The organism is Pseudomonas bubulae, from assembly GCF_900618535.1.
Taxonomy (GTDB): domain Bacteria; phylum Pseudomonadota; class Gammaproteobacteria; order Pseudomonadales; family Pseudomonadaceae; genus Aquipseudomonas; species Aquipseudomonas bubulae.
This window is the reverse complement of the sequence record NZ_UYJA01000005.1, coordinates 1-57091: the sequence shown is the minus strand read 5'-3', so window position 1 is coordinate 57091 and position 57091 is coordinate 1. Positions and strand designations below refer to the sequence as shown.

Here is a 57091-nt window from a genome sequence, read left to right as displayed (position 1 = left end):
CAGATAGGGCAAGTACTGGAAAGCGGTTTCGCGCACAACGGGAATATCGGTCTGCATTTGCACAAACAGATGCCCGCCGAACATAAACAGCAGCGCAAAACCCAGGCTGGCCAATAGTGACCAGCCGCAGGCCACCACCATCGAGCGGCGCAACGCCTCACGGTCGCGGGCGCCGATAGCGTGTCCGCACAGTGCCTCGACGGCGTGGGCCAGACCGTCCAGGGCATGGGCAGCCAGCAGCAGGCCATTGAGCAATAACGCATTGGCAGCCACGGTGGCATCGCCCAGGCGGGCGCCTTGCAGGGTGATGGAGAAAAACACCAGTTGCAGCATCAGGCTGCGGATAAAAATATCGCGATTGACCCCCAGTAACGGCTTCCAGTTGTGCCACATGCCCAGGGCGGCCCACACTACCTTGCCCGGATATCGACGCAGGGCACCGCGGGTCAGCCACAGGCCGAGCAGGGCGCCGCTCCATTCGGCAATCACCGAAGCCCGGGCCGAGCCTGCCACCCCCCAGTCCAGCCCGAGGACGAACCACAGGTTCAGCGCGATATTCACCAGATTGGTCGTCAGCAGGATCGCCAGCGGTGCGCGGGCGTTTTGCGTGCCCAAAAACCAGCCTACCAGTGCATAACTGGCCAGTGCGGCGGGCAGGCCAAATAGCCGTGTGTGGAAGAACTCCAGAGTCAGCGCGTGCAGTTCGGTGGAGGGCTGCATCAGGCTCAGGGCCACGCCGCTAAAAGGAATCGCAATGGCCCCCAGCAGCATCGACAACAGCACGCTGAGCAACAGGCCCTGCAGCAGGATTTGCCGCAGCGCGGCGCCATCACCGCGTCCGGCGGCCTGCGCGGCGAAGCCGGTGGTGCCCATGCGCAGAAAACCCATCATCCAGGCCAGGAAGATATACAGGCTGGCGCCCACGGCGACGGCGCCCAGTTGATGGGCGTGGGGCAAATGGCCGATGACAGTACTGTCGACCAACGCTACCAGCGGCACGGAGATATTGGACAGGATCATGGGGGCCGCCAGCGCCCACACCCGGCGATGGGTAGGACGGTCGCGCCAGTCGGCTAACAGGGAAGATGACATGCAGGCTCCTTGGGGGAGCGCGATTGTAGCCGCAAAGCCTGTCCTCACCCCAACCCTCTCCCGGAGGGCGAGGGGGCTGATCTGCGCTTTTGTCCCCTCTCCCTTCGGGAGAGGGCTAGGGTGAGGGGCTCTTGATCTTCATCCAGCTGTTATATAGTCAACCCTTAACTGCCCGGTAAACGAGTACACCATGCTGAACAAAGGACTGCTTTTGGCCTGCACGCTGGCGCTGCTGAGCGCTTGTGATTCTTCCAGCGTCGACAAACCCGCCACGCCACAGGTGGCCACGAGCCAGCCGGCTAAACCGGTACAGGACGTCAAAGTGCTGGCCGGGCGTTATGCCGGGCGCGAGTTGAGTGTGGTAGACGTCTCTGAAGTGCAGCTGGACGGGGCCAGTACCTTGTCCGTGAGCTTTTCAGTGCCGCTGGACCCGCAGCAGAACTTTGCCGACAAACTGCATCTGGTGGACGCCAAGGCCGGCAAGGTCGATGGCGCCTGGGAGCTGTCGGACAATCTGATGGAGTTGCGCTTGCGCCACCTTGAGCCGCAGCGCAAGCTGATCCTTACCGTCGACCCCGGCCTGCGCGCCGTCAACGATGCCAAGCTCGCCGCCGAATACGTCAGTCGCCTGGAAACCCGCGACCTGCAACCCACGGTCGGCTTCGCCAGCCGTGGCAACCTGCTGCCCACGCGCCTGGCCGAAGGTCTGCCGGTGATCGCGCTGAACGTCGACAAGGTCGATGTCGAGTTCTTTCGGGTCAAACCCGAGTCGCTGCCGGCGTTTCTCAGCCAGTGGGGGCGCAACAGCAGCCTGCAAAGCTACGAAGCCAGGGATCTGCTGAATATGGCCGATCTGGTTTACAGCGGCCGTTTTGACTTGAACCCGGCGCGCAATACCCGCGAAACCCTGATCCTGCCCACGGCCGGGATCAAGCCCTTGCAGCAGCCGGGAGTTTATCTGGCGGTGATGACCGCCTCCGGCAGTTACAACTATTCGACCCCAGCCACCTTGTTTACCCTCAGCGATATCGGACTTTCGGTGCATCGCTACCAAAAGCGCCTGGATGTGTTCACACAGGCCCTGGAAGGTGGCAGTGCACTGAGCGGCATCGATCTCGAGTTGCTTGATGGCAAGGGCAAGATGCTTGGCCAGGGCAAGACGGGCAAGGACGGGCATGCCGAGCTGGCCTTGCCACCCAAGGCCGAAGTGCTGCTGGCGCGCCAGGGCGACCAGACCAGCCTGTTGCGCTTGAACACGGCGGCGCTGGATCTGGCCGAATTCGATATCGGCGGCCCGCAGGCGCATCCGTTGCAGTTCTTTGTATTTGGCCCCCGTGATCTGTATCGCCCCGGCGAAACCGTGCTGCTCAATGCCTTGCTGCGCGACCGCGACGGCAACCCGGTCAAGCCACAGCCGGTCAGCGTCGAGGTGCGGCGCCCGGACGAGCAGGTGAGCCGCAAGTTCGTCTGGACGCCGGATGCTTCCGGTCTGTATCAGTACCCGCTGCAACTGGCCGCCGAAGCGCCGACCGGGCGCTGGCAGCTGGTGTTCGACTTTGGTGACGGCAAGCCGCAGCTGTACGAGTTTTTGGTCGAGGACTTTTTACCCGAGCGCATGGCACTTGAACTCAAGGGCAGCGATACCCCGCTGAGCCCCGAGCAAACCGCTGAAATCCAGGTTGCGGGGCGTTACCTGTACGGTGCTCCGGCAGCCGGTAACCGCTTGAGCGGGCAGGTCTATGTGCGGCCATTGCGCGAGGCGGTCAGTGCCTTGCCGGGCTATCAGTTCGGTTCGGTGACAGAACCGGAGCTGACCCAGGATCTGGAGCTGGACGAAAGCGTGCTCAACGCCGATGGCAAGCAAACCCTCAGCATCGACAGCCAGTGGAGCGATGCCAAATCGCCGCTGCAACTGATTGTGCAGACCAGTTTGCAGGAGTCGGGCGGGCGCCCGATTACCCGACGCCTGGTGCAGCCGGTATGGCCGGCAGACCGTCTGCCGGGGCTGCGCGGCCTGTTTGACGGCGCTGAAACCGATGGCGACGGCCCGGTTGAGTTCGAACTGCTGGTTGCCGACAGCCAGGGCAACAAGCTGGCAGCCGACAACCTCAAGGTGCGCCTGGTACGCGAACGCCGCGATTACTACTGGAACTACTCGGACAACGACGGCTGGAGTTATCACTACAACGAGAAGTTTCTGAACCTCAACGAAGAGACCCTCAGCCTCAAGGCGGGCGAAACCGCCAAGGTCAGCTTTCCGGTGGAGTGGGGCCCTTACCGCGTAGAGGTTGAAGACCCGCAAACCGGCTTGATCAGCAGCCTGCGTTTCTGGGCCGGTTATCGTGCCCAGGACAACGCCGAAGGCGGTGCCGTGCGCCCCGACCAGGTCAAGCTGGCGCTGGACAAGGCCGCTTATGCCGATGGCGATACGGCCAAGGTCACGGTCACACCACCTGCGGCTGGCAAGGGCTACTTGCTGGTTGAAGGCAGCGATGGCCCGTTGTGGTGGCAGGAAATCGAAGTGCCGGCCGAGGGCAAGGCCTACGAAATCAGACTCGATCCGAGCTGGGCCCGGCATGACCTGTATATCAGTGCACTGGTGATCCGCCCCGGTGAGCGCAAGACCAATATCACTCCCAAGCGTGCTGTAGGGGTGCTGCACCTGCCCATCGATCGCAGCCAGCGCAAGTTGGCTCTTACGCTGGATGCCCCTGAAAAAATGCGTCCCAAGCAACCTCTGACGGTGAAGCTCTCTGCTAAAAATGCCGATGGCAGCATTCCCAAACAGGCCCATGTACTGCTGGCTGCCGTGGATGTGGGCGTGCTCAATATCACTGAGTACCCGACCCCCGACCCGTTCGCCAGCCTGTTCGGGCGCAAGGCCTATGGGGCGGATCAGCTGGATATTTACGGGCAGTTGATTGAGGCCGGGCAGGGCCGTCTGGCCAGCCTGGCGTTCGGTGGCGATGCGGCACTGGCCAAGGGCGGCAAGCGACCTGCCTCCAGTGTCACCATCGTGGCGCTGCAAAGTGCACCGGTGACGCTCAACGAGCAGGGCGAAGGTGAAGTCAGTGTGGATATCCCTGACTTCAACGGCGAGTTGCGCTTGATGGCACAAGCCTGGACCGACGATCGCTACGGCATGGCCGAGGCCAGAACCGTGGTCGCAGCACCATTGGTGGCCGAGCTGGCTGCGCCGCGCTTTCTGGCCGGTGGCGACGAGACGCGGCTGGCGCTGGACCTGTCCAACCTCACCGACAAGCCGCAAACGCTGCACGTGAACCTTAACACCGAGGGGCAACTGAGCCTGTTGGGTGACGCGACACAGAACCTGACACTCAGCCCCGGCCAGCGCAGTACCTTGCAGGTTCCGGTCAAGGCGCTGGGCGGGTATGGCACCGGTGTGGTCAAGGTGACGGTCAATGGTCTGGACCTGCCGGGTGAAACCCTGGCGCCGTTCACCCGCGAATGGACGTTGGGGGTGCGCCCGGCGTATCCAGCATTGCTAAAGCATTACCGTGCTGTGCTCAACGACCAGCCCTGGAGCCTGCCCGAGGGCGAGCTGCAAGCCTTTGAACCGGCCGGGCGTGAAGCCTTGCTCAGCTTGTCGAGCCGCCCGCCGCTGAATCTTGGCGAGCAGATTCGTGCGCTCAAGGCTTACCCGTATGGCTGTTCCGAGCAAACCACCAGCGGCCTGTACCCGGCTCTGTATGCCGATGCAGCCCTGCTCAAACGCCTGGGCCTTGAAGGCGAGCCGGACACCGAGCGCAAACGCAAAATCGAGTTGGGTATCGAGCGCCTGCTGGGCATGCAGCGCTACAACGGCAGTTTTGGCCTGTGGGGCGCGGACGGTCAGGAAGAGTACTGGCTCACAGCCTATATCACCGACTTCCTGCTGCGCGCCCGCGATCAAGGCTACGCGGTACCTCCCGAGGCGCTGAAAAAGGCCAGCGAGCGGTTGCTGCGTTATGTGCAGGAACGCAACCTGATCGAGGCCGACTACAGCGACAACCTCGACCACACCCGCTTTGCCGTACAGGCCTATGCAGCGCTGGTCCTGGCCCGAAGCCAACAGGCGCCGCTGGGTGCGCTGCGCAGCATTTTTGAGCGCCGCAGCGATGCCCGTTCCGGTTTGCCTCTGGTGCAGTTGGCCATTGCCCTGCAGAAAATGGGCGATCAACCGCGCGCCGATCAAGCGTTGGTGGCGGGGTTGGCGGCGAAGCGCAAGGCTGATCAATGGCTGGGCGACTACGGCAGCCCGCTGCGCGATCAGGCGTTGATTCTGGCCTTGCTGGAAGAGAACAACCTGATGAGTGGTCAGCGTGAACAGCGACTGTTCGACCTGTCCGATCAACTGGCGGCGAGTCAGTGGCTGTCGACCCAGGAACGCAATTCACTGTTCCTCGCCGGTCGCGATTTGCTGGGCAAGCCTGAGGCCAGCTGGAGTGCGCAACTCACCAGTGGCGATCAGACCCGCGAGCTGAACAACGCCCGCTCAGGGCTCAAGCTCGACGGGCCGCTGCTAGCTTCGCCCCTGAGCCTGCGTAACGCAGGCAGCGCGCCGATTTATCAACAGCTGACGATTTCGGGTTATCCACAGCACGCCCCGGCGGCGGGCGGCGAAAACATGAGCATTCGCCGCGACTACCTGGGTATGAACGGTGAGCCGCTGGATCTCAAGGCGCTGAAAAGTGGTGATCTGGTGCTGGTGCATCTGGCCGTGACGGCCAAGCAGCAAGTGCCTGATGCGCTGGTGGTGGATTTGCTGCCGGCAGGCCTGGAGCTGGAAAACCAGAACCTGGGGCAGAGCACGGCCAGCCTTGAAAACGCCAGTACTCAAGTGAAGCAATGGCGCGAGTCGATGCAGAACGCCAGCGTGCAGCATCAGGAGTATCGGGATGATCGTTATGTGGCGGCAGTCAAACTGGATGGCTACGGCACTACGCACCTGCTGTACCTGGCCCGTGCAGTGACACCAGGTACCTATCGGGTGCCGCCGCCGCAAGTGGAGTCGATGTACCGGCCCAACTGGCAGGCCGTGGGGGATGCGGTGGGGGAGATGGTGATCAAGGGGCGTTAGGCGTGTGGTCGCTGAGGAGTGCAGCGACCGCCTTTGGGTTTAACTGGTGTATGGGGTACATATCCGGCATTCGCGTTTGACCGGGATATTGGTTTCGCCCTTACGGCGAGTCACTTTTTCCAGACGCCGAAAAAGTAACCAAAAAGGCTTGCCCCTGGCGTCCGGCCTTCGCTGCGCTCAGGTTCCCTCACTCCGGTCCCGCTCCGTGGGCACGCCGCCACGGGCCATCCATGGCCCATCGCGGCTCTCCCGGCATCCATGCCGGGAGGCCCACTGCGCAGAACCTCCACTCGGCCTCCCGATGGGGCGGGTAGATCAACAGCCGTCGAGGCGGCCGACCGGCCGGCCTGTTTGAATGCAGGATCTGCGACCGACATATTTTCTGTGTGGGAGCCGGGCAAGCCCGCTCCCATAACAGTGCCGGAGAGAGGGAACCGGCGAGCCTTGGCGAGTCGGCCGTATGGTAGGGCGAGGACTTTTTGGTTCCTTTTTGGTCCTTCAAAAAGGGACTCGCTGTAAGGGCGAAACCGATATCCCGGTTAAACGCGAATGCCGGATATGTACCCGATGTACCGCTTAAACCGCCACAGCGGCTAAAGCGGCTACAGGTTTGGCGCATCGCTCCCACAGGAGTAAGAGCTCAACTGATGATCCAGCTCAAGAGCCACAGCCCCAGCACCAGCCAGATCACACCGCCGATGATCGAGGCGCGGATAAAGGCGCGCACGGCGTTGTACAAAAACAACAGGCCGATGATCAACACCGCAATGCTGATGATCGAGGTGTCCATGCCCAACGCCCGGGCCATGCCGTCGACAAAGTTGCTGCCTGCCTCAGTGATGGTGCCGAACAGGCCGTTCAGGGTCTCGACGATAAAACGCACCAGCGTGCCCAGCCACAGGCCAAGATTTCCAATAAAACTTTCGACGTGCATGGTCAGGTTCCGATGAGTAAGGTGGCCACTGTGCCAGATATACACATTAGGCATCCATTCATGGTGCAAGTTGCGTAGCGAGTGAGTTTGAGTGGGGCCAGGGATCAAAAAATTACTGGGTTGGACGGCTGGCGGCCTGCTGGCGCTGTGTACGTTGCTGTGGCTGGCTGACAGGATCTGGCCGCTGCCGTTGCCCAAGGATGACCAGGCCCGCGTTGTCCTGGCCGAAGACGGCACGCCACTGTGGCGCTTTGCCGATGCCAACGGTGTGTGGCGCTACCCGGTGCATGTCGAAGACGTGTCGCCGCTGTACCTGGATGCCTTGCTGACCTACGAGGACCGCTGGTTCTTTCAACACCCCGGGGTCAACCCGCTGGCGCTGGGCCGTGCGGCCTGGCAAAACCTTAGCGGCGGGCGGGTGTTATCAGGCGGTAGCACGTTGTCGATGCAGGTTGCACGCCTGCTCGATCCCCATGAGCGGACGTTGCCTGGCAAATTGCGTCAGCTATGGCGCACCGCTCAGCTGGAATGGCATCTGAGCAAGCCGCAGATTCTTGAGCTGTACCTCAATCGCGCGCCATTTGGCGGTACCCTGCAGGGTGTTGCTGCGGCCAGTTGGGCCTATCTGGGCAAAGCGCCGCAACAGCTCACCCGGTCAGAGGCAGCCCTGCTCGCCGTGTTGCCACAAGCGCCGAGCCGCTTGCGCCCCGACCGTCACCCGCAACGCGCACAAGTGGCTCGGGACAAGGTGCTGCGTCGCCTGGCCGAGTACCGGGTGTGGCCACAGCCGGCGGTGGATGAAGCTCTGGAGGAGCCGCTGCTGCTGGCACCGCGCCTTGAACCGAGCCTTGCACCCTTGCTGGCGCGACGCCTTAACCGCCCCGGCAGCCCGCCACTGATCCGTACCATGATCGACGCCAGTTTGCAGCGTCGCCTCGAAGACTTGCTGCTGGGCTGGCGCGCCCGTTTGCCCGATCACACCTCGGCGGCCATTGTGGTGGTCGAAACCGAAAACATGGCCGTACGCGCCTATCTGGGGTCGGTGGACATCAACGATGCACGCCGCTTTGGCCATGTCGACATGATCACCGCCATGCGCTCGCCGGGCTCGACCCTCAAGCCGTTTTTGTACGGCATGGCCATGGATGCTGGGCTGATTCACTCTGAATCGCTGCTGCAGGATGTGCCGCGGCGTTATGGCGACTATCGTCCGGGCAACTTCTCCATGGGATTCAGCGGGCCGGTATCGGCCAGTGCCGCGCTGGTCACTTCGCTCAACTTGCCCGCCGTACAACTGCTTGAAGCCTATGGGCCCAAGCGTTTTGCCGCCGATATGCGCAACGGTGGCGTGCCCTTGAGTTTGCCAGCACTGGCCGAGCCCAATCTGGCGCTGATTCTGGGCGGCGCCGGCAGCCGTCTGGAAGATCTGGTCAGCGGTTACAGCGCCCTGGCACGTGAAGGGCGCAGCGCCAACCTGCGGCTGCAACCCGACGACGAACTGCGCGAGCGGCGCATGCTGTCGCCGGGGGCGGCATGGGTGATACGGCGCATCCTCAGCGGGCAGGCGCGCCCTGACCGCGACCCCCATGCCGACCTGGTGCTGCGCCCGCAACTGGCCTGGAAGACCGGTACCAGTTATGGCTTTCGCGATGCGCTGGCGGTCGGTGTTGGGCCGCGTTACCTGATCGGTGTGTGGATCGGTCGCCCGGATGGAACCCCCGTGCCGGGGCAGTTCGGCCTGGCGTCGGCGGCTCCCTTGATGCTGCAAGTCCACGACGTATTGAGCAACCGCGACAACCAGCGTGGCATTGTCGCGCCAGTACAGGCGGTGCCGGACAGTGTTGGGGTGGCAGCGATTTGCTGGCCATTGGGGCAGCCCATGAACAAGAGCGATGCCAATTGTCGTCGCCAGCGGTTTGCCTGGACCCTGGATCACACCACGCCGCCGACCTTGCTGGCGGCGGATCAACCTCTGGGTGTGGGCCTGCGCGAAATCATCCGGGTCAATCCGCAAGGCTTGCGTGTTGGCCCGCAATGCGCCGACGGGCAACAACACGAGGTGGCATTGTGGCCAGCCCCCCTTGAGCCGTGGCTACCCCGGGTAGAGCGACGTGAAGCGCGGTTGCCTGAGGCTTCCACACAATGCCCGCCACCGGCCTTGAGTGCGCTGACCCCGCTGTCGATTGTCGGTGTACGTGACGGCGACCGACTGCGCCGTCCTGCTGCCAGCCAGGCGATGTTGCGCCTGGCGCTATCGGCCTTGGGCGGTGAAGGTCGGCGCTGGTGGTTTATCAATGGCGCGCCGCTGGGCGACAGTGCACAACCAGAGGTATTCAACACCAGCCTGGAACTACCGGGGCGTTATGAGCTGAGCGTGCTCGATGAAAGCGGGCAGACTGCCCGTGTCGAGTTCAGTGTGGTGGAATAACAGCCCCTCTTTGTGCCTGTTTTACGCACAGAATATCAACTTGAAACCCGTCAATTATGCTTATACCTAAAGTAGAGTCGCTGCTGGCAGTGTTTTTTCGGGGAAGTAATGGCGTTGATATATATGGTTTTTTTTACTGGCGTTTAAACCAAAGTATTAATCATCAAGAAGGGGGCAAGGTGTTTTATATAAGGGGTTAATACCAAGTTGTGAATTGTTTGATAAGGCCCGCGGCGTTGTTATGTACCCAACGGACGAACGTATCCCCGACACAGAGCAGGGAACTTCGAACTCAGGCATAACAGGTGCAAGGGACTTAATCATGAATACTCAACTTTTTCTGAAAACCAGCACAGCGCTCCTCTTGGTCATGACTGTCAGCCTGGCTGGCTGCAGCGGCGGCGGTGGCGGCCACAAGAGCTATGTAGCCAGCAGTGATACCGGTACTGACGCAGGTACTGGCGGTGGCACTGACGGCGGGACTGACGGTGGTACAGGCGGTGGCACAGACGGCGGCACTGGCGGCGGTACCGGTGGTGGTACAGACGGCGGCACTGGCGGTGGAACTGGTGGTGGTACAGACGGCGGTACTGGCGGTGGAACTGGTGGTGGTACAGGCGGCGGTACTGGTGGTGGTACAGGCGGTGGAACTGGCGGTGGAACCGGTGGCGGCACTGGCGGAGGCACAGGCGGCACCGGCGGTACAGGCGGTACAGGCACAACTCCTCTGGTTACAGGTCAGGTCGCAGGTCAGGTCGGCAGCGCCCTTGGCGGCGTGGGCACCACGGTCAGCGGGGTTGGTGGCACCCTGAGCACCGTGCCTGTGGTCGGTACCGTGGCTGGCGGCCTGGTGACCAATACCGGCAATGCCGTGACCTCCGTAACAGATGGCATTACTGGTGGCCTGGGCTCGCTGGGTACCGACAAGAACTCCCTCGGCCTGACTGTCGGTGGTGTTACCAACGCGGTTGGTGATGTAGGCAAAGGCGTTTCGTCAGTGGGTACCGGTCTGAGCACCGTGGTGGACAACACCCCGATCAGCCAGATTCCGCTGGTGGGTGGCGTGGTTGGCAAGGTGACTGATACCACGGGCGGGCTGGTCAACAAAGTGGGCACCACGGTGACCATGATCGGCAATACCCTGACCACCGATGTGAGCAGTGGCAAGCTGGGCGCCTTGACCGGCGGCGTAAATGACAAGGTGCTGGTGCCGGTGATTTCCCTGGTCGAGAACGTCACGGGCAAAGTGGGTACCACCACAGGGCTGGGGGCACCGGTAGACGGTCTGCTGAACAAAGTAGGCGGCACCGTGAGCGGCCTCGGCGACAAGGTGACAGCTACCGGCGGCGACAACCCGGTGACTTCTCTGGTGGGTGGTGTGCTGACCGGTGTAGGCGGTGCGGTTGACAAGGCTGGCGGCTACGTGAATCCGGCAGCGGGCTCCACAGGCAGCGGTACTGGTACTGGTACCGGGACAGGGCTGGGTGGTCTGCTGGGCGGGCTGGGTGTGGGCGCAAGCGCCGGGGCCGGTGTAGGTGCCGGTGCCGGGGTTAGTACAGGTGGTGTGAGCGCAGGTGCGGGGGCCGGTGCAGGCGCTGGTGTAGGCGCCGGGGTTGGCGGTCTGCTGGGCGGTCTGGGTGTGGGGGCAAGCACTGGCGGCAGTGTCGGAGCTGGTGCTGACACTACAGGTGCAAGTGCAGGTGCAGGTGCAGGTGCAGTCGGTGGTGTTGGCGGTGTCGTCGGTGGGGTAGTTGGTGGTCTTGGCGGCTTGCTGGGTGTCAAAGTGGACTCAGTCAACAACACTGCCGATACAACAGCAGGAGCCGCGGGCGCTGGTACAGGCGGTCTGGGCGGGGTACTTGGGGGCGTGGTTGGCGGGCTGGGCAACTTGGGCAAGAAATAACTGAAGAATATTGCACCTGGCCGGTTCGACGGCCTTACCTACAGCGCCTACGCTTGGTTGGGACGAGAGATTCAGATGAGTCTCTCGTCTTTTTTCATGTGCAGATTGTAGGACTGATGCTCGGGCCGCTTTGCAAAGCATTCTAAAAATAAAGCCCCTCGTTATGTCGCCGTAGTTGAACATGGAGTGTCCTATGCGTAATTGCGTTCCCTTTTTGTTGTTGGCTCTGGCCCCGTATGCGGGTGCCGAGACCCTTCCGCGTTTTCTCAACAGCAATGACAGCATGCAAACCCTGCCCACGCCCAACCTGCCGGTGGATGCCTATCGCCCTGCGGCGCCTGCGCTGGAGCTACCCAAGCCGGCGGCTGCACAACCCCGGCCACTGGAAATGGGTACCCGCCTGACCATTCGCAAGTTGCAGATCGAAGGTGGCACGATCTATCCGTTGCCAGAGCTGGGGGCGGTGTACAAACCGCTGCTGGGCCATGAAATCACCCTGGCCGAACTGATCGAGGCCACACGCAAGATCACCAAGCGTTACCAGGACGATGGCTATTTATTGTCCTATGCGTTTTTGCCTCAGCAGAACTTCGACCAGGGCCTGGTGCGTGTGGTGCTGGTTGAAGGCTATATCAGCGAGTACAAGGTTGACGGCGATATCGGGCGGGTCAAAGGGTTTGTGGATGAGCTGGTCGATAAGCTCAAGGGCGAACGCCCGCTGACCCGCAAGACGTTCAACCGCTACAGCACGCTGTTGAGCCGCATCCCCGGCGTCACCCTGGAGGCGCAAGTGCCACCACCCGGCACCACCGATGGTGCATCGACGCTGAGTATCAGTGCCAGCCGCAAGCCCTTCACCACCAGCATGAGCCTGGTCGAAGGCAATCGCAGCAGCACCCAGGCGCTGCTGGCGGCCAGCAGCAATTCGCAAACGGCCATGGCCGAACAATTGACCCTGAGCGGGTTGTTTCCCCCGGGCAATGACAAGGAGCACTACTACCGCCTTGATTACAGCCAGTACCTCAACGCGGAAGGCACGCAGTTGAACCTGTTTGGTTCCAGTTATCGCAGTGATCCAAGTACCAGTATCGTCACCAGCGACGGTTTTGAACTCAAGCCCCATCGCGAGAATGACCGCTTTTCGATCGGTATCAGCCATCCACTGATTGCTGCTCCGGATCAATGGCTCAGCGCCGCCGCGCGTTTCTACGGGGTCAATGACAAGACTGACTACGAGATCGTCGGCTACGGGCAGACCATCAGTGACAAAACCAACGTGCGGGCACTGGCGTTTGAGGGCGACTGGCGCAAGTCCGATGCCAAACAACTGCGCATCGTCAGTGCCGGCTTGTACCAGGGCATAGATGGCATGGGTGCCAAGAGCGAGACCAACCTGACCGGCACGCAGTACGATCTGGACTTCTTCCGTTTGCGTCTGTCGGGCGTGCAGAGTAACGGCTACTTCGACAATTGGCAGGGGGTGATATCGGGCGCTCTTTACTGGAGTGACGACACCCTGCCTGACAGCGAAAGGGCGGTATTTGGCGGGCAGAACTTCGGTCGCGGCTACCCGGACGATCAGGCATCCGGCGACAAGGGCTGGGGGGCAGCATACGAACTTAACTACAGCTTCAATCGCGAGGGTGAATGGGTCAAGTTGCTGCAACCCTATGCCGTCGTGGACAGGGCCAAAGTCTGGTACAACGAGTTGCCGCTAAAAGGTTCGGATATGTCTTCGGCAGCACTGGGCTTGCGTTTTGGTGACAAGCGCTATTACAACGTTGCCCTGGAAGTTGCCAAGCCCATGTCGGATATAGCGCTGGACAGTTTTAATCGCCGGCCGCGATATACATTGAGTTTTAGTTATCAGTTGTAGTGTGTGACCGTAAAAGCCCGCCTCCCCAAGTCAGGGGGGCGGGCTTTTATAGTATGGGGGTCAAGTTCTTGCCAGGTGTAAGTGTGTGGGCTGTGGAAAGAGGTTTTCGAGGGTGTCGAGCAGGCGCACGTGGTAGATGGGTTTGCGAAACAGGTCCAGCACCTGCAGGCGCAGAAGGTCGCTTACATCGTCCATATCGGCGTGCCCGGAAATGACAATCACCGGCAAATGCTGGCGCGATGTGTGCTCGCGCAGGCGCTTGATCAGCGCAATACCGCTCTCTTCCGGCATGCGCAGGTCGGTGATGACCAGCGCAATATCCGGATGTTGGGTCAACTGCGAAAGGGCGAGTTTGACTGAAGTTGCCGTATAGCAACAAAAGCCCTCGCCCTCCAGCAGCTCAGCCAACTCCAGCAGTGCGTCCTCTTCGTCATCCACCAGGAGAAGCTGTTGGCGTGGTGGGGAGAGGGGCATGTTAATTACTCTAAAAAACTAATGAATTGAGTTCCTGCCTTAAGCTGTTTTTAATCCGTCTTTGAGTTTTGTGAATATATTAGTTACTGCTAATTGCACGTCAGGCGAAATCACCGCAATCACCACCGCCACCATCGCTGCAATAATTGCATATTCAATACCCGAAGCGCCTTCGGTCCGTTTTGCAAACAACTTGGCTTGGCGCGCTACAAATACCTGGGCAGGTACATACACTTTCAGAACAGTATTTAATATCATCTGACTTCTCCTTAGTGCGCCGGGGCGGGCACTGCGTAACTTGGGTGCAGGGTGATTCCCACCTGCAGTCACAGCATTGGCAATAAATGACTTTCCCACAACTGTGTCATTGGAATAATCACAAAGTATTAATCCAAATGACTATTTAAAAAATGCGTGTCAAATCAAACTATTCACAATTGATTAGAGATTTTTTAGTTCGCTAATGGCATTTTGATTTACCTGAGCTATTTTTAAATAGCGATTGGTTTCAAACGCATTAAAGGTTCGTAGCTGCCTGATTGTGAATGGGTTTTTTAGTCTGCAGTGCGCAGTGATAAAGGGAGTTTGTGCATGAACAATCGACGCAGTCTGATATTGGCCGCCATTTTGTTTGTCGGGGCAATTGCCGCCGGTTACTGGGGGCTGGTATTGAGTCGACAGCAGCCGGTCGCCGAAGTTCCGGTGGCTCAGTCTGTAGAACAAGGTGTGGCGGCCGTTGAAGACAAAACCCGCCAGGCGGTGGTGGTACTGGTTCGCGATGTCCCCCCGAATGTGGCCTTGACGGCAGATGACCTGACCCTGGAAAAACTCCGTACCGCCCCCGCTGGCAGCCTGACTGCCATCGATCAGGCGGTGGGCCGCACCCCGTGGCGCAGCCTGAGTGCAGGCACCTGGCTCAGTGATCAAAGCTTTGACGTGGGCGGGCCGCTGGCTCGCATGATTCGCCCGGATGAGCGCGCACTGGGGGTCATGATTGACGAGGTGTCCGCTGCGGGTGGGCAGCTCAGCCCTGGTGATTACGTCGATATCCTGTTGTTTTTGCGTCAGGACAGTGGCAACCCTCAGCAGTCTGCCCAGGTGGTATTGCCGGCCGTGCGGGTGCTGAGCGTGGGGGGGGAGCTAGGCTTGACCAGCGATGGCAAGTTGGCCAGCCAGCCGAAAAATGCCGAGGAAGCGCTCAAGCAAGAACAAAGCCGCATCAATGCGCGATCCGCAGTCCTGGCGGTTCCCGAGCAGCTTCTCAATCAACTGATGCTGGCGACCCAGGCAGGCACCCTGCGCCTGGCCGTGCGCAGTGCCGACGAGCAACGTTTGAGCAAATATTGGGCGGGCGAGCAGGAATCTGCGACTAATCTTGATAATGCCAAGCGCAGTCTTTATCAATTTAACCAGTTAGCCATGGCCAGTCCGGCAAGAGTGCCAGTCAGCAGCAATCCCGCTGTCGCCCCTCGGGTACGCGGTATTGAAGTGATCCGCGGCAATCAAACGGCTCAGCAGTAGGCCCAATAAAAATCCTTATCTGAAAGGAAAACCAACATGAGCCACCGTTGCCCTCCACTTTATAAACGCGCTTTCTGGACGCTGCTGCTGAGCAGCTTGCCCCTGGAGATGGCCTTGGCCGCAGGCGAAAACTGCGCGGCATTCAACGCATTGCCTTCGGTATTGGAAGTGGCCCAGGGGGCCCAGAAGGCCATGGGCTTTCCGGTGAATATCTCGCGCATTGCCGTGGGCGACCCCACCATTGCCGATATTCGCTCCAATGGGCCAAACGCTTTTTTGCTCACTGGTATTGCCTCGGGCACCACCAGCCTGATGGTCTGGAGTGCCTGCTCGAAAGAGCCGCACCAAACCATGCTTTTCGTCAAGGGCAAGGCCGCCTCGGGGCTGACCGGTACGACGTTGCCGCCCTCCGAAGACCCGACCTTGCCGGTGCAGGTGCAAACCGATATCCGCTTTGTCGAAGTCAGTCGCACCAAACTGCAGGAAGCCAGTACCTCGATCTTCGGTATGGGCAGCAACTTCCTGTTCGGCTCGCCGGGCTCATTCCTCAGCACCGCTGAAGGGATCATCACCGGTGGTCCGGTGGCCAACGCCAAGTATTTCAACATCGGCTTTGGCGGCGGCAAGGTCAGGGCCATGATCAATGCCCTGGAAGGCAGCGGCTTTGCCTACACCCTGGCGCGTCCCAGCCTCGTGGCCATGAGCGGGCAGAGTGCAACCTTTCTGGCCGGTGGTGAAGTGCCAATCCCGGTGCCCAGCAGCGGCAGCGATAACGTGTCGATCGAGTACAAGGAGTTCGGTATCCGCCTCACGCTGACCCCGACCGTGGTGGGGCGTGATCGCATCATGCTCAAGGTGGCCCCCGAAGTCAGTGAGCTGGACTACACCAACGCGGTGAATATCGCCGGCACCCTGGTACCGGGCCTGACGGTTCGACGCACCGATACCAGCATCTCACTGGCCGACGGCGAAAGTTTTGTGATCAGTGGCTTGATCAGTTCGCGCAACAGCTCCCAGGTCAACAAATTCCCGGGGCTGGGCGACATTCCGATTCTTGGCGCTTTTTTCCGCGACTCCAATATCAGTCGTGAAGAGAAAGAACTGCTGATGATCGTCACCCCGCATCTGGTCCAGCCACTGGCTGCCAATGCGGCACTGCCGACGATGCCCGGGGAGCAATTGCGCAATTACGACCCTAACTGGTATCGCCTGTATTTCCTGGAGAACGGCAAATTCAATAGCCGTAGCGGGTTATCTCAATGAGCCAAAGCCTAAGCCAGACATTTCTCGCGCTGACGCGCAACAACACCGATCTTGAGTGGCTGCAGGGAGCATTAGCGCCGTTGGGTCAAGTGGTGGGTGCAGGCACAAGTAGCCTGGATGAACTGCTGGCCCTGGTTGATGTGACGTTTGCCGGCCTGATATTTGTGGGCTTGGATCGGGACAAGGTAGTCAACCAGTGCGCGCTGATTGAAGGTGCTCTGGAAGCCAAGCCCATGTTGGCCATCGTTGCCCTGGGCGACGGTATGGATAACCAGCTGGTACTCAATGCCATGCGCGCCGGGGCGAGGGACTTTGTGGCCTACGGTTCGCGCTCCAGTGAAGTGGCGGGGCTGGTACGGCGCCTGAGCAAGCGCCTGCCACCTGTAGCACCGAATGCCCAGTTGGGTGGTCTGAGCGTGTTGTTCAGTGCGCAATGCAATGCCGATGGTGCATTGCTGGCCAGCCACTTGGGGCTGGTGGTGCAAAAGCACGATCAAAAAACCCTGTTTCTGGACCTGGGCGTGCCCCGTGGTGATGGCCTGGCCGTGCTGGGCCTGGAAAGCTCGTTCTTTTTCGGTGATGCCCTGCGTCATTTGCGGCGCCTGGACAGCACCTTGATTGACAGTGCCTTTACCAAGACTGCCAGTGGCTTGCGGGTGTTGGCCCACAGTGACAGTGACGAACCGCTGGAGCAAACCAGTGCCGCCGAACTGTATATGTTGCTCAGTGCCTTGCGTCAGCACTTCCAGCATATTGTGGTCAACCTCACCGGTCAGCCTGACAGTGAAGCGCTGCGTACCTTTGCCACCCATTGCGACAGCCTGCTGTGGTACACCGACCAAAGCGTGCTCGATTGCCGCCGCAATCTCGACGTACTCAGCCGCTGGCGGGCCAAGGGCATGAAGTTCGAGCATACGGGCTTGTTGATCGACCGCTATATGAGTGGCGTTGCTCCCAATGCCGATGCCCTGGGTAAAAGCTTTGGCCTGCCGGTGCTGACAACACTCCCACCCAGCCCGGAGCTGCGCATCAATGCCAAGAATCAGGCCACCACCCTGTTTGACCTGGCCCCGCGCGAAGCCCTGAGCCAGGCTTTGAAAAAACTCGGTGAACGGTTGGTCTTGCGTTCACAGGTGCCTGAGCAAGCGACTTCCAAATCGGGTACCTGGCTGAACCTGAACCGCCTGTGGGGGGCCAAATGAGCAATGAACAGCTGTTTGGCTCAGGCCTGTACAAGGATGGTCGTGCGGACCATGACGGCCTGAAACTGGTGCTGCACCGCTATATCATCGATGCCATTGAAGAGACCGGAAAAAACCTGCTGGAAGGTTCCCGGGTGTCTTTGGCCCAGTTTGTTACCGAGCGGGTAGCCGAGTATGTGTCGCGCCTGCATCTGGCTATTTCCCGTTATGAGATGGAGCGTCTGGCCGAGGAGATCGTCGACGAACTGACCGGATTCGGCCCCCTCGAAGTGCTGCTGCGCGACCCGGCCGTGACTGAAATTCTGGTCAACGGCCCCCATCGGGTGTTTGTCGAACGCGAGGGTCGACTTAGCCAGAGCGATCTGCGCTTTATCGATGACCATCATGTGGAACGGGTGATGCAGCGCATTCTGGCGCCCCTGGGGCGGCGTCTGGATGAGTCCTCGCCGATGGTCGATGCGCGCCTGCCCGATGGCAGCCGGGTCAACGCCATCATTCCGCCCATTGCCCTGGATGGCCCGTGCCTGTCGATCCGGAAATTTCGCAAGGACATGCTGCAAAGCAGCGACCTGGTGGCCATGCAGACCATCGACCAGGCAATCTTTGAATTCTTCCAGGAGGCGGTGGGCAAGCGCTGCAACATCCTGATCAGCGGCGGTACCGGTACCGGTAAAACCACGCTGCTCAACATCCTCAGCCAGTTGATCAACCCCCATGAGCGCCTGGTCACCATCGAGGACGTGGCTGAATTGCAGTTGGGCCACCCTCATGTGGTGCGCCTTGAAACCCGCCCGCCCAATGCCGAAGGGCATGGTGAGGTGAAATCCAGCGACCTGATCCGCAACGCCCTGCGGATGCGTCCGGACCGCATCATTCTCGGCGAGATCCGCGGTGTGGAAGTGCTCGATGTATTGACCGCGATGAACACCGGTCACGATGGTTCCATGAGCACCGTCCACGCCAACACCGCACAGGATGCCCTGCTGCGACTGGAAACCCTGGTGGGTTTGACCGGGCGTACGGTGGCGGAGAAAACCTTGCGCCAGATGATCTGCGCCGCACTGGACGTGATTATCCAGCTGACGCGCATGCCCGATGGCCGCCGTTGCGTCAGTGAAGTGCTGGAGGTGGTGGGGGTGCGTGACGATGTGTATGTGACCAACACCCTGTTCCGTCTCGACAAGCGCACCGGCTTTGGTTTTATGCGCGAGGCCTTGAACCCGGCAAGCGACAAGTTGCGTCGTGACCCCGTCCTGAACGCCCACGGCTGAGGCACTGCATATGAACCCGGCCTTACTGCTTTTTACCATCAGTTTCCTGATGTTCGCGCTATCGCTGAATCTGGTGTATCGCGCCCTGACCGACCCGACCACGGGCCGTGTGCTGGAGCGTCTGGGTGAAGGCCAGCCGCAGTTGCTGGAGAAAGCCCAGGGCGTGGCCTGGCTGGACCGGGCTTTTTTGCAGGCAGGCCTGGGGCGCCCTTCAGAGCGTCTGGGTTTGTGGCTGTCGCTATGGGCCGCTGCGGTGATTGTGGCGGGCCTGATCGGTGGCTGGGTGTTCTTGCTCGCGTTGCTGGTGTTGCCGCCGGTGCTGCTCAAACTCTTTGTCAGCTGGCGTTACCACCGCCGGGTTCGGCGCATGGTTGAGCAACTGCCATTGCTGCTCGATCACTGCGTGCGCAGCCTCAAGGCCGGACGCACCTTGGCCGATGCGGTGTTGACCGCGATCGAGGCATCCAGCGACCCGCTCAAAAGCAGTATCAGCCGGGTATCGCGCAACGTGCAGATGGGGGTGAGCCTGCCCGAGGCAGTGAACGACTTTGCCGAGCTTTATGAACGTGATGAATTTCGCATGTTTGCCCTGGGGCTTAAGGTCAACCATCGCTACGGTGGTAATGCCAGTGAGTTGCTGGAGAACCTGATCGTGCTGATTCGCGAGCGTGAGCAGGGGGCGCGCAAGTTGCGCGCCATGACCGGTGAAACCCGGATGACGGCGCTGGTATTGGGCTCGTTGCCGGTGTTTGTGGTGGGTTTCTTTATGGTGACCAACCCCAGCTACATGCTCAAGATGTGGCAGGACGGCGGAGGGCAGCAGATGCTCCTTACCGCAATGGCCATGCAGATAATCGGCAGTGTGGCGCTGTGGCGCATGGTACGGAGCGTATGACATGGCCTTTTTGATTTGTGTGGTGTTGCTGCTGGGCGCCATGGCGCTGTTGATCAATAACGTGGTTCAGGATCGCATGAGCCAGCAACGGGTCATGCAGCGCCTGGATGGTGACAAGACCGGCCCCGGCAAGCTCAGCCTGTGGATGCGGGCGGTGGGCAACAGCAAGTTTGGCCAGCGCTCGGTGTCGATGGACAGCGAAACCCAGACCCTGCTCAACCGCATCGGCTGGCGCACCGCCAGTCAGCGCTCGCTGTTTGCCGCTTTTCAGGTTGGCACCCCGATAGCTTTTGCCGGGCTGGTGTTCTTGGGCTATGAGCTGTTTTTTCCGCGTTCGGGCAATCTGCTGGTGGTGATGCTGTTCTCCCTGGCTTTGGGCTATCTGATCCCCAAGCGATTGTTGGCCTATGCTGCAAAAAGGCGCCAGCAGGAAGTGGCGATCGAAGTTTCAACCTTTATTCCGTTGCTGCGCATTCTGTTTGAGTCGGGCATGGCAGTCGAACAGGCGCTGCGGGTGTTGAGCCAGGAAGCGCGGCACCTGCTGCCGGTACTGACCGGTGAGTTGCGGGTGATTCTGGCCCGGGTCGACTCGGGGCTGGAGTTGAATCAGGAACTGAGCAAAACCGCGAGTCTGCTGGATGTAGACGAGTTCAATGACACCTGCGTGATTCTGCAGCAATTGATTCAGCAGGGTGGTGGCGCGATGAAGTCATTGCAGGCACTCAAGGAGCTGCTGGATGACCGTCGTTTGACCCGCATGGAGGAATATATCTCCAAGATGTCCGCCAAAATGTCGGTAGTGATGATGGTGTTTCTGTTCCCCGCTTTGATGATCGTCTTGGCCGGGCCGAGTTTTGTCGCTATCTCGCGAGCCTTTCTCTCTTGACCAGGGGTATGAACATGAAAGCTGTCATCGTCGTGTGCGGGCTGCTGATGCTGGGCGGCTGTGCCACAGGAGGTCAGAGTAATCCGCCGTGGATGGCCATGGGCGGCAGTTGCACCAAGTTGAGTGGTGACCAGGAGCTGTCACTGAACCTGGCCGATGACATGGCCAAGGAAGGCAAGCTGCACGCCAGCCTGGCCAACCTGCAAAACCTGCCGCAGGGGTCGGCGCAGGTACAACTGCGCAAGGCACGGATTTATCGCCAGTTGGGCCGCGATGAGGCCGGGCCGCTGTATCAAGGGTTGCTGGGGTCGTGCCTGGCAGCCGAAGGGGAGCATGGCCTGGGCCAACTGGCAGCCGGGCACGGTGACAACGCCCTGGCGATCACCCATCTGGAGCGTGCGGCACAAATGGCGCCGACCGATGCCAAGATCCGCAATGACCTGGGTGTGGTTTATCTCAATCAACGGCGGGTTGATGAAGCGCGGTTCGAGTTTTTGACCGCTCTGGAGCTCAAGCAGGATGAATCTCCGGCGGCATTGAACCTGGTGACCTTGCTGATTTATCAGGACCAGTGGAAGCAGGCCGCAGAACTGGTAACCCGCGCGGGCCTGACACCCGAACAGGTAAGTGATGCCCAGTACCGGGCACAAGCTTTGAAAGCTCAAGCCAGGACCGCCAGCAACCAGGTGGCTGTCGTCAAATAACGCGTTGGAGGTTTGCCATGACTTTATCTATTCGTGTGGGGGTGCTGCTGGCCCTGATGCCGCTGGGTGCGCTGGCTATCGAGCCTGGCCCCACCCCCAGAACCCAGCAGCAAACCGAGAACTGGCTGCAATTGCAAGTGAGCGGCAGCGTCCAGTCGCCCATCCACCAAACGGCTACGCCGGCGGAGCGTGAGCTCAGCCTGCAGCGCTGGCTGGACAGTTATAAACATGAAATCCCCGAGTACTACGGGCAGAAAGAGGGTGGCAAGGCCAGCCAGGAATAAGTTCTTTCCTGCAATAGCGGGCCCCCACAGGCCTGTGGGAGCGGGCTTGCCCGCGATGGCAGCGGTGCGGCGTCACTCACCCGCCGCGCCAGTTGTATCGCGGGCAACTCGCACCGCTTCAGTGAAGTGATCAGGTCGCTAGTGCGCAGTTTGCCGATGGGCGCCGGCGTTTGGCGACAGGGCCAGGGCCAGTTGGGTGCGGTTGTTCATATGGGTCAGGCGCAGCACTTGCGACACATAGAGCTTGACCGTGTTTTCGGTGATGCCCAGGTCACAGGCGATCTGGTAGTTGGTCTGGCCCTTGCTGACCAGCTTGGCGACGTCCAGCTGGCGTGGTGACAGCTGTTTGAAGATCGTCGGGATTTGTTGCCAGGGGCCTTCACCTGGTTCCTGGCTGTTCAAGGGGTGAGTGGCAGCTTGCGGAGGGCGCCGGGCGGACTCCATGTCCTGATATAGGTCATCGATGGATTCGGCCAGGAACTGCAATTTCTGGTTCAGGTGGCCCAGCTGATCGCTTTTGTGGCGCTCACGCAAAATAGCTTCCTGGCGCTGGATGCCCTCGAGCAGCTCATTGAGGTCGACCGGCTTTTGATAGTAGTCGGCGATGCCGATACGCAGGGCCTTGATCACATCCTGTTTATCGGCGCGACCGGTCAACAGGATGCTTTCAAAGGCGCGGTGTTTGCCGGCCAGTTTTTGCAACTGCTGGGTCAGTTCGATGCCGTTCATGTCGGGCATGTGCAGGTCGCAGAGCACCAGGCCGATTTGCGGGTCGGCCACAAACGCATCAATGGCTTCACGGGTTGTATTGCAAGGCACGCAACGGTAACCGCTGCTTTCCAGAAACTCGCACAGTTCTTCGACAATCAACGACTGATCGTCGACTACGAGCACTTTTATTAGGGGGTTGGGCGTGTTCACGTGGTTCTCCTTCCTGGTAAACCAATCAGGGACATCTTGGTCCACATACTTGCGGTGATTGAATTAAACGTAGACCTACTTTACGACTATGTACAAGGTATTAATCCCTCGTAATGACTAGTGAAGCAGAGCCATTGTCAGGGTAAAACCACCGAACAGGAAGGGTGCAAAGGGAAGCTTTTTTGACACTGTGGCGCCTTTCGCAAGCGAGAGCGTCTTAACTTGTTGATTTATTGACGGCAGTATTTTTGACGCACAAAACCACCAGATGCCACTACAGATGCCAGCACCGATAACGGTGCCAAGAATTGTCGGACGATCGGTTGTCAGCGCCAGGGCGATCAACAGCTTTACGTCGCCGGCACCCAGCTTGTTCAAGGCATAACCGGGCAGTGTCAGCACCAGCGCGATCAGCAGCGCCCAGCCTCCTTCGGTTGCGCTTGCTCCCAGCCAGGTGTGACCGGTCCACAGCAGATACAGCAGCGCCAGCGCTGCGCCACCCAACGTCAGGAAGTTGGAAATATGGCGTTGGAGCAGGTCTTGAATGGAACAGGCCACAAACCACAGCAACACAACAGCTAACTGGATCACGTAAAGAGCCTCCGTTTTTTACCAATGATTCTATGATGATATTACTGTCGACAGTCAGGGTAGACGCAGTCATGAAAACAAGACTTGGCAAAAAGCAGCAGGGCGCGGCGGCGATTGAGTTCGCGCTGGTGTTTGTGATTTTTTTTGCGGTGCTTTATGGCTTGCTCAGCTACAGCTTGCCCCTGCTGTTGGTGCAGTCATTCAACAATGCGACGGCCGAGGCGGTGCGGCGCAGCATGGCGGTGGATCCGACGGCGGCCAACTATGGCGGGCTGGTGGAGACGTTGGCCAAGAGCGTATTGAACGAGAAACTGGCCTGGGTGCCCACTGCGGTTAAAGGCAGCCTGGTTCCGGCCGCGACCTATAACCCGACAACCAAAGTGCTGACTGCCAGTGTGACCCTGCCTGCTACGGCGTTGACCACCATCATGCCGGTGCTCAAATTGGGAACGATCACAGTGCCTAGCCTGCCAACAAATTTGAAAGCCGAATCGAGTGCTCAACTTGTCCCCTAGCGAAGGGCTGTTCGGGCGCTTGTTGGGACGGACCGACGAGCGCTTGCCTGAATCCACCGATCCGCAATCACGCACCCATGCGGGTATCCAGCTGATGCTTGATCCGCTGGGGCACGTCATTGAAATCCACGGCCTGCAGCGCTACGGCCTGGCGCGGGGCAGCGACGATGGTTCACCGCGCCTGCTCCTGAGCTATCTGGTGCCGGGGAGCACGCTGGCGCTTGAAGGCGTACCGGCAGACTGGGTTGGTCACAGTCTTGATCTCGACTTCCAGTGTGCGGGGCTGCGTGTGGTGCATACCCGGGGCTGGGTGCAACCCCAGGGGAGCAGCTGGCTTTTGCAGTTGCTGGATATCAGCGACCTGCGCCTTGGCAGTGAGCAGGCCCGCAGCCGCGAGCGCTGCACGCAACTGATCCTGGGGCTGGCCGGGCAGTTGCGCCAGTGCAGTGCATCGCGTCTGTCCGAGGTCATGCACGAAGCGCTGCGCAGCGTCGCCCAGCATGGGCGTGTGCCCTGTATGGCGCTGGCGCTGCGTGAGGGTCCACAGGCTTCCTGGTATATGCACAGCACGTATCACGCCTTTGATGCGCCGCAACTGTGGCTGCCAGAACAAAACCTGGGCAGCCTGCTCGACCCGCTTGGCGGAACGTCACCCCAGCGTGTCGAGCGCGACGGTAACCCGCGATTAAACGATTTGTTTGGCAATGCCGATGGTGTGCTGGTGCCTTACAGCGACCAGCAAGGCTTGTGTGCCTGGTTGATGCTGGGGTTTTACCCGGCGTCCCTGCACGGCCCGCAAATGAGTGAAAGCGACTGGATGCAGGTGTGCGCTGCCCTGGCCGCACCACTGCTGGACCGTTTACGTGAGCAGCAGCACCTGCAGCAAAGCGAGCGCATGGAAGCCCTGCAAGGCCTGCTGGGCACCGGCTGGTGGGAATGGTCGAGCACCAGCGAACTGCTGGAACTGGCTCCACAACTGGCCATCAACCTGGACGCTGTGGCCGAGCCGCAGGCCATGACCCGCCAGGCATGGCTGGCGTTGTTTCACCCGGCTGACCGTGATGAACTTAGCGGTCGCTTCAATGAACTGCTGGAATATGGCAAAGAATTATTACTGTTTGCCCGGGTACATGAGCCACAGGCCACAGAGCCTGCCCGCTGGTACCGGATTCAGGGCCAGGTGCTGGGCAGCGGCACCCGGCGGCGCATCGTAGGTTTTATGCTGGATGTCAGCGATATCAAAAACCAGCAGCAACAAGTCGCCGCCGCCCATGCGCGGCTGGACAACCTGATCGCCAGTTCCCCGGCGGTGATTTATGTACAGCGTTATGTTGAAGGCGCGCTGGTACCGGCATTTTTCAGTGACAGCCTCAAGCCTTTACTGGGCTGGACGCTGGAGGAATGTACCAGTGAAACCTTGATCGAGTGGGTCCATCCCGATGACCTCGAACAGTTTTTTGGCCGTACCCGGCAGTTGCTGCGCGAAGGCAGCGCCCGCAACCGTTATCGCCTGCGCGATCGGCGCGGCGATTATCACTGGTTGCTGGATGAGGCCAAGCTGTTGCGTAACGACCTTGGTTTGCCGGTAGAAGTGGTTGGCTTGTGGCTGGATATCACCGAAGCCACCGAAGCGGCCGAGCGGGTCAAAAACAGCGAGGAGCGTTATCGGATACTGGTTGAGGACTCACCGGCGATGATCTGCCGTTACCTGCCCGACCTGACCCTGACCTTCGGCAATCAGCCGCTGGCCAGCTACCTGGAATGCACCACTGCGCAACTGCCGGGCATCAACCTGAGCAGTTGGCTATCCACTGAGCAGCGCGAGGCCTTTGTGCAGCGTATAGCCGGCTTGACTCCGCAGGCACCGGTCAGCACGGCGGAAATCAGCCTGCAACTGCCGGGGCGTGAATATGCCTGGTGGGTGTGGTCGGACCGGGGCATTTTTGACGAGCAGGGCAACTTGCTTGAAGTGCAGGCCGTGGGCCGCGACAACACCGAAGTGCGTCGCTCGCAACAGCAACTGACCCACAGCGCGAAAATGGCCACCCTGGGCGAAATGGCCACGGGGCTGGCGCACGAAATCAACCAGCCGCTGAACGTGATGCGCATGGCCGTGGTCAACGTGCTCAAACGCCTGGGTAATGGCGATGCGCAGATCGATTATTTGCAAGACAAACTCACCCGTATTGACGGTCAGATCCAGCGTGCGGCGCGGGTGGTAGACCACTTGCGGGTGTTTGGCCGTCGTTCCGAAATCGAACAGCAAGTGTTCAACCCGGCGCAGGCCATGGAAGGCTCTGTAGCCTTGCTGGGTGAGGGCTTGAGGGGCAAGGGTGTGCAATTGCGCAGTGAGGGCCAGGCTTGCGCTGTGCAGGTGCGCGGCCATGTGGATCAGTTGGAGCAAGTGCTGATCAACCTGATGGTCAATGCCCGTGATGCGCTGATGAGCAAGCGTGAAACTGACCGCGACTTTGAGCCCTGGATTGCCCTGAGCGTTGAGTCCGATGCGCAGAGTGTGCGCCTGCGGGTGGACGACAATGCGGGTGGGATTGATCCGCGGCTTTTGGAACGGATCTTCGAACCGTTTTTCACCACCAAGCCCATCGGCCTGGGTACCGGCCTGGGGTTGTCCGTGAGTTACGGCATTATCGACAATATGGGCGGGCGGCTGAGTGTCAGCAATACCGAGCATGGGGCGCGGTTTTGTGTGGAGTTGCCGGTGGTTGCAGCCTGAATTCAGCGTTCCACCCTTCATGTGGGAGCGGGCTTGCTCGCGATTGCATCACCTCGGTATATCAGATGTACCGAGGTGCCTGAATCGCGAGCAAGCCCGCTCCCACAAGGTATTGCACTCCATTTAGGTCAAAGCACCAGCTGGGCGCGGCCACCCTGGTTGCAGGAGAGGTTGGCATCAACTTCCGTCACCATGAGGTTGACCCCCAACAGCGAGAGCAGGTTGTTGATCACAGGATCAAGCAATGGGCTCAAAACGCCTGTAATCAACCCTCCAGCAATGTTTACCACTGCCAGCAGCGTTGCGGTGACAGCATTCGACAAATTCGTTGCGAGTGCCCCGAGGATGCCGGTGCTATCCACTGGTGCGTACAGTTGAATCGGCAAATTGCTCAGCGTACTTTTCAGGCTGGCCACCACGTTGGTCGTGGGGCTGGCGTTTTTGGCCGCCGGTGGAAGTTTCAAATTGGGCGGCTCCGAGCTTGAGGCTGCAGAAAAAAGCAGGGTGCTGGGAGTTGGAGCAATGGGTAGCTTTGCCATGATCGCAATGCCGCCGCCGCCATAATCCTTTGAAGAACAAATGAGGGCCAAGCAGGTCTTGCTGACGATGTTCACAATGGGCAGTGGTGTAACGGTTACGGAGGCTGAAGAGGAAAAAGCCTTGCTGCCATCAATGTTGCCGACATTCAAATTGGCCAGGGCCGTGTGTGCCAAAACCGTAAGGCTTTTAGTGCCGGTACTTCCCGTAGGGCAGCTATATCCGGTCACCAGTGCATCTGCGCCACCTGCATCCAGATTGACACTGAGGATTAATGGCGGCGGAAGTATTTGAGGGCTGTAGGTCGTACCGATAATGGCCCCGAGCAAGCCTGTAACAAGATCCAGAACTTTACTCACAAGTGAAGCCACGGTATTGAGAACCGGAAGCTCAATGGTGATTAAAGACCTCACTTGCGCCGTGCGCACAAAAAGCCTGTCCGTGGCCGGGTTGCCGATGGCAGAGAACTGCGGGGGCTCGATTACTTTTACCGTGGTCGTTACCTTGGCCAGTCCCAGCACGTTAACCGGTAGGCTGACGGCAGCGGCATTATTCTTGTTGGCAATTTGAATGGCGGCTTGTATCACTGAAAATAAGTTAAGGTTGGTGTCCAGGCCAGCAGTTGAAGTTCCGGTTTGTAGTTGTAATAAGTCACCAACTTTTATGGGTGTGTTTTTAATAGCGGCAACTTGTAGGTTGGTCAGTGCTGTTTGTACATCTGCCGTAGCTCCGTTAAGTTTTGCGACAGTAGCCGCCGCTTTTATAAAGTCAGTCACCGTGGCATTGGTAGTGAGTAGCGTTGTGTAATCTCCTGCCTTGACGTTCAAGTTAACGGCCAATTGATTCAAGTACTGCAGTAAGTTGATGTCTGCTTTGACCAAGCCGTCCCAGCCAACGGCCGAAATGGCTACGTTACCTCCCAGCAGGCCTGTAAACAGGTTGTTGAGCAGCGGCGATTGTGAGGAGTCGACCGTAGCCAGTGTGGTACGAATACTTATTTGCGCCAGCGTCGGCCCCGGTGTTGAGCCCACCGCACTCGCCGTCAAATTGGTATTCAGATTAAACCCGTTTTTGGAAAACATACTCCACAAGCCTCCGGCCACGCTGGTCGGCACAGTGGTGGTGGCGATTACGCGAATGGCATCGGATTTGGTTGCGTCGGCAGTGAATACCCGCAACTGGCTACTGTTGGTGCTCAGGGTGCCGCAAGTGGTGTTTACTTTTTGCACGCTGCCGGGGGTGAAGCTGTTGCGAGTGGCACTCTGGTTGGCGAAACCGGCAGCAGTACTGGCGCCAGCACAGTTACCGCCCCGACTCACTGCCTCCAGCACCGCCATATCCGCCACGCGCTGCAACTTGCGCTGCTCCAGGTACAGGCGCCCGCTGTCGACCACCAGCAGCATAAACAGCAGCACCATGCCCAGCGTCACAGCAGCCATCAGGCCGATTGCGCCATGCTGCTGCCGGGGACCATAAAAACCCATACCGCGTAGTTGGGGAGACATCGAGCACTCCTGATGCTGGAACAGTGCCCAGCGCTAACTCTCCAAAGTTTCAGCGAGTGTAGACAAGAAGTGATCGGTGCGCTGGCCAGTTGCCAGTTTTATAAGCGCGATGTGAACGGTTAATCAAAAGACAACGACAAGTGGTCAGAAAAACAGTGTAAAAACCAACTTGCTCACGAAAGTATTAATACCAACTTACTTATATACATCGTGAGCAAGTTAATGCTGCGTAACTTACTTGGGCGGATACGTACTCAGGATCTTGGTGACTGCTTGCTGGATTGCAGCGCTGCGTTCAGCCGGGGTCGGGCTGCTGTCGACGACTTTCTCTGCACTGCCTCGCCACACCAGCTTGCCGTCTTTGGCATCTATCAGGTCGATCTGCAGCGTACCAACCTGGTAGACCACGTTGCGGGTTTCGTTATACATCGGTGCGCCCCAGTAACCTTCCCACGGGCCGCCCCAGTAACCCCCCCACGGCCCGCCCCAAGGGCCACCGTAGCCGTAGTTGGTCACCACCTGTTCCTGGCGGTTGGCCACGATCAGCCAGGTTTGCACCAGCAAGTCCGGCTTGCTGCCTGCCGCTACCGGGCGCAGGCCGCGCTGGTCCAGCTGGCTGCTGACGGCCTGGACAATGCGTTGCTCGGTCAGGTCGCTTCTAAGCATCGGGTTGTTGGGTTGGTATTGCACGGCAGGGTCTTTCCAGGCCCAGGTACGGAACTGGGCGAAATCGACAGCAGGGTTGTAATCATGGCTGACCTGCATGGTTTCGCAGGCACTGAGCAGCAGGGCCAGGCCCAGTAATGCAATGCGACGAAGCATGATGATTTCTCCACTTCACTATTGAGACTCAATGGGGAGGGTAAGCCTGTACTGCCTTGTTCAGTGATTCGCGCAGGGCGTCACTGCGTTCGCTCAGGCTGCCTTTACTGCTGGTTTCTGCACTGGAACTCCACACCGGCTGGCCAGTTTTACCGTCATACAGGTTGAGTCGAACCACCATGACCTCAACCTCATAAGTACGTATGACGGGGACAGAGTTGTACATGCCGTATTGGCTGCCGTAGCGGCCGTAACCGCTGCCGTAGCCGGCCCCGTAACCATAGTCGTCCTGTACCTGGCGCAAGCGTTTTTCGGTGTGCAAATCAGCACTGACCCAAAGATCCGCCGGACGGTTGGGTTGTGCCGGGCGCAAGCCGCGCTGGTCCAGGGCATTGTTAACCGCTTCGGCGATTTGCGCCGAGTCGGCCCATGCCGTGCCAACCGGCAGCCGACCATTGAGCCAGGCCCAGCTCTGGTAGCGCCCGTAATCCCGTGGCGGGGCCGGGTAGGCACTCAAGTCCAGGGTATTGGCTGCCTGTGCCGGAGCCGGAGGCATGGGCATTGAGGTGGCGGTGTACGGGTTGGGGCTTTGGCAAGCGCCCAGCCCCAGGCTCAAAACGATCAAGGCAACGCGGCGATACATCATGCTCTCCCCCCGCAGGGCGATTTAAACCGGGCGACACACCCAATGAAGATAACGTCCCAGCCCGGCAAACGCAGGGTGGCGACGGTGGGCCAGCTCCATTTCAACCAGGGCTTCAAGCTCGGCGCGGGCCTGGAACTCCACTGGCATGTAATCGTGAAACACCCGCACGCCGCTTTGGGTTTCGACCTGCCACAGCCCTTCGAGTGCTATGGCCAGCTCCCGTGGGTCGAGTGGCTGCTGCGGGGTGAGGCTCTGTTTTTCGCCGGCCATGTCGTTCTTGCGCATCTTGCGAAAGTGCCCCTTGAGCAAGTTGCGATAGATCAGCGCGTCGCGGTTGTAAAACGCCAGCGACAACCAGCCATCCTTGGCGGTCAATTGATGCAGCACCGGCAGGATCGCGTGGGGCTCGGCCAGCCACTCCAGCACGGCGTGGCACAACACCAGATCGTAGGGCTCGGTCAGTTGGCCCAGCAGCTCCTGCCACGGCGCCTGAATAAAGGTGCCAGTCTGGCCAGCTTCGGCAAACCGCTGGCGGGCGCCTTCCAGCATCGGCGCGGCCGGTTCGGCCAGGGTCACATCGTGACCTTGCTGGGCCAGCCACAAGGACATATGGCCCAGCCCGGCACCGATATCCAGCACCCGCAACGGGCGTTTGGGCAGGGTTTCCTGCAGGTCGGCCTGGAGCACGGCCAGACGAATCGCACCCTTGGCGCCACCGTAGATTTTCTCGGCGAAGCGGGTGGCCAGTTGATCGAAGTGACGGTCACTCATTTGTTGAAACGCCTTTCATTGTCGGCCAGTTTATTGCGTACCACTTCATTCATGTCCAGGCCCAGTTCGGCACAAAGCAATACCAGGTACAGCACGATATCGCCCACTTCCTGGCCGGCGTGGGTGAGCTTGTCGGCAGGGAGCTGGCGTGACTGGTCTTCGCTCAGCCACTGAAAGATCTCCACCAGCTCGGCCATTTCGACACTGGCGGCCATGGCCAGGTTTTTCGGGCTGTGGAACTGCTTCCAGTCGTTGTTATCGCGGATGCGATGCATGCGTCGGGTTATTTCGTCGAGGTTCATTGCGGGCGTGCTCTCCAGAAGGCGCAAAGCTTGCGACCGAACGGGGATTGGTGCAAGTGAAAGGCACGGGCAGCCCGGCGGGATTTTCGGCTCGCATGCCATCCTCTGTGGGAACGGGCTTGCTCGCGATGCAGGCGCCGCGGTTTAACAGGTAAAACGCGCGGATGCCATCGCGAGCAAGCCCGCTACCACAGGGGGGTGGTCAGCTAACCGGTCGCCAGTTGCCGATCAAGTGCACCAGGCCGTCATGGCCATTGAGCTGGAAGTCGCCACTGGAACCCGCCTCACTGCTGAGCAAAATCACTTCGCCGGGCAAGCGCACCGGTTTTTTGAAGGCAACAAAAACCTCAACATTGGCCGCCGGCAGGTGCGAATTGAGTGCCGCCAGCGTTCGGGCTTTTATCCACAGGCCGTGGGCAATTGCACTGGGCAGGCCAAACAGCTTGGCGCTGGCGGCACTGAGGTGGATGGGGTTGTAGTCGCCCGAGACTTTGGCATAACGCCGGCCAATATCGGCGGGGGCATACCAGCGGGTCAGTTCGCTCAGGGCCACCGGCGCAGGATCGTTGATTTGGGGCAGGTCGCCCGGCAGTTCCACGCCTTTGCACAGCAGGGTGCTTTCGGCCTCCCATATTGGCCCCAGCAGATCGTCAACCTGGGTGACCACCTCGAAGGTCGCGCCCTTGGGGTGTTTTTGCAGGTTGTGTACATATACCCCGATGCGCAGCTGCGTCACGCTGCCCATCGGGCGCAGCAGACGGATCCGATTGGTCAGATGAATCAGCCCCAGCAGCGGGAAGGGGAAGTCCTTGGCAGTCAGCAACTGCATTTGCAGACCGAAGGCCAGGATGTGTGGATAAGTGGGCGGCAGCAATGGGCTTGGCACCAGGTCGCAAACATCGCGAAACGCCGCCAGGGCCTTGGGCTCCACCTCGACCCAGCAGCGCACACCTTGCTCCGGCAAGGGGCTGGAGGTGATCTTGCGCCGGGCCGCGGCATGGGCGTACAGCGCGGGCAAGTGCGGTGGGCCGCTGAGGTCGAGCCATTTCACGGTCATGGCTTATGCTCCCAGAATACTTTGGCCACACACCCGCAGTGCCTGGCCGCTGAGCGCGCCCGAACCCGGCTGGCCGAGCCAGGCCACAGCCTCGGCGACGTCCTGGGGCTGGCCACCCTGGCCCAGCGAACTCATGCGTCGTCCCGCTTCGCGCAGGGCAAAGGGAATATGCGCGGTCATTTGGGTTTCGATAAAACCCGGGGCCACGGCATTGATACTGATGCCACGCTCGCCCAGCGACGCTGCCCAAGCCTGAGCAAGGCCGATCAGCCCGGCCTTGCTGGCGGCGTAGTTGGTCTGGCCGCGATTGCCGGCGATACCGCTGATGGACGCGAGCAGGATTACCCGGCCGTTATCGCGCAGGGTGCCGCTATCAAGCAGGGCCTTGGTCAGCACTTGCGGGGCGTTGAGGTTAACGGCGAGTACCGAGTCCCAGAATTCCGGGGTCATATTGGCCAGGGTTTTATCACGGGTGATACCGGCGTTGTGCACCAGGATATCGATACCATCGGCCAGTTGCCCGGTCAGTTGTTCTGCGGCATCGGCGGCACAGATGTCCAGGGCGATGCTGTGCCCGCCCAAGCGCGCGGCCAGCGCATCGAGATCGCTCTTGGCGGCCGGCACGTCGAGCAGGATCAGTTCGGCGCCATCCCGGGCCAGGGTTTCGGCAATCGCGGCGCCAATGCCACGGGCCGCACCGGTAACCAGTGCCTTGCGCCCGGCCAGGGGGCGGGTCCAGTCCTGCACCTGGTTGGCGCAGGCCTTGAGGCGCAGCACCTGGCCGCTGATAAAGGCACTTTTTGGCGAGAGAAAAAAGCGCAGTGCGCCTTCAAGCTGATCTTCGGCCCCCTCGCCGATATACAGCAGTTGCAAGGTACTGCCGTTACGCAATTCCTTGGCCAACGAGCGACTGAAACCTTCGAGCGCACGTTGCACGCTGGCGGCAAAAGGGTCGCTTAATGTTTCAGGGGCACGGCCCAGGATCACCATATGGGTACAGTGCTCGAGATTGCGCAGCAGCGGCTGGAAAAATTCGCGCAGTTGCTTGAGCTGCCCGGTGTGCAACAGCTCGCTGGCGTCAAACACCACGGCCTTGAGCTTTGGTCCCTGGCCTGGAATCCACGGTGTGGCATGCAAGGGTTCAGGGCCATAGCTGAACACCGCATCGGTGAGTTTGCCGCCAAAGCGGGCCACCTGTGCGGCAAGCGCACCGCCGCCAATCAGCAGAGGGCCTTCGACGGGGCGCAGGCGCCCGGCCTGCCAGCGCTCCAGTCGTCCCGGTGACGGCAGCCCCAACGCGCCGACCAGCCGCTGGCCGAGGGATGAGTTGACGAAGTCGATATAACGGTCTGACATGGAACACTCTCCGACAGGTGGGGTTCAAAGGGTTGACCACAAACAGACCGTGGTCGTTCGTTATCGGCAATAAGGCCTACGCTGGTAACGATTAATGGATTTAAGAGAATAGGGTGAATCGTATGAGTCTGCGTCGTGTAGCAATTATTGGTGGTAATCGAATCCCGTTTTCTCGCGCCAACGGGCCTTATGCGACTGCCAGTAATCAGGACATGCTGACGGCGGCGCTGGAAGGGCTGATCGAGCGATACAACCTTCACGGGTTGCGCATGGGCGAAGTAGTGGCCGGGGCGGTGCTCAAGGATTCGCGGGATTTCAGCCTGACCCGCGAATGTGTGCTGGGCTCGCGGCTGTCGCCGCAAACTCCGGCCTATGACTTGCAGCAGGCCTGCGGTACAGGGCTTGAGGCGGCATTGCTGGTGGCCAACAAGATTGCCCTGGGGCAGATCGAGTGCGGGATTGCCGGTGGCGTGGACTCTGCCTCCAATGTTCCGATCGGCATCAATGACGGGCTGCGCAAATGGCTGCTGCAGTTCAACCGCCTCAAGGCACCTGTGGACAAGCTCAAGGCGTTGCTGCAATTGCGTCCGGGCTTTTTGAAGCCCGAATTTCCACGCAACGGCGAGCCTCGCACCGGGCTGTCGATGGGCCAGCACTGCGAGTTGATGGCGCAAACCTGGAACATCCCCCGGGTTGAGCAGGACGAGCTGGCGCTGCACAGCCATCAGGCACTGACGGCGGCTTACCACGCCGGCTGGGAAGATGATCTGCTTACGCCATTTATGGGCCTGAGCCGTGATAACAACCTGCGTGCCGACCTGACCCTGGAGAAACTGGCCGCCCTCAAGCCCGTATTCGAGCGCAGCGCCAAGGGCACGTTGACGGCGGGCAACTCCACGCCACTGACCGATGGTGCGTCGACGGTCTTGTTGGGCAGTGAAGAATGGGCCAGGGAGCGCGGCTTGCCGGTCTTGGCGTATTTGCGCGATGGTGAAACAGCTGCTGTAGATTTCGTACACGGTGCAGAAGGGTTATTGATGGCACCGGTATACGCCGTCCCACGGCTGCTGGCGCGTAATGGCCTGACCTTGCAGGACTTTGACTACTACGAGATTCACGAGGCATTTGCCGCGCAGGTGCTGTGCACCTTGAAGGCCTGGGAGGATGGGCCTTACTGCAAAAGCCGGTTGGGTCTTGATGCAGCGCTGGGGGCGATTGATCGCAGCAAACTCAACGTCAAGGGCAGTTCCCTGGCGGTGGGTCATCCGTTTGCGGCGACGGGCGGGCGTATCGTGACCAATATGTCCAAGCTGCTGGCCACCGCCGGGCAGGGTCGAGGTTTGATCTCGATCTGCGCGGCGGGCGGGCAGGGTGTTACTGCAATAATTGAGCGATAGCCGTCTGTGGGAGCGGGCTTGCTCGCGATGGGCGCAATGCGGTGTGCCTGTTACGCCGTGGCGTCGGCATCGCGAGCAAGCCCGCTCCCACCCGAGATGTTGTTGTGTTTGGCTTCTGCGCGACTGCGAGTGGCATAACTCTCGGCCATCACCGAACACACGATCAACTGCAGTGGGTGGTAGATCATGATCGGCAATAAAATCAGGCCCAGCCCCGGGTTGGCCCCGAAAATCAGGGCCGCCATCGGCGCACCCGCTGCGAGGGATTTCTTGCTGGCGCAGAACACTGCAGCGATTTCATCTGCGGTGCTGAATTTCAGGGCGCGGGCGGTGCGGGTGGTCATCCACAGGATAATCGCCAGCAGGACCGCACTGCCGACCAATGCACTGACAATCACCGAACTGCCCTGCTGTTGCCACATGCCCGAGACCATCGAGTTGCAGAACGCGGCGTAAACCAGCAGCAGAATCACCACCTTGTCGCAGATATTGGTGTAGCGCTTGTGCCGGGCAAAAAAGCGTCCGCACAGCGGGCGCACCAACTGGCCCAGCACCAGCGGCAGCAACAGCATGGCGCACAGGTCGAGCAGGGTTGAACCCAGGTCGATGCCCCCTGCGCCGCTGCCCACCACGAAGCTGACCAGCAAGGGTGTCAGGAAAATCCCCAGCACGCTGGACAGGCTGGCGTTAAGAATCGCTGCCGGCACATTGCCTCCAGCACTGCCGGTCAGTGCCACCGACGAGGAGATGGTCGAGGGCAGGGCACACAGGTAGAAAAATCCCAACATCAGCAACGGCGGGATATGGGCGCCCAACAGCTTGTTGGCGACCACCCAGATCAGCGGGAAGACGATAAAGGTAAAGCCCTGCACCATAACGTGCAGGCGAATGTTTTTCAGGCCGTGACTGATCTGCTCACTGGACAGGTTCACCCCGTGCAGGAAAAACACCAGAAACACTCCGATATTGATCACCCATTCCGCGTGCATTGCACCGCCAGTGCTACCGAAATGCGGAAACACATAGGCCAGGAAAGTCGCCAGCAGCATGCCGCACAGAAACCAGTCGGTGAACATTCGTTTGAGATGTTTGAGTACAGGCATTGTCAGCACCGCAACATTGTAAGAATTGATGACTTAGCCTAACGTCGCAGCAATCTGTCGTCTTGCGATATAAGGCCAATCAATGCCGCCAAACGGACAACGTGGGCTGCCGCGTGCCATTCCGGTACTCGATGCCCTGCCACGACCCCTGTATGCCCGGGCCGAAAGCCTGGGCGCGGGTTCGTGGACGCCGCGCCATCGACACGATTGGGTGCAGTTTTCGTACGCTATTAGTGGTGTGCTGGGCGTACATACAGACGAGGGCAGTTTTTTTGCGCCCCCGCAGTGGGGTATCTGGATTCCGGCCGGGCTGGAGCATGAAGTGATCACCTCGATGCGCGCTGAAATGCGCAGCCTCTATGTGCGCCGTGAGGACTGCCAATGGGCGCCGGGGCAGTGCCGGGTACTGGAGGTCACGCCGCTGGCCCGGGAGCTGATCAAAAGCTTTTGTGCGCTGCCCGTCGACTACCCCGAGGACGGGAGCTGCGAGCAACGCTTGGTGGCGGTGCTGCTGGACCAGTTGGCAAGCCTGCCCGAGGTCGGTTTTTCACTGCCGTTGCCCCGTCATGAACGTTTGCTGGTGCTGTGCAATGAGCTGGTCGAAACCCCTGATGCCGAGGCGAACCTGGGCCTGTGGTCGTATCGGCTGGGGATGTCCGAAAAAACCCTGATGCGTTTGTTTCAACGTGAAACAGGCTTGAGTTTCCGCAGTTGGCGGCAGCGGGTGCGTCTTCTGTCATCTTTACGGGTGCTGGAGGAGGGCGGTCATGTCACGCGGGCGGCGCTGTCTTGCGGGTATGAATCAACGTCGGCGTTTATTGCGGCGTTTAAAAAGATGTTCGGCTTTACCCCGGGTGACTTGTTTCGACAGGGTTAAGTCGGTGCTCAAAACGTGTTGCTCGTCTATCATTCAAATCGTTTGCCCTCTCCCCGTGGTGAGTGGATTGCCGTATAACGAATGACATTCGCGTGTTTGGTAATAAAGGACCCACAATAAAAGCTGATGAAGACTCCAAAACGCTTAGAACCCCTGATCGAAGACGGTCTGATCGACGAGGTGCTGCGCCCACTCATGAGTGGCAAGGAAGCAGCTGTATACGTAGTCCGCTGCGGCAATGAGCTGCGATGCGCCAAGGTTTACAAGGAGGCCAACAAACGAAGTTTCCGCCAGGCCGCCGAATATCAGGAGGGTCGCAAGGTTCGCAACAGCCGTCAGGCCCGAGCGATGGCCAAGGGCTCGAAGTTCGGTCGTAAAGAAACCGAAGATGCCTGGCAAAACGCCGAGGTAGCGGCGCTGTTTCGCCTGGCCGGTGCGGGTGTGCGGGTTCCTAAACCGTTCGACTTCCTCGAAGGCGTGCTGTTGATGGAACTGGTGGCGGACGAGTACGGCGATGCGGCTCCGCGTCTCAATGACGTGGTGCTGGAGCCGGATCAGGCCCGCGAGTACCACGAGTTCCTGATTCAGCAAATCGTGCTGATGCTGTGTACGGGGCTGGTTCACGGCGACTTGTCCGAGTTCAACGTTTTGCTGACGCCAACCGGCCCGGTCATCATCGACTTGCCCCAGGCGGTCGATGCGGCGGGTAACAACCACGCCTTCAACATGCTGGAGCGTGACGTGGGCAACATGGCTTCCTATTTCGGGCGTTTTGCGCCGGAACTGAAGAAGACCAAGTACGCCAAGGAAATGTGGGCACTTTACGAAGCTGCCACCCTGCACCCTGGCAGTGTGTTGACGGGCGAGTTTGACGAGCCGGACGAGTTGGCGGATGTCGGCGGGGTGATGCGCGAAATCGAAGCTGCACGTCTGGACGAAGCTTTCCGCCAGGCAGTGCGTGCTGCCGATGATGCGCCACCGAGCAAGGCTGAAGAGCCACCACCCCCGTGGATGCAGTAATTGGCTAACTAAAAAATCCGGCTCAGGCCGGATTTTTTATGCGCCTGGGGCTGCCCGGGTTCTTGTGGGAGCGGGCTTGCTCGCGATGGAATCACCGTGTTTTACCTGTCAGAGCGCGTTGTTTGCATCGCAGGCAAGCCAGCTCCCACGGGTAATGCGCCGCTCATCAAAACCGCTGCTGCCCTGTTCCTGGCAAGTGTTTGGGCGCTCAAAACCGGTTCAGCGGAATCTTCAGGCTGCACAGGCCGCTGTCATCCGCAGGCGGCAGGTTGCCTGCACGAATATTGACCTGAATCGCCGGAATCAGCAGCGCCGGAACCCCCAGAGTGGCATCGCGGGCCGTACGCATGCCGACAAAACCTGCCAGGTCGATGCTGTCATTGACGTGGATGTTTTTTGCCCGCTGTTCACCCACCGTGGTCGACCAGCAGGCTTCGCGCCCGGCTGGCGGGTAGTCATGGCACATAAACAGGCGGGTCGACTCAGGTAATGCCAGCAGGCGCTTGATCGATTGATACAACTGCCGCGCATCGCCACCCGGGAAGTCGCAACGGGCGGTGCCCACATCAGGCATAAACAGGGTATCGCCCACAAACAGGCTGTGGTGTTCTACCTGATAGGCCATATCGGCCGGGGTATGGCCGGGCACATGCAGCGCCCGCACCTCTAGTCGCCCGATATGAAACAGCTCGTCGGGCTCGAACAGGCGATCGAACTGCGAGCCATCAAGCTTGAATTCCGGCTCAAGGTTATAGATATCGCGGAACACCCCCTGGACCTGGGTGATGGCAGCCCCGATGCCGATCTGCCCGCCCAGCTTGCGCTTGAGGTAAGCGCTGGCCGACAGGTGGTCGGCATGGGCGTGGGTCTCCAGCAGCCATTGCACCTTCAGGCCTTCAGCCTGCACGAAAGCGGCGATGGCGTCGGCACTGACGGTGCTGATACGCCCGGCGGCGGCATTGTAGTCCAGCACCGGGTCGATGATTGCGCACTCCACGCTGCCAGCAGCATGGACCACGTAGCTCACGGTCGACGTCGCCGGGTCGAAGAAACCTTGAATTTCGGGATGCATGAGGGGCCTCGTGGCGGTCGTTGAATGATCAATATATTGAAAGATATATTATCGAGTCGTAGACTGTCGACCATCACGCACCGGAGCTTTTCATGACTGCTCAGCTAACCAGCGAAGAAATCGGGCTTCTGCGCGACTCTGCTTCCAAAGCCTGCACCCTTCTCAAAGCGTTGGCCAATGAAGATCGCCTGCTGCTGCTCTGCCAGTTGACTCAAGGTGAGCGCAATGTCGGCGAACTTGAAGCGCTGACCGGCATCAGACAACCCACACTGTCGCAACAACTCGGTGTGTTGCGCGATGAGGGCATGGTCAATACCCGAAGGCTGGGGAAATACATTTTCTACTCACTCGCCAGCTTTGAAGTGGTTTCTGTGATGCAGACCCTGTCGGGGCTGTATTGCGGGCAAGCGCTCAAAAAGTAACGCCCTCCCAATCCATTCATTTTAGTTGTGCCTGGAGTGCTCAATGGAGCAAAGCATCAAGCGAATCGACGCGTCATTTTCCGTGACCGGTCAGATCGAGCAGTCTGATCTCCAATCCTTGGCTGCGCTGGGTTTTGCCAGCGTGATGTGCAACCGCCCCGACCATGAAGGCGGGCCTGAGCAACCCGAACACACTGCGATGCAACAGGCCGCGCAGGCCCTGGGGCTGAGCTTTGCCTATCTGCCAGTAGCGACCAGCGGCGCAACACCCGGGCAGGTGCAGCAATTGCGTGAACTGCTCGACGAGTTGCCCAAACCGGTGCTGGCGTACTGCCGCACGGGCAATCGCTCTGCCAAGCTTTTTGAAGCGGCCACCCAGGGCACGCGTGAGGCCAGGCAGTACGATGTGGTCGTGGTGGGCGGTGGCTCGGCCGGTATTTCGGTGTCGGCCAGCCTGTTGAAGCGTAACCCGGCCTTGCGTATCGCCGTGATCGAGCCCAGCACCGAACACTATTACCAGCCCGCCTGGACGCTGGTCGGGGGAGGGGCCTACGATATCAAAAACACGGTTCGCCCCACCGTTGCGGTCATGCCCAAAGGTGCTGTGTGGGTCAAGGCGTCGCTGTGTGCCTTTGCTCCGCAGCGCAAGGTTGTGCTGCTCAGCGATGGCAGCGAGCTGGGTTACCAGCAACTGATCGTTTGCCCGGGGCTGGAACTGGCCTGGGAAAATATCGAGGGCCTGGAAGAAACCCTGGGCAAGAATGGCGTGACCTCCAACTATCGTCACGATCTGGCGCCCTATACCTGGGAACTGGTGCGCAGCCTGAAGGGCGGCAAGGCACTGTTTACCCAGCCGGGCATGCCGATCAAGTGTGCGGGTGCGCCGCAAAAAGCCATGTATCTGGCCTGCGATCATTGGCGCAAACGCGGTGCTCTGGACGCTATCAAGGTGGAGTTCAACCTGGCGGGGGCGGTGTTGTTTGGCGTGCCGGCTTTTGTCCCGCCGCTGATGAAGTACGTTGAAGCCTACAAGGCTCAATTGGCCTTCCAGTCCAATCTGGTCAAGGTTGACGGTCCCGCCAGAACGGCCTGGTTTGATGTGACTGATGCCAAGGGCGGTGTGACTTGTGTTGCTAAAACCTTCGACCTGCTGCATGTGGTACCACCGCAGCAGGCGCCCGATGTGATCCGCCGCAGTGAACTGGCGGACAAGGCGGGCTGGTTCGAGACCGATCCGGCGACCCTGCAACATCCACGCTACCCCGAAATCTTCGCCCTGGGCGATGTGTGCAATACACCCAATGCCAAGACCGCGGCGGCAACCCGCAAGCAAGTGGTCGTGGTGGCCGAAAATCTGCTCGCACTGCGCAAGGGCGTGACCTTGCCCAAGCGTTATGACGGCTATGGCTCCTGCCCGCTGACCGTGGAAAACGGCAAGGTGATCCTGGCTGAATTCGGCTATGGCGGCAAACTGCTACCCACCTTTCCCCTGGACCCGACCGTACCCCGCAAATCGGCGTGGCTGCTCAAGGCCACATTGCTGCCGTGGTTTTACTGGCAAGGCATGCTCAAAGGCCGCGAGTGGTTCACTGACTGCAAGCCGGATTGACCCTGACCATGTTGATTATTTTATTTGGCATGCTGGTGGGGTTGGTGCTCGGGCTGACCGGTGCCGGTGGCGGCATCCTGGCCATCCCGGCGCTGACTCTGGGGCTGGGCTGGACCCTGGCGCAAGCGACACCGGTGGCGTTGCTGGCCGTAGGCACGGCAGCGGCACTGGGGGCGCTGGATGGCCTGCGCAAGGGGCTGGTGCGCTACAAGGCAGCGGCGTTGATGGCGCTGGTCGGCTCGACCACCTCGCCCATCGGGCTGCACCTTGCCCGGTTGATGCCGGCCAAGGTGCTGGTGTTGATGTTCAGCGCGGTGATGATGTTTGTCTCAGTGCGCATGTTCCTGCAGGCCCGGGCGGATGCCCGCGATGACGGCAGCCTGGGGGTACTGGAAAAAAACTGCATGCTCAACCCTGCAACCGGGCGACTGACCTGGAATGCCCGCTGCAGCATGACCCTGGTATCCATTGGTGCTACCTCGGGGTTGCTGACGGGGTTATTGAGTGTGGGCGGCGGGTTCTTGATCGTGCCGGCATTTCGCAAGTTCAGTGACGTGCGTATCCACGCCGTGGTGTCCACGTCCTTGATGGTCGTGGCGCTGGTATCGCTGGGCACCTTGGGCAATCTGATGAGCCAGGGCGTGAGCCTGTCGAATGAAGGCGTGATATTTATTGGCGCCACCCTGGCCGGAATGATTGCCGGGCGGGTGATTGCCCCGCACGTCTCGGCCCAGTGGCTACAGCAGGGATTCGCGGGGCTGTGTGCGGTGATTGGCGTGCTGATGCTGGCTAAAGTGCTGCTGACAGCTTTCTGATTAACGTTCCTGTGGGAGCGGGGCTTGCTCGCGATGGCATCACCTTGGTCAGCCAGATACACCTTGGCGCCTGAATCGCGAGCAAGCCCGCTCCCACAGGTTTATCAGCAGATCATGCAGATGATCATGTCTTTACGGTGCAGCATGGGCCTGACTCCAGGTCCTTGAGGATCGGGCAGTCAGGGCGGTGGTCGCCCTGACAGCTTTCGACCAGATCCTGCAAGGTGTCGCGCAGGCTGCTCAGCTCGGCGATCTTCTGGTTCAACTCTTCAATATGCTGGCGCGCCAGTGCCTTCACATCGCCGCTGGCGCGCTGGCGATCCTGCCACAGGGTCAGCAGCTTGCCGACCTCTTCCAGCGAAAACCCCAGGTCCCGCGAGCGTTTGATAAACGCAAGGGTATGCAGGTCGTCATCGCTGTAAAGGCGGTAGCCGCTGTCACTGCGTTGCGCGGGTTTGAGCAGACCGATGGATTCGTAATAACGAATCATCTTGGCGCTCAAGCCGCTGTGTCTGGCGGCCTGGCCGATATTCATGACGCCTCCTTATTCAAGATCCCTGGGCTTCCAGAATTTGAGCAGCAACGCATTGCTGACCACGCTGACACTGGAAAAAGCCATGGCCGCGCCTGCCAGCACAGGGTTCAAAAAGCCGAAAGCAGCCAACGGAATGCCGATCACATTGTAGATAAATGCCCAAAACAGGTTTTGCCGGATTTTGGCGTAGGTCTTGCGGCTGATCTCCAGTGCTGCCGGTACCAACCGCGGGTCGCCGCGCATCAGGGTGATGCCCGCTGCGTGCATGGCCACATCGGTGCCACCGCCCATGGCGATACCGATATCGGCCGCGGCCAGTGCCGGGGCGTCGTTGATACCGTCGCCGACCATGGCCACTACACCGGTTTTTTTCAGTTCGGCCACGGTCGCGGCCTTGTCGGCGGGCAACACTTCGGCGTGAACATCGCTGATTCCCAGGGCCTCGGCCACTACTTTGGCACTGCCGCGGTTGTCGCCGGTCAACAGGTGACTGCTGATATGACGGGCATTGAGCTGGGCGATGGCCGACTGGGCACCGGGCTTGAGTGTGTCACCAAAGGCGAACAGGCCCAGCACTTGGGGCTGCGGGCTTTGTTCGATCAGCCAGGACAGCGTGCGACCTTCGGTTTCCCAGGCGCTGGCCGATGCGGCGAGCGAGCCCGGATTGAGACCGGTTTCTTCCAGCAGGCGGCGGTTGCCCAGGGCCAGGCGACGGCCTTCCAGGGTGCCGGCAATACCGCGGCCGGTCAGCGACTGGCTGTCGGTAACGTCCGGCACTTTTAAATCACGCGCCGCGCAAGCATCCAGTACGGCCTTGGCCAGCGGGTGTTCGCTGCCCCGCTGCAGGGCACCGGCGGCTTGCAGCAAGTGCGCTTCATCGCCATCGAGTGCGCTGAAGTGAGCAATTTGCGGCGTGCCTGAAGTCAGGGTGCCGGTTTTGTCGAAAACCACGGCACTGACTTCGTGGGCGCGTTCGAGGGCTTCGGCGTCTTTGATCAGAATCCCGTGGCGGGCTGCAACGCCGGTGCCGGCCATGATTGCAGTGGGGGTCGCCAGGCCCAGGGCACAAGGGCAGGCAATTACCAGTACCGCGACAGCGTTGATCAGAGCGGTTTCAATCGGCGCGCCGTAGAGCCACCAGCCCAGCAGGGTGGCAAGGGCGATCAGCAGCACCACCGGGACAAATACCTGGCTGACCTTGTCCACCAGTTTCTGGATCGGCGCCTTGGCGGACTGCGCGTCCTCTACCAGGCGGATAATGCGCGCCAGTACGGTCTCCGTCCCCAGGGCCATGGTCTTGATAATCAAGCGACCTTCGCCGTTGATGGCGCCGCCGGTGACTTTATCCCCAGGCTGTTTCGGCACCGGCAGGCTTTCGCCACTGATCAGGGCCTCGTCGGCATGGCTTTGGCCTTCGACGACTTCGCCATCCACCGGGAACCGCTCGCCGGGTTTGACCAGCACCAGATCATTGAGACGCAAATCACTGATGGCGACATCCTGTTCCTGGCCGTCGACCATGCGCAAGGCGCGTTCGGGGCGAAGGGCTTCAAGGGCGCGGATGGCGCTGGCGGTCTGGCGCTTGGCACGGCTTTCGAGATATTTGCCCAGCAGCACCAGGGCGATCACAACCGCCGAGGCCTCGAAATACAGATGGGGCATGCTGCCGGGTTCGGCGATGGCCCATTCATACAGGCTCAGGCCATAACCGGCGCTGGTGCCCAGGGCGACCAGCAGGTCCATGTTGCCGGCGCCAGCCTTGACGGCTTTCCACGCGGCCACATAAAAACGTGCGCCCAGAACAAACTGCACCGGGGTCGCCAATACAAACTGGGCCCAGGCGGGCAGCATCCAATGGATGCCAAAAGGTGCAAGCAGCATCGGCAGCACCAGCGGCAGCGCCAGTACGATAGCCAGGGTCAGCGCCCAGCGTTCACGGTGCAGGCGTTTTTGCTGATCGTCTTCGGTGGTTTTTTCGCTCTGGTGCAGGCTGGCACCAGAGCCGGCCTGAGTGACCGCGTTGATCAGCAGGCCCGGATCAACCTGGCCGAGCAATTCGACATGGGCCCGCTCGGTGGCGAGGTTGACGCTGACGCTCTTGACCCCGGGCACCTTGGCCAGGGCTTTTTCTACGCGCCCTGCGCATGAGGCGCAGGTCATGCCGCTGATATCCAGTTCCAGGCTGTGGGCGGGCACGCTATAGCCTGCCTGTTGCACAGCCTCGACCAGTGCCGGCAGGCTCTCGGCAGGCGCTTCGATACGGGCCTGTTCAGTGGCCAGGTTGACGCTGACCGAACGTACACCGGGCACTTTGGCCAGGGATTTTTCCACACGCCCTGCGCAGCTGGCACAGGTCATGCCATCAATCGGCAGATCGAATTGGGTGGGCACGAGCAGTCCTCCTCAAGAAGTTATCTATCCATAGAATCGACCTTGACCCCATGGCAAGGTCAAGGCTTCTTGCTGTTCGTTGTTTGCCGCTCAATATTCCAGTTTGGCGGGCTTGAGGTACATACCCTGTTTACCCAGGGCGATGCGGTATTTGCGCACATCCCCGGCCTTCAGGGTGAACTGCTGCGCGGGCGGCACCAGCATGCCGGGCAGGCAGCCGGGGGCTTGCCCGGGGAGCAGCTTGAGGCGGATATCGACGCTGGCGGGCGGCAGGTTAAAGGCCAGGGCCTGCTCCTGAAACAATCGCCCGGCCAGTTGGTCGTCGATGTACACACCCACTTCGCAGTTGGTCGGCACCTCAAGGCGTTCGCGGGAAATGATCAGCACTCCGTAGTCCTGATCGGCATTTGCCCACAGCGGCACACTGGCAAGACCCAAAAGGCTGACTAGGCTCAAAGCGGTCCAGCGCATGGCTAAGTATCCTGTTATCAAATCGCAAGGCTTGCAGCTTGGCCGAGCACGGGATGGATTGCCAGTCAGCGCGTGAAACAACGGGCTTGACCTTGCCACGATGGCAAGGTCGAAGCTGTAGGCATATCTCAAACAGGAGGCGTAATCATGCAAACGTTCAAGGTAGACGGTATGACCTGTGGTGGCTGTGTGGGCGCGGTGACCCGTGCAGTGCAGACGGTGGATAAAGACGCGAAGGTTGAAGTGGACCTGGCGAGCAAAACCGTCAAGGTGGACAGCAACGTATCACCGTTGCAAATTATCGACGTGATCACCAATGCCGGGTTTGAGGCGCGCACGGCGCACTAAACCTGTATGTAGCAGCTGCCGAGGAACTAGGCTGCGTCCGGCGACGTAGTCGTCGTGAATGCTAAGAGCAAGCTCTGACTGGCGCACCGCAATGTCAGACTTACGACGGCTGCGCCGCCGAACGCAGCCTCGTTCCTCGGCAGCTGCTACGGCGGTGTTGTTTCAGGACGGGTTCAAGGTGATTTATTAGCTAGCTCGCTAACTTAATGTTCAGGGTCGATAACCACAGCTAAACTGTCAGCTTGCGCTAACCGCAGCCTGATCCCTGGATACCTGATGAACCTTCGAACAATCTTGATTCTTGGCGCCCTGAGTGCCTTCGGTCCTTTGGCGATCGACTTTTACCTGCCCGGCTTCCCGGCGATGGCACAAGCCTTTGCAACCGACGAAACCCAGATACAACTGACGCTGGCCGTGTACTTTCTGGGCCTGTCCATCGGTCAGCTGGCCTATGGCCCGGTAGCGGACCGCTTCGGCCGGCGCGTGCCGCTGCTGGTGGGCGTCGGGCTATTCACTGTCGCGTCACTGGCATGCGCCTTTGCGCCGACCCTGGAGTGGCTGATTGGTGCCCGGTTTGTCCAGGCCCTTGGCGGCTGTGCGGGCATGGTCCTTTCGCGGGCAATTGTCAGTGACAAATGCGACGCGGTGCAGTCGGCCAAAGTGTTTTCACAATTGATGCTGGTTATGGGCCTGGCGCCAATCCTGGCGCCGATGTTGGGTGGGTTGCTGGTCAACCTGTATGGCTGGCAATCGATTTTCCTGGTGTTGACGGTGTTCAGCGCATTGGCGGCAACGGCCGTAGCGCTTGGCTTGCCTGAAAGCCTGCCGGCCAACGTGCCACGTCAGCCGCTGTCGGGGGCATTGCGTCAGTACGGGCGGTTGCTCAAGGATCGCGAGTTCCTTGGCCATGCCCTGACGGGGGGGATCGCAATGGCCGGGATGTTTGCCTACATCGCGGGTTCACCTTTCGTATTTATCAAACTCTATGGCGTGCCTGCCGAGCATTACGGCTGGTTGTTCGGCACCAACGCGGCCGGCTTTATCCTGGTGGCGCAGTTGAACGCCCGCCTGCTGGCCAAGCGTGGCCCGGCCTTTTTGCTGTCGCGCATGGTGTGGGTGTATCTGGCGGCGGGTCTGGCCTTGCTGGGCGTCAGCAGTTTGCATACCGAACAACTGTGGCCGCTGCTGGTGCCGCTGTTTATCTGCATTGCCAGCCTGGGCTGCATCATTCCCAATGCCTCGGCCTGCGCCATGAGCGGGCAGGGCGCGCGCGCCGGCAGTGCTTCGGCGATGCTGGGTTGTTTGCAGTTCAGCGTGGCGGCGGGGGCGGCATCACTGGTGGGGGTATTGCACGACGGCAGCGCAATGCCAATGGCGATGGTCATCACCCTGTGCGGGCTTGTGGCAGTGGGCCTGGCAGTGGCGACCCGGCGCCTGTACACCGCACGGATCGCCGCTCAGCAGCCGGTCTGATTCAGCCAGCCAAACGTTCGGGCAGGCGGTGCGGGGCATGCAGGCGCGATTGCAGCTTGTCGACAAAGGCCCGGGCCTCGGCTTCGCTGCGAAAGTTGACGGCTTGCTGGTCGATTTGCACCTGCCATTTGCAGTCGCGGGATCTTGCTAGCGCTTTTATCAGGATTTTCATGACTGGCCTCCTTCGGTTCGCAAAGGAGGCCAGTGTATGCCGAAAAACTTTGATTAAAATGCCCGGAATCAAGTCTCTGACTGACGGTTAAAAAATGACCACATGGGTCCCGTCAGACGTCCTCTCAGAAGCCTTCGAGCACAATCTTGCCCTTGGCCATGCCGCTTTCCAGCAGTGCATGGGCGCGGCGCAGGTTGGTGGCATTGATGCTGCCAAAGTGCTCGCCGACCGTGGTACGCAGGGTGCCCGCATCGATCAGCCCGGCGACACGATTGAGCAGGAGATGTTGCTCGATCATGTCCGGGGTCTGGAACAGCGAGCGGGTGTACATGAACTCCCAGTGCAGTGACAGGCTCTTGCGTTTGAGTTTGGTGATATCCAGCGCCTTGGGATCATCAATCAGCGCCAGTTTGCCCTGTGGTGCCAGTGCTTCTACCAACTGATCGAGATGCTGGTCAGTCTGGGTCAGGCTGGCAACATGGGTGACGGCGTCGATGCCGTGACGCTTGAGTTCTTCGCTCAGCGGCTGGCTGTGGTCGATAACCAGATCGGCGCCCAGCTCACGGACCCAGGCCTGGGTTTCAGGGCGAGATGCGCTACCAATCACCTTGAGCGCAGTCAGTTGGCTGGCCAGTTGCGTCAGGATTGAACCCACACCACCCGCCGCGCCGACGATCAGCAGGCTTTGTTGCTCGTCGGTCTTGCCCTCGTTGACGCCAAGGCGCTCAAACAACAACTCCCAGGCAGTGATGGCGGTCAACGGCAACGCTGCGGCCTGTGCGAAATCGAGGCTTTTGGGCATATGCCCGACGATGCGTTCATCCACTACATGACGTTCACTGTTGGCCCCGGCACGGGCAATGGAGCCTGCATAAAAGACCTTGTCGCCGACCTTGAACAAGCTGACTTCACTGCCGACGGCCTTGACCACACCGGCCACATCCCAGCCCAGTACCTTGGCAGTGTCGGCCTCGGGCTGCACGTTCTGGCGCACTTTGGTGTCCACCGGGTTTACGGAAATGGCTTTGACCTCGACCAGCAAATCCCGGGGGCCGGCCACCGGCTCTGGCAACTCGATATCTTGCAGGGCCAGCGGGTCTTGAATCGGTAACGAGTGGTAGTAGGCGACAGCTTTCATGGGACATGTCCTGAAGATGATTAAGAAACTGGCAGTGATAATTGGCTATTTCACCGCGCGATAAAACCGGCTAAAACAGCAGTCTCTTTCAATTTTTTATTGATAATGGTCGGGTGGATGGTGAATGCTGCGTTTCGATGATCTGCAATTGTTCGTTCACGCGGCTGACTTGGGCAGTTTGTCTGCGGCGGCCCGGGTGATGGATATGTCCCCGGCGGTGGCCAGCGCTGCTCTCAAACGGATAGAAGCTCAACTGGGCGCGCGCCTGCTGGCGCGTTCAACCCGAAGTTTGCGTCTGACGGCCGAAGGCGAAGGCTTTCTTGAATATGCGCGTACGGCACTCGCTAGCCTCGATGAGGGGCGACGCTTGTTGGCGCGTGGGCAAGATCAGGTTAGCGGAGTGTTGCAACTGTCGGCACCTTCAGACTTCGGCCGTAATCTGTTGCTGCCCTGGCTGGATGAGTTCCAGCGTGAGCATCCGCAACTCACCGTGCGCCTGTTATTGGGTGACCGGATTGCCGACCTGTTCCGCCAGCCTGTGGATATCGCCTTGCGTTACGGCGAGCCGGAAGACTCCAGCCTGGTGGCGCTGCCGGTGGCCCCGGATAACCGCCGGGTGCTGTGTGCGTCCCCCGACTACCTGGCGCGCAAGGGCGAGCCGCGTCAGCTTGAGCAGTTGCTGCAACACAATTGCCTGTTGTACATGCTCGGCACGCGGGTTCACGACCATTGGCAATTCAATGACGGCAAGCGCGAACTGGGGCTGACGGTAAGCGGCAATCGTTTCAGCGATGATGCCGACGTGGTGCGCTTGTGGGCGGTTGCCGGGCAGGGCATTGCCTACAAGTCGTGGCTGGATGTGGCGGGAGATGTGCAGAGCGGGCGGCTCAAGGTGTTACTGCCGGGGCTGATGTGCGAGCGGGCGCCGCTGAATCTGCTGTGTGGTCACCGGGCGCAATTGAGTAAACCGGTGCGGCTCTTGCGCGACATGCTCAGTGAGCGCTGTGCGATGTTGAGCAAGTTGTACCCGGGGAAACAGTAAAATTGCTGTGGTAGTGACGGTGTTGCAGTTTCAAATGTCTGTGGGAGCGGGCTTGCTCGCGATGCTGACAATCAGGTGTGTCTGCCTGATCGAGTTGATGCCATCGTGGGCAAGCCCGTTCCCACAGGGGAGACCGCGTGTTACGGCTTGACCAACCGCGCATCCAGACCGTTTTGCGCCAGGCGTTTGGCCTGGTCCTGGGTCATGCCCAGATCGGTGTATAGCGCGTGGAAGTTCTCAGTCATATAACCGCCAAAGTAGGCCGGGTCATCAGAGTTGACGGTCACTTTTACGCCACGCTCAAGCATGTCGAGAATGTTGTGTTGCGACATGTGATCAAACACACAGAGTTTGGTGTTGGACAACGGGCATACGGTCAACGGGATCTGCTCGTCGATGATGCGTTGCATCAGACGTTCGTCTTCAATGGCGCGCACGCCATGGTCGATACGCTGGATCTTGAGCAAGTCCAGGGCTTGCCAGATGTACTCCGGCGGGCCTTCTTCACCCGCGTGGGCAACGGTCAGGAAGCCTTCATCACGGGCGCGGTCGAATACGCGCACAAACTTGCTCGGCGGGTGGCCCATTTCTGAACTGTCGAGGCCAACGGCGACAAAGGCATCGCGAAATGGCAGGGCCATATCGAGGGTCTTTTCTGCTTCTTCTTCGCTCAAATGGCGCAGGAAGCTGAGGATCAGGCCGCTGGTGATACCCAGTTGCTGCTCGCCATCTTTAAGTGCGCTGGCAATGCCATTGAGCACGACTTCAAACGGCACGCCACGATCGGTGTGGGTTTGCGGGTCGAAGAAGGGTTCTGTGTGAATGACGTTCTGTTCTTTACAGCGCAACAGGTAGGCCCAGGTCAGGTCGTAGAAGTCCTGGGAGGTACGCAGTACGTCGGCGCCTTTGTAATAAAGATCGAGGAATTCTTGCAGGTTGTTGAAGGCATACGCCTTGCGCAGGGTTTCAACGTCGTTCCAGGGCAGGGCGATCTTGTTGCGCTCGGCCAGCGAAAACAGCAACTCGGGTTCCAGGGAACCCTCCAGGTGCATGTGCAGTTCAGCTTTTGGCAGGGCGTTCAGCCAGTCATACATAAAAGGTTTTCTCATCAAATCGGGTACAGATGGCGACATTCTACAGGTCGGAGGGGGCACAATTCCCCCGCCATTTGTCGCAGGCTGCCTACCAGGGAATCGTCTGGCCCTTGTAGTCGATAAAGTGATGGCCGCCTTTTCCGGCAAATGCCTTGACCTGTGCCACCAGGCCACGGGTGCTGGTTTCGACATCAATATCGGCGCCTTCGCCGCCCATATCGGTTTTTACCCAGCCCGGGTGCATGGACAGCACAGTCGGGTTATTGTCGCCCAGTTCATACAGTACAAAGGTATTGGTCATCGAGTTGAGAGCCGCTTTGCTGGCCTTGTAGAGGGCCATTTCGGGGGCATCAGGTTGAGTGACACTGCCGAGTACTGAGCTCATAAAGGCCAGTACGCCACTGTCCTTACGGATCCGGCTGACAAACTCCCGGGCCACATTGATCGGTGCCACGCTGTTGGTGAAAAACAGCTGCCCCACCTCGGCCAGCGTTGCATTGCCCGACAGCTGGTCGTCCGGGCCTTTGACCCCGGCATTGATAAACAGCAGATCGAAGACTTCATTGTGCAAGGTATTGCCCAATGCCTTGATCGCCTGTTGATTGTTCATGTCCAGTTGTTCGATGCGCACCGGCCCCAATGCCTTCAGGGCCTCGGCTTTTTGTGGGTGGCGCACAGTGGCGGTTACGTCCCAGCCATCGGCAAGCAACTCCTTGACCAGACCCAGGCCCAGGCCACGTGAAGCTCCGATGATCAGTGCTTTTTTTGCGGTCATGAGTAGCGTCCTCTACAAAGTTGATATGAGTTGGTTAAAAATCGTACAAGTGCTTCAAGCCCCCAGCACACAAGGGCTGTGGCCGCATGTGCTCAGGTTATCCACAGGTGGGTGCACAGTGACTGTGGGCAACTATGGATGTCGGAAAATAGCATTTTTATGGGGCTGGCTCGACAGCGTCACGATGCAGCAGGATCCTGCCGCGGCTAAGGTCCGCTAAAAGCTGTCGCGCGGGAGCAATCTGTTCTTCGACCAGCGCCAGTTGCAGGTCAACGCCATTGGCAGTGAAGGCTTCGCCGGTGATCAGGCCGTTGAGTTCACCCAGGCGCAGTTTGACCAATGCCAGCTCGCTGAAACTGCAAGAGCAACTGAGTGCTATACGGCTGACCAACGGCAGTTTTTCGGCGTTTTGCAGGCATTTGTTAGCGCCACCGCCATAGGCCCGAGCCAGGCCGCCGGTGCCCAGCTGAATGCCGCCATACCAGCGGATAACCAGCACCGCGACCTGATCGCAGTCCTGCGCTTCAATGGCCGAGAGTATCGGGCGGCCCGCGGTGCCGCCAGGTTCGCCATCATCACTGCTGCGGTACTGCCCACCAAGTTTCCACGCCCAGCAATTGTGCGAGGCATTCAGGTCGCTGTGTTGCTCGATAAATTCGAGGGCTTGCTGGGCGCTGGTGATGGGGGCAGCAAAAGTAATAAAGCGGCTTTTACGGATTTCTTCGCGGTACTCGCAAAGCCCCGTGAGGGTCGAAGGCATGTCGGTTCCAGGCTTAGACTGCGGGCGTCAGGCCGCAGCCTTTGAGAATGATACGGATCAGGTTGTCGCAGGCCGCATGCATATCCTGTTTGGTCAGGTGCTTGCGCCCCGTTACGCGGCAAATCTGTGTCGAAAAGTCGGCGTAATGCTGGGTGCTGCCCCATAGCAGGAAAATCAGATGGACCGGGTCGACCGGGTCCATCTTGCCTGCATCTATCCAGGCCTGGAACACAGCTGCACGACCTTGAAACCAAGCTCTGTAGTCTTGTGAGAAATACTCGGTCAGGCAGGTCCCGCCACTGATGATTTCCATCGCAAACACTCGCGAAGCCTGGGGCTGTCGCCGGGAAAACTCCATTTTTGCGCGGATATACTGAGTCAGGGCCTGGGCCGGGTCATCGTCAGCGGTCAAAACGTTGAAGGTACGGTCCCATAGCTCGATGATATTGCTCAGTACTGCGATATACAGGCTTAGCTTGTTGGTGAAGTAATAATGCAGATTGGCCTTTGGCAGCCCGGCACTCAGGGCGATGGCGTTCATGCTGGTGCCTCTGAAGCCGTGACGGGCAAACTCATCTTCGGCGGCCTTGAGAATGGCCTCTTCGTTTTTCTGCCGGATACGGCTGGGAGGCTTGCCGTCATGGGCAGGAACTTCAAGGGTCATGGGCGCTCCGGGCAACCTGTTTGTGTAGCGAAGTTTTTCACGTTAACGCGTCGCTTCCAGGCTCTCAAGGAAACTTTCCAGGACCAGATGCGGGCGCCGGCCTTTACGTGTCACCGATGCCAGGCTCAAATCGTAGAAACGTGTTTTTGCCTTCAGTGCCCGCAAGCGGCCCTGCTGAACCCACAGGCTGGCGTAATGGTCGGGCAGGTAACCGATATAGCGCCCGGTCAAAATCAAAAAGGCCATGCCTTCGCGATCCGACGCGCTGGCGGTGCAATTGAGCGCCTGGTAGTGGGCCTGGATATCCGAGGGCAGGCGAAAGGTGGGGGCAATGGCATCCTGCGCATTCAACCGTGCATCTTCCAATTGCCTGTCGTCGACATAAAACAGCGGATGGCCTACGGCGCAATACAACAGTGAACGCTCACTGTAGAGCGGCTGGTACTCAAGCCCGGACAATGTGCTGGCCTGGGGCACCACACCCACATGCAGGCGGCCGTCGAGCACACCCTGTTCAACTTCATGGGGCGAGATCATGCGGATATGAATCTGTACATCAGGCCCACGCTCCTTGAGTTGGGCCAGTGCATGGGTGATACGCATATGGGGCAGGGTGACCAGGTTATCGGTCAGGCCAATGGTCAGTTCGCCGCGCAAATGCTGGTGAAGGCCGTTGACCTCGGTACGAAAGCTCTCAAGTGCGCCGAGTAATTGCAGCGCAGAGTGGTAGACCTCACGACCTTCCTCTGTCAGTGAAAAACCCGCTCGCCCACGTTGGCACAGGCGTAAACCCAGGCGCTGTTCAAGATCGCTCATCTGCTGGCTGATGGCAGAACGGCCAATGCCCAGTACCGTCTCTGCTGCCGAAAAGCCGCCGCACTCCACGACGCTGCGAAAAATACGCAGCAGTCGAATATCAAAGTCGCTGACCTGGGCCAGTGCATCGGGGCGACGGCTGCTCATAGTTTAGTGTATGCCTGACTAAAGGTTAGAAGAGTTGGATTTCATGGACTTTATAGCCGTGGCAATTTAGGCGCAACAACGCTTTCAACATCCCACGCCGCTTTTGCCTTGCGAGGTTTTGCTGATGAACATGCCCGAAAATGCCGAATTGAACCTGACCAGCCAGCTCAAGCTGGATGCTCACTGGATGCCTTACACTGCCAACCGTAACTTCCATCGCGATCCGCGCTTTATCGTCGCGGCCAAGGGCAGTTATCTGACGGATGATAAGGGTCGGCAGATTTACGATTCGCTGTCAGGTCTTTGGACCTGCGGCGCAGGGCATACCCGTACTGAAATCCAGGAAGCCGTGGCCAGACAATTGGGCACCCTCGATTACTCGCCGGCGTTCCAGTACGGCCATCCGCTGTCTTTCAAGCTGGCAGAAAAAATCACCGAGTTGACGCCGGGCAACCTCAATCACGTGTTCTTCACCGACTCGGGGTCGGAGTGTGCCGACACGGCGGTGAAGATGGTGCGTGCCTACTGGCGTCTAAAAGGCCAGTCGAGCAAAACCAAAATGATTGGCCGTGCCCGCGGCTACCATGGAGTGAACATTGCAGGCACCAGCCTGGGTGGGGTGAACGGCAACCGCAAACTGTTTGGCCAGGCAATGATGGATGTGGATCATCTGCCGCACACCCTGTTGGCAAGCAACGCATTTTCTCGCGGCATGCCCGAGCAGGGCGGGATTGCCCTGGCCGATGAACTGCTCAAGCTGATCGAATTGCACGATGCGTCGAACATTGCTGCCGTTTTTGTAGAACCGATGGCAGGCTCGGCTGGGGTATTGGTTCCGCCTCAGGGTTATCTGAAACGTCTGCGGGAAATCTGCGACCAGCACAATATCCTGTTGGTGTTCGATGAAGTGATCACTGGCTTTGGTCGTACAGGCTCAATGTTTGGTGCTGACAGCTTCGGCGTGACACCTGACTTGATGTGTATTGCCAAGCAAGTCACCAACGGCGCGATTCCGATGGGGGCTGTTATCGCTACCAGCGAGATTTATCACACGTTCATGAATCAGCCGACGCCTGAGTACGCGGTTGAATTCCCCCACGGCTATACCTACTCGGCTCACCCCGTAGCCTGTGCTGCGGGTATTGCTGCGCTTGATCTATTGCAAAAAGAGAACCTGGTACAGAGCGTGGCTGAAGTTGCACCGCATTTTGAGAATGCATTGCACGGTTTGAAGGGCGTGAAGAACATCATCGACATTCGCAACTATGGCCTGGCGGGTGCAATCCAGATTGCGCCGCGTGATGGCGATGCAATTGTGCGCCCGTTCGATGCAGCGATGAAACTGTGGAAAGCCGGTTTCTACGTGCGCTACGGCGGCGACACCTTGCAGTTCGGGCCAACGTTCAACAGCAAGCCGCAAGACCTGGATCGCTTGTTCGATGCGGTCGGCGAAGCGCTGAATCAGATCGACTGATCCTTCTATATAGAAGCGACACTTAATGCATTCACCCAGGCGCGCAGCGTTCGCGCCTGTGGACAACTTTCTGGAGCATCCATGAGCACTATTCAACACCTGATCAATGGCGAGTTGCTGAACGATTCCGGGCGCACCGCAGATGTGTATAACCCGTCCACCGGTAAAGTGATCCACCAGGTTCCCCTGGCCAGCCGTGAAACAATCCAGCAGGCGATCGATGCAGCCAAGGCCGCCTTCCCGGCATGGCGTAATACCCCACCTGCCAAGCGCGCCCAAGTGATGTTCCGTTTCAAGCAGTTGCTTGAGCAGAACGAAGCGCGGATCTCGCAGTTGATCAGCGAAGAGCATGGCAAGACTCTGGAGGATGCTGCGGGTGAACTGAAGCGCGGGATCGAGAACGTCGAATACGCTTGCTCGGCTCCGGAAATCTTGAAGGGCGAATACAGTCGTAACGTAGGCCCGAATATTGATGCCTGGTCGGACTTCCAGCCACTGGGTGTAGTTGCAGGGATTACACCGTTCAACTTCCCGGCCATGGTTCCGTTGTGGATGTACCCGTTGGCGATCGTGTGCGGCAACTGTTTCATTCTTAAGCCCTCGGAGCGTGATCCAAGCTCGACACTGTTGATTGCTCAACTGCTGCAAGAAGCTGGTTTGCCCAAGGGGGTTATGAACGTGGTGCACGGCGACAAGTCAGCTGTTGATGCACTGATCGAGGCGCCGGAAGTGAAAGCGCTGAGTTTTGTTGGCTCGACCCCGATCGCCGAGTACATCTACGCCGAAGGCACCAAACGCGGTAAGCGCGTGCAGGCACTGGGTGGGGCGAAAAACCACGCAGTGTTGATGCCGGATGCGGATCTCGATAACGCAGTCAGTGCACTGATGGGCGCAGCGTATGGTTCGTGCGGCGAGCGTTGCATGGCCATCTCGGTTGCAGTGTGCGTCGGTGATCAGGTGGCAGATGCCCTGGTGGCCAAACTGGTTCCTCAAATCAAAGCGCTGAAAATTGGTGCGGGGACTTCGTGCGGTCTGGACATGGGCCCCCTGGTTACCGGTCAGGCGCGGGACAAGGTCAGTGGCTATGTCGATGATGGCGTAGCAGCAGGTGCGCAGTTGGTGGTCGATGGTCGCGGGTTGAGTATCAAGGGGCATGAAGAAGGCTTCTTCCTGGGGGGCTGCCTGTTTGATCGCGTGACACCTGAGATGCGTATCTATAAAGAAGAGATCTTCGGGCCGGTATTGTGCATCGTGCGGGTCAAGAGCCTGGAAGAGGCCATGCAACTGATCAATGATCACGAGTACGGTAACGGTACCTGCATTTTCACCCGTGATGGAGAGGCGGCCCGTTTGTTCTGCGACGAGATTGAAGTGGGTATGGTGGGGGTTAACGTACCGTTGCCAGTACCTGTTGCCTACCACAGCTTCGGCGGCTGGAAACGTTCGCTGTTTGGTGACCTGCATGCCTATGGCCCGGATGGCGTGCGCTTTTACACGCGTCGCAAGGCGATCACACAACGTTGGCCGCAACGTGCCAGCCATGAAGCCTCTCAGTTTGCCTTTCCGAGTCTGTAAGGCAGGCGATAGCAGCCTATAGAAGAAAAGAGGCCAGCCGTCAGGCTGGCCTCTGCTTTTAGGCCCCTTTCAAGGCTATATGACAGAAGTGTGAAACTAGTGCTTGACCCGAGGTTCAAACGGCCTATAATTCGCACCTCTTCCGGCGCAGTCGAAACGGATAACTCCTTGAGTTTCAAAGAGTTGGATGGTTTTTGGCAGTGCCAGCTTCAAGTCATCGAAGCAGGAAATGAGGTGTTGACAGCAGCGTGTAACGCTGTAGAATTCGCCTCCCGCTAACGAGAGATCGAAAGCGCAAGTGGTTGATGTTACAGAGGAAACTTTGAAAACA

51 protein-coding genes (1 of these 51 cut by a window edge) are annotated in these 57091 nt (G+C 59.6%); 26 read left to right on the top strand and 25 right to left on the bottom strand.

Annotation, left to right across the window (positions count from 1 at the left end; translation table 11 throughout):
* Positions 1-1092: the 5' portion of an MATE family efflux transporter gene (locus PPTH39_RS17635; protein WP_095020816.1), read on the bottom strand. 252 nt of this gene lie to the left of the window's left edge; only the first 1092 of its 1344 coding nucleotides appear in the window; the start codon lies at positions 1090-1092; the stop codon falls past the left edge of the window.
* Between the two features lie 190 nt (positions 1093-1282).
* Here PPTH39_RS17635 and PPTH39_RS17630 point away from each other — a divergent pair, with 190 nt between their 5' ends.
* Entirely contained in the window at positions 1283-6172 is a 4890-nt protein-coding gene (locus PPTH39_RS17630) for an alpha-2-macroglobulin family protein (RefSeq protein ID WP_130872256.1), read from the top strand.
* 640 nt (positions 6173-6812) lie between these two features.
* Here the strand turns inward: PPTH39_RS17630 and PPTH39_RS17625 are convergent.
* Complete coding sequence (locus tag PPTH39_RS17625) at positions 6813-7106, bottom strand: hypothetical protein (RefSeq protein ID WP_095001099.1); 294 nt, start codon at positions 7104-7106, stop codon at positions 6813-6815.
* A gap of 91 nt (positions 7107-7197) precedes the next feature.
* On the opposite strand from PPTH39_RS17625, the gene pbpC reads away from it, so the two are divergent.
* From pbpC to PPTH39_RS17605, 4 genes are all read left to right on the top strand, one after another.
* Positions 7198-9534, top strand: a complete 2337-nt coding sequence (gene pbpC / locus PPTH39_RS17620; protein WP_416068817.1) for a peptidoglycan glycosyltransferase PbpC — start codon at positions 7198-7200, stop codon at positions 9532-9534.
* 434 nt (positions 9535-9968) lie between these two features.
* Positions 9969-10346, top strand: a complete 378-nt coding sequence (locus PPTH39_RS23815; RefSeq protein WP_315266948.1) for a hypothetical protein — start codon at positions 9969-9971, stop codon at positions 10344-10346.
* A complete protein-coding gene (locus PPTH39_RS17610; protein WP_130872343.1) occupies positions 10310-11437 on the top strand; it encodes a collagen-like triple helix repeat-containing protein in 1128 nt (375 codons plus the stop codon). Before PPTH39_RS23815 ends, PPTH39_RS17610 begins: the two co-directional genes overlap by 37 nt.
* Positions 11438-11630: 193 nt before the next feature.
* Complete coding sequence (locus PPTH39_RS17605) at positions 11631-13313, top strand: ShlB/FhaC/HecB family hemolysin secretion/activation protein (protein ID WP_095001041.1); 1683 nt, start codon at positions 11631-11633, stop codon at positions 13311-13313.
* A 60-nt stretch (positions 13314-13373) separates the two neighbouring features.
* Here the strand turns inward: PPTH39_RS17605 and PPTH39_RS17600 are convergent, their stop codons facing one another.
* Entirely contained in the window at positions 13374-13787 is a 414-nt protein-coding gene (locus tag PPTH39_RS17600) for a response regulator (protein WP_130872255.1), read from the bottom strand.
* 39 nt (positions 13788-13826) lie between these two features.
* Positions 13827-14045 carry a Flp family type IVb pilin gene (locus PPTH39_RS17595; protein WP_130872254.1) on the bottom strand — a complete coding sequence of 73 codons (219 nt, stop codon included), beginning with the start codon at positions 14043-14045 and terminating at the stop codon, positions 13827-13829.
* 333 nt (positions 14046-14378) lie between these two features.
* Between PPTH39_RS17595 and cpaB the strand changes: the two genes are divergently transcribed.
* From cpaB to PPTH39_RS17555, 8 genes are read left to right on the top strand one after another with little or no spacing between them, the layout of a single operon-like run.
* Positions 14379-15308 carry a Flp pilus assembly protein CpaB gene (gene cpaB / locus PPTH39_RS17590; RefSeq protein WP_095001044.1) on the top strand — a complete coding sequence of 310 codons (930 nt, stop codon included), beginning with the start codon at positions 14379-14381 and terminating at the stop codon, positions 15306-15308.
* 36 nt (positions 15309-15344) lie between these two features.
* A complete protein-coding gene (locus tag PPTH39_RS17585) occupies positions 15345-16571 on the top strand; it encodes a type II and III secretion system protein family protein (RefSeq protein ID WP_095001045.1) in 1227 nt (408 codons plus the stop codon).
* Positions 16568-17773 (top strand): pilus assembly protein, encoded by a 1206-nt coding sequence (locus tag PPTH39_RS17580; protein WP_095001046.1) that lies wholly within the window; start codon positions 16568-16570, stop codon positions 17771-17773. The genes PPTH39_RS17585 and PPTH39_RS17580 overlap by 4 nt, the downstream gene beginning before the upstream one ends.
* The gene (locus tag PPTH39_RS17575) at positions 17770-19044 is read left to right on the top strand and encodes a CpaF family protein (RefSeq protein WP_095001047.1); all 1275 of its coding nucleotides are present in this window, start codon (positions 17770-17772) and stop codon (positions 19042-19044) included. Before PPTH39_RS17580 ends, PPTH39_RS17575 begins: the two co-directional genes overlap by 4 nt.
* Before the next feature lie 10 nt (positions 19045-19054).
* Positions 19055-19939: a type II secretion system F family protein gene (locus PPTH39_RS17570; protein WP_095001048.1), complete on the top strand. Its 885-nt coding sequence runs from the start codon at positions 19055-19057 to the stop codon at positions 19937-19939.
* 1 nt (position 19940) lies between these two features.
* Positions 19941-20825 carry a type II secretion system F family protein gene (locus PPTH39_RS17565; RefSeq protein ID WP_095020823.1) on the top strand — a complete coding sequence of 295 codons (885 nt, stop codon included), beginning with the start codon at positions 19941-19943 and terminating at the stop codon, positions 20823-20825.
* Positions 20826-20839: 14 nt separating this feature from the next.
* A complete protein-coding gene (locus PPTH39_RS17560) occupies positions 20840-21529 on the top strand; it encodes a tetratricopeptide repeat protein (protein WP_095001050.1) in 690 nt (229 codons plus the stop codon).
* A gap of 17 nt (positions 21530-21546) precedes the next feature.
* The gene (locus tag PPTH39_RS17555; protein WP_095001051.1) at positions 21547-21813 is read left to right on the top strand and encodes a DUF3613 domain-containing protein; all 267 of its coding nucleotides are present in this window, start codon (positions 21547-21549) and stop codon (positions 21811-21813) included.
* 138 nt (positions 21814-21951) lie between these two features.
* Here PPTH39_RS17555 and PPTH39_RS17550 read toward each other — a convergent pair whose 3' ends face one another.
* Positions 21952-22734, bottom strand: a complete 783-nt coding sequence (locus PPTH39_RS17550) for a response regulator transcription factor (RefSeq protein ID WP_095001052.1) — start codon at positions 22732-22734, stop codon at positions 21952-21954.
* Between the two features lie 117 nt (positions 22735-22851).
* Positions 22852-23325 (bottom strand): prepilin peptidase, encoded by a 474-nt coding sequence (locus PPTH39_RS17545; RefSeq protein ID WP_095001053.1) that lies wholly within the window; start codon positions 23323-23325, stop codon positions 22852-22854.
* Between the two features lie 71 nt (positions 23326-23396).
* Here PPTH39_RS17545 and PPTH39_RS17540 point away from each other — a divergent pair, with 71 nt between their 5' ends.
* Positions 23397-23840 carry a TadE/TadG family type IV pilus assembly protein gene (locus PPTH39_RS17540; RefSeq protein WP_130872253.1) on the top strand — a complete coding sequence of 148 codons (444 nt, stop codon included), beginning with the start codon at positions 23397-23399 and terminating at the stop codon, positions 23838-23840.
* Positions 23830-26574 carry a PAS domain-containing sensor histidine kinase gene (locus tag PPTH39_RS17535; RefSeq protein WP_130872252.1) on the top strand — a complete coding sequence of 915 codons (2745 nt, stop codon included), beginning with the start codon at positions 23830-23832 and terminating at the stop codon, positions 26572-26574. The genes PPTH39_RS17540 and PPTH39_RS17535 overlap by 11 nt, the downstream gene beginning before the upstream one ends.
* A 128-nt stretch (positions 26575-26702) precedes the next feature.
* Here the strand turns inward: PPTH39_RS17535 and PPTH39_RS17530 are convergent, their stop codons facing one another.
* The 7 genes from PPTH39_RS17530 to PPTH39_RS17500 form a co-directional block, all read right to left on the bottom strand.
* Positions 26703-28616 carry a pilus assembly protein TadG-related protein gene (locus PPTH39_RS17530; RefSeq protein ID WP_130872251.1) on the bottom strand — a complete coding sequence of 638 codons (1914 nt, stop codon included), beginning with the start codon at positions 28614-28616 and terminating at the stop codon, positions 26703-26705.
* A gap of 234 nt (positions 28617-28850) precedes the next feature.
* Complete coding sequence (locus tag PPTH39_RS17525; RefSeq protein WP_095001057.1) at positions 28851-29438, bottom strand: DUF4136 domain-containing protein; 588 nt, start codon at positions 29436-29438, stop codon at positions 28851-28853.
* Positions 29439-29466: 28 nt separating this feature from the next.
* Entirely contained in the window at positions 29467-30081 is a 615-nt protein-coding gene (locus PPTH39_RS17520) for a DUF4136 domain-containing protein (RefSeq protein ID WP_095019795.1), read from the bottom strand.
* A 24-nt stretch (positions 30082-30105) separates the two neighbouring features.
* Positions 30106-30855 (bottom strand): methyltransferase domain-containing protein, encoded by a 750-nt coding sequence (locus PPTH39_RS17515; protein WP_130872250.1) that lies wholly within the window; start codon positions 30853-30855, stop codon positions 30106-30108.
* Positions 30852-31157 (bottom strand): nucleotide pyrophosphohydrolase, encoded by a 306-nt coding sequence (locus PPTH39_RS17510; protein WP_095001060.1) that lies wholly within the window; start codon positions 31155-31157, stop codon positions 30852-30854. Before PPTH39_RS17510 ends, PPTH39_RS17515 begins: the two co-directional genes overlap by 4 nt.
* Before the next feature lie 202 nt (positions 31158-31359).
* Entirely contained in the window at positions 31360-32214 is an 855-nt protein-coding gene (locus PPTH39_RS17505) for a MaoC family dehydratase (protein WP_130872249.1), read from the bottom strand.
* 3 nt (positions 32215-32217) lie between these two features.
* Positions 32218-33570, bottom strand: a complete 1353-nt coding sequence (locus PPTH39_RS17500; RefSeq protein WP_095001062.1) for a 3-oxoacyl-ACP reductase — start codon at positions 33568-33570, stop codon at positions 32218-32220.
* 122 nt (positions 33571-33692) lie between these two features.
* Between PPTH39_RS17500 and PPTH39_RS17495 the strand changes: the two genes are divergently transcribed.
* Positions 33693-34967: an acetyl-CoA C-acetyltransferase gene (locus PPTH39_RS17495; RefSeq protein WP_095001063.1), complete on the top strand. Its 1275-nt coding sequence runs from the start codon at positions 33693-33695 to the stop codon at positions 34965-34967.
* Between the two features lie 50 nt (positions 34968-35017).
* Here the strand turns inward: PPTH39_RS17495 and PPTH39_RS17490 are convergent, their stop codons facing one another.
* Positions 35018-36070, bottom strand: coding sequence for a bile acid:sodium symporter family protein (locus PPTH39_RS17490; RefSeq protein WP_095001064.1), 1053 nt, complete (start codon positions 36068-36070; stop codon positions 35018-35020).
* A gap of 82 nt (positions 36071-36152) precedes the next feature.
* Here PPTH39_RS17490 and PPTH39_RS17485 point away from each other — a divergent pair, with 82 nt between their 5' ends.
* Both PPTH39_RS17485 and PPTH39_RS17480 read left to right on the top strand, forming a co-directional pair.
* On the top strand, positions 36153-36947 hold the full coding sequence (locus PPTH39_RS17485) for an AraC family transcriptional regulator (protein WP_095024478.1): 795 nt from the start codon (positions 36153-36155) through the stop codon (positions 36945-36947).
* Positions 36948-37073: 126 nt separating this feature from the next.
* Entirely contained in the window at positions 37074-37967 is an 894-nt protein-coding gene (locus PPTH39_RS17480; RefSeq protein WP_016783575.1) for a PA4780 family RIO1-like protein kinase, read from the top strand.
* Positions 37968-38175: 208 nt separating this feature from the next.
* On the opposite strand, the gene PPTH39_RS17475 is transcribed toward PPTH39_RS17480, so the two are convergent.
* Positions 38176-39039 carry an MBL fold metallo-hydrolase gene (locus PPTH39_RS17475; RefSeq protein ID WP_095020829.1) on the bottom strand — a complete coding sequence of 288 codons (864 nt, stop codon included), beginning with the start codon at positions 39037-39039 and terminating at the stop codon, positions 38176-38178.
* A gap of 92 nt (positions 39040-39131) precedes the next feature.
* Here PPTH39_RS17475 and PPTH39_RS17470 point away from each other — a divergent pair, with 92 nt between their 5' ends.
* From PPTH39_RS17470 to PPTH39_RS17460, 3 genes are read left to right on the top strand one after another with little or no spacing between them, the layout of a single operon-like run.
* Entirely contained in the window at positions 39132-39461 is a 330-nt protein-coding gene (locus tag PPTH39_RS17470) for an ArsR/SmtB family transcription factor (RefSeq protein WP_095001067.1), read from the top strand.
* A 43-nt stretch (positions 39462-39504) separates the two neighbouring features.
* On the top strand, positions 39505-41070 hold the full coding sequence (locus PPTH39_RS17465; protein ID WP_130872248.1) for a bifunctional protein tyrosine phosphatase family protein/NAD(P)/FAD-dependent oxidoreductase: 1566 nt from the start codon (positions 39505-39507) through the stop codon (positions 41068-41070).
* Between the two features lie 8 nt (positions 41071-41078).
* Positions 41079-41885: a sulfite exporter TauE/SafE family protein gene (locus PPTH39_RS17460; RefSeq protein ID WP_095001069.1), complete on the top strand. Its 807-nt coding sequence runs from the start codon at positions 41079-41081 to the stop codon at positions 41883-41885.
* A gap of 124 nt (positions 41886-42009) precedes the next feature.
* Here the strand turns inward: PPTH39_RS17460 and cueR are convergent, their stop codons facing one another.
* From cueR to PPTH39_RS17445, 3 genes are all read right to left on the bottom strand, one after another.
* Positions 42010-42420 (bottom strand): Cu(I)-responsive transcriptional regulator, encoded by a 411-nt coding sequence (cueR, locus tag PPTH39_RS17455; protein ID WP_095020831.1) that lies wholly within the window; start codon positions 42418-42420, stop codon positions 42010-42012.
* A gap of 9 nt (positions 42421-42429) precedes the next feature.
* On the bottom strand, positions 42430-44817 hold the full coding sequence (locus PPTH39_RS17450) for a heavy metal translocating P-type ATPase (protein ID WP_165446533.1): 2388 nt from the start codon (positions 44815-44817) through the stop codon (positions 42430-42432).
* A gap of 84 nt (positions 44818-44901) precedes the next feature.
* A complete protein-coding gene (locus PPTH39_RS17445; protein WP_016783583.1) occupies positions 44902-45282 on the bottom strand; it encodes a hypothetical protein in 381 nt (126 codons plus the stop codon).
* A 147-nt stretch (positions 45283-45429) separates the two neighbouring features.
* Here PPTH39_RS17445 and PPTH39_RS17440 point away from each other — a divergent pair, with 147 nt between their 5' ends.
* Both PPTH39_RS17440 and PPTH39_RS17435 read left to right on the top strand, forming a co-directional pair.
* The gene (locus tag PPTH39_RS17440; RefSeq protein WP_016783584.1) at positions 45430-45630 is read left to right on the top strand and encodes a heavy-metal-associated domain-containing protein; all 201 of its coding nucleotides are present in this window, start codon (positions 45430-45432) and stop codon (positions 45628-45630) included.
* Between the two features lie 276 nt (positions 45631-45906).
* Positions 45907-47103, top strand: a complete 1197-nt coding sequence (locus PPTH39_RS17435; RefSeq protein WP_095019805.1) for a multidrug effflux MFS transporter — start codon at positions 45907-45909, stop codon at positions 47101-47103.
* A gap of 1 nt (position 47104) precedes the next feature.
* Here the strand turns inward: PPTH39_RS17435 and PPTH39_RS17430 are convergent, their stop codons facing one another.
* Positions 47105-47275 carry a sensor domain-containing protein gene (locus PPTH39_RS17430; RefSeq protein ID WP_130872246.1) on the bottom strand — a complete coding sequence of 57 codons (171 nt, stop codon included), beginning with the start codon at positions 47273-47275 and terminating at the stop codon, positions 47105-47107.
* 124 nt (positions 47276-47399) lie between these two features.
* Complete coding sequence (locus tag PPTH39_RS17425; RefSeq protein ID WP_130872245.1) at positions 47400-48413, bottom strand: zinc-binding alcohol dehydrogenase family protein; 1014 nt, start codon at positions 48411-48413, stop codon at positions 47400-47402.
* A 124-nt stretch (positions 48414-48537) separates the two neighbouring features.
* Here PPTH39_RS17425 and PPTH39_RS17420 point away from each other — a divergent pair, with 124 nt between their 5' ends.
* The gene (locus PPTH39_RS17420) at positions 48538-49455 is read left to right on the top strand and encodes a LysR family transcriptional regulator (protein WP_095001074.1); all 918 of its coding nucleotides are present in this window, start codon (positions 48538-48540) and stop codon (positions 49453-49455) included.
* 140 nt (positions 49456-49595) lie between these two features.
* On the opposite strand, the gene PPTH39_RS17415 is transcribed toward PPTH39_RS17420, so the two are convergent.
* From PPTH39_RS17415 to PPTH39_RS17395, 5 genes are all read right to left on the bottom strand, one after another.
* Complete coding sequence (locus PPTH39_RS17415; RefSeq protein WP_016783589.1) at positions 49596-50549, bottom strand: adenosine deaminase; 954 nt, start codon at positions 50547-50549, stop codon at positions 49596-49598.
* Between the two features lie 88 nt (positions 50550-50637).
* A complete protein-coding gene (locus tag PPTH39_RS17410; RefSeq protein ID WP_095039463.1) occupies positions 50638-51324 on the bottom strand; it encodes an SDR family oxidoreductase in 687 nt (228 codons plus the stop codon).
* 157 nt (positions 51325-51481) lie between these two features.
* Positions 51482-52084, bottom strand: coding sequence for an IMPACT family protein (locus PPTH39_RS17405; RefSeq protein ID WP_095019807.1), 603 nt, complete (start codon positions 52082-52084; stop codon positions 51482-51484).
* A 13-nt stretch (positions 52085-52097) separates the two neighbouring features.
* Positions 52098-52748 (bottom strand): TetR/AcrR family transcriptional regulator, encoded by a 651-nt coding sequence (locus tag PPTH39_RS17400; protein ID WP_130872244.1) that lies wholly within the window; start codon positions 52746-52748, stop codon positions 52098-52100.
* A 42-nt stretch (positions 52749-52790) separates the two neighbouring features.
* Positions 52791-53711, bottom strand: coding sequence for a LysR family transcriptional regulator (locus tag PPTH39_RS17395; protein WP_095001078.1), 921 nt, complete (start codon positions 53709-53711; stop codon positions 52791-52793).
* A gap of 124 nt (positions 53712-53835) precedes the next feature.
* On the opposite strand from PPTH39_RS17395, the gene aptA reads away from it, so the two are divergent.
* Together aptA and PPTH39_RS17385 are read left to right on the top strand one after the other, a co-directional pair.
* Positions 53836-55185, top strand: coding sequence for an omega-aminotransferase AptA (aptA, locus tag PPTH39_RS17390; RefSeq protein ID WP_095001079.1), 1350 nt, complete (start codon positions 53836-53838; stop codon positions 55183-55185).
* Positions 55186-55266: 81 nt separating this feature from the next.
* Positions 55267-56760, top strand: a complete 1494-nt coding sequence (locus PPTH39_RS17385; protein WP_095001080.1) for a CoA-acylating methylmalonate-semialdehyde dehydrogenase — start codon at positions 55267-55269, stop codon at positions 56758-56760.
* Positions 56761-57091: the final 331 nt, after the last annotated feature.

Coding starts and splice junctions, on each gene's coding strand:
- PPTH39_RS17405 (WP_095019807.1), bottom strand. CDS start 52,084: ATGCCTTCGACCCTCACGGGGCTTTGCGAGTACCGCGAAGAAATCCGT.
- PPTH39_RS17490 (WP_095001064.1), bottom strand. CDS start 36,070: ATGCCTGTACTCAAACATCTCAAACGAATGTTCACCGACTGGTTTCTG.
- PPTH39_RS17530 (WP_130872251.1), bottom strand. CDS start 28,616: ATGTCTCCCCAACTACGCGGTATGGGTTTTTATGGTCCCCGGCAGCAG.
- PPTH39_RS17495 (WP_095001063.1), top strand. CDS start 33,693: ATGAGTCTGCGTCGTGTAGCAATTATTGGTGGTAATCGAATCCCGTTT.
- PPTH39_RS17465 (WP_130872248.1), top strand. CDS start 39,505: ATGGAGCAAAGCATCAAGCGAATCGACGCGTCATTTTCCGTGACCGGT.
- PPTH39_RS17625 (WP_095001099.1), bottom strand. CDS start 7,106: ATGCACGTCGAAAGTTTTATTGGAAATCTTGGCCTGTGGCTGGGCACG.
- PPTH39_RS17470 (WP_095001067.1), top strand. CDS start 39,132: ATGACTGCTCAGCTAACCAGCGAAGAAATCGGGCTTCTGCGCGACTCT.
- PPTH39_RS17395 (WP_095001078.1), bottom strand. CDS start 53,711: ATGAGCAGCCGTCGCCCCGATGCACTGGCCCAGGTCAGCGACTTTGAT.
- PPTH39_RS17410 (WP_095039463.1), bottom strand. CDS start 51,324: ATGACCGCAAAAAAAGCACTGATCATCGGAGCTTCACGTGGCCTGGGC.
- PPTH39_RS17540 (WP_130872253.1), top strand. CDS start 23,397: ATGAAAACAAGACTTGGCAAAAAGCAGCAGGGCGCGGCGGCGATTGAG.
- PPTH39_RS17480 (WP_016783575.1), top strand. CDS start 37,074: ATGAAGACTCCAAAACGCTTAGAACCCCTGATCGAAGACGGTCTGATC.
- cpaB (WP_095001044.1), top strand. CDS start 14,379: ATGAACAATCGACGCAGTCTGATATTGGCCGCCATTTTGTTTGTCGGG.
- PPTH39_RS17580 (WP_095001046.1), top strand. CDS start 16,568: ATGAGCCAAAGCCTAAGCCAGACATTTCTCGCGCTGACGCGCAACAAC.
- PPTH39_RS17575 (WP_095001047.1), top strand. CDS start 17,770: ATGAGCAATGAACAGCTGTTTGGCTCAGGCCTGTACAAGGATGGTCGT.
- PPTH39_RS17520 (WP_095019795.1), bottom strand. CDS start 30,081: ATGTATCGCCGCGTTGCCTTGATCGTTTTGAGCCTGGGGCTGGGCGCT.
- PPTH39_RS17565 (WP_095020823.1), top strand. CDS start 19,941: ATGGCCTTTTTGATTTGTGTGGTGTTGCTGCTGGGCGCCATGGCGCTG.
- PPTH39_RS17605 (WP_095001041.1), top strand. CDS start 11,631: ATGCGTAATTGCGTTCCCTTTTTGTTGTTGGCTCTGGCCCCGTATGCG.
- PPTH39_RS17425 (WP_130872245.1), bottom strand. CDS start 48,413: ATGAAAGCTGTCGCCTACTACCACTCGTTACCGATTCAAGACCCGCTG.
- PPTH39_RS17485 (WP_095024478.1), top strand. CDS start 36,153: ATGCCGCCAAACGGACAACGTGGGCTGCCGCGTGCCATTCCGGTACTC.
- PPTH39_RS17560 (WP_095001050.1), top strand. CDS start 20,840: ATGAAAGCTGTCATCGTCGTGTGCGGGCTGCTGATGCTGGGCGGCTGT.
- PPTH39_RS17400 (WP_130872244.1), bottom strand. CDS start 52,748: ATGACCCTTGAAGTTCCTGCCCATGACGGCAAGCCTCCCAGCCGTATC.
- PPTH39_RS17510 (WP_095001060.1), bottom strand. CDS start 31,157: ATGAACCTCGACGAAATAACCCGACGCATGCATCGCATCCGCGATAAC.
- PPTH39_RS17460 (WP_095001069.1), top strand. CDS start 41,079: ATGTTGATTATTTTATTTGGCATGCTGGTGGGGTTGGTGCTCGGGCTG.
- aptA (WP_095001079.1), top strand. CDS start 53,836: ATGAACATGCCCGAAAATGCCGAATTGAACCTGACCAGCCAGCTCAAG.
- PPTH39_RS17505 (WP_130872249.1), bottom strand. CDS start 32,214: ATGACCGTGAAATGGCTCGACCTCAGCGGCCCACCGCACTTGCCCGCG.
- PPTH39_RS17595 (WP_130872254.1), bottom strand. CDS start 14,045: ATGATATTAAATACTGTTCTGAAAGTGTATGTACCTGCCCAGGTATTT.
- cueR (WP_095020831.1), bottom strand. CDS start 42,420: ATGAATATCGGCCAGGCCGCCAGACACAGCGGCTTGAGCGCCAAGATG.
- PPTH39_RS17430 (WP_130872246.1), bottom strand. CDS start 47,275: ATGAAAATCCTGATAAAAGCGCTAGCAAGATCCCGCGACTGCAAATGG.
- PPTH39_RS17555 (WP_095001051.1), top strand. CDS start 21,547: ATGACTTTATCTATTCGTGTGGGGGTGCTGCTGGCCCTGATGCCGCTG.
- PPTH39_RS17525 (WP_095001057.1), bottom strand. CDS start 29,438: ATGCTTCGTCGCATTGCATTACTGGGCCTGGCCCTGCTGCTCAGTGCC.
- PPTH39_RS17515 (WP_130872250.1), bottom strand. CDS start 30,855: ATGAGTGACCGTCACTTCGATCAACTGGCCACCCGCTTCGCCGAGAAA.
- PPTH39_RS17415 (WP_016783589.1), bottom strand. CDS start 50,549: ATGTATGACTGGCTGAACGCCCTGCCAAAAGCTGAACTGCACATGCAC.
- PPTH39_RS17570 (WP_095001048.1), top strand. CDS start 19,055: ATGAACCCGGCCTTACTGCTTTTTACCATCAGTTTCCTGATGTTCGCG.
- PPTH39_RS17440 (WP_016783584.1), top strand. CDS start 45,430: ATGCAAACGTTCAAGGTAGACGGTATGACCTGTGGTGGCTGTGTGGGC.
- PPTH39_RS17445 (WP_016783583.1), bottom strand. CDS start 45,282: ATGCGCTGGACCGCTTTGAGCCTAGTCAGCCTTTTGGGTCTTGCCAGT.
- PPTH39_RS17630 (WP_130872256.1), top strand. CDS start 1,283: ATGCTGAACAAAGGACTGCTTTTGGCCTGCACGCTGGCGCTGCTGAGC.
- PPTH39_RS17475 (WP_095020829.1), bottom strand. CDS start 39,039: ATGCATCCCGAAATTCAAGGTTTCTTCGACCCGGCGACGTCGACCGTG.
- PPTH39_RS17500 (WP_095001062.1), bottom strand. CDS start 33,570: ATGTCAGACCGTTATATCGACTTCGTCAACTCATCCCTCGGCCAGCGG.
- PPTH39_RS17435 (WP_095019805.1), top strand. CDS start 45,907: ATGAACCTTCGAACAATCTTGATTCTTGGCGCCCTGAGTGCCTTCGGT.
- PPTH39_RS17385 (WP_095001080.1), top strand. CDS start 55,267: ATGAGCACTATTCAACACCTGATCAATGGCGAGTTGCTGAACGATTCC.
- PPTH39_RS17585 (WP_095001045.1), top strand. CDS start 15,345: ATGAGCCACCGTTGCCCTCCACTTTATAAACGCGCTTTCTGGACGCTG.
- PPTH39_RS17600 (WP_130872255.1), bottom strand. CDS start 13,787: ATGCCCCTCTCCCCACCACGCCAACAGCTTCTCCTGGTGGATGACGAA.
- PPTH39_RS17420 (WP_095001074.1), top strand. CDS start 48,538: ATGCTGCGTTTCGATGATCTGCAATTGTTCGTTCACGCGGCTGACTTG.